We start from the raw sequence: 55,665 nt of genomic DNA, 5'->3' as shown, positions 1-55,665 counted from the left end.
CGGATCGCCGACGGGGTGCTCGCCGCGGTCCTCGCGCACGGCGTGACGCTCGCGACCGACCTCTGGGTCGCCAAGGCCGCGCCGCAGTCCATCCAGGACGCGCTCACGAAGGTGTCGCCCGGCGACATCCATGCGCTGACCGATCCGGTGCACGGCTACCTGGCGCCCGTCATCGCCTACATGACGGCCGTCGGGATGTCCCGGCGACCACGATGGCGCGTGGTGCTGTGGGTGGTGCTGCTGCTCGACGCGTTCGCCATGCTGGTCACCGGATACACCACACCGTTCTCGATCATCCTGACGATCCTCATCGGCTGGACCGTCGCCTACGGAACGCTGTACGCCGTCGGCTCCCCCAATGTGCGCCCTACGGGGCAGACGCTCCTCGCCGGACTGCGGCACGTCGGCTTCCACCCCGTGAAGGCCTCCCGCGAAGAGGCCCACGAGGGCGCCACGGAGAACGGCGACCGGGGGCGGCGCTACTTCGTCACCCTGGAGGACCGCCCACCGCTCGACGTCACGGTCGTCGACCGGGAACAGCAGGCGCAGGGCTTCTTCTACCGGGTGTGGCGGCGGCTGACGCTGCGCGGCATCACCACGGGCCGCAGCCTCCAGTCGCTGCGCCAGGCCCTGGAGCAGGAGGCGCTCCTCGCCTACGCGGCGATCGCGGCGGGGGCGAACGCGCCGAAGCTGATCGCCACGTCCGAGCTGGGCCCCGACGCCGTGATGCTCGTGTACGAGCACATCGGCGGCAGGTCCCTGGACGCGATGCCGGACGAGGAGATCACCGACGAGCTGCTGCGCGACACCTGGCACCAGGTGCAGGCGCTCCAGTCGCGGCGGATCGCGCACCGGCGGCTCGCAGGCGACGCGATTCTGGTGGATCGTTCCGGCACGGTGATCCTCACGGATCTGCGCGGCGGTGAGATCGCGGCGGGCGACCTGGTGCTGCGCATGGACATCGCGCAGTTGGTCACGACGTTGGGCCTGCGGGTGGGGGCCGAGCGGGCCGTCGCGTCGGCGGTCGGCGTGCTCGGCCCCGACGCCGTCGCCGACTGTCTGCCGCTGCTGCAGCCGATCGCGCTCAGCCGCTCCACCAGGGCGACGCTGCGCAAGCTCGGACGGGAGCGCGCCCAACGGGAGCGCGAGGCCGTCCTGGAGGCGTCCAGCAAGGCCAAGCAGGCCCGCCTGGAGGACGCCGAGGTCCCGGCGGGCGCCGACGACAAGAAGGACGACAAGAAGTCCGTACGGGCGGAGAAGAAGTCCGAGAAGGCCGAGCGGCAGGCCGAGAAGCGCGCCCTCGACGAAGCCCTCGACGAGGCCCGCGAGGAGGACCTGCTCACCCAGATCCGCCACCAGGTGCTGCGGATCCGGCCGCAGGCCCCCGTCGAACCGGCCCGTCTGGAGCGCATCAGGCCGCGCACGCTGATCAGTTTCATCGCCGGTGCGATCGGCGCCTACTTCCTGCTGTCGCAGCTCACGCACATCGACTTCGGCACCATCGTCGGCGAGGCGGAGTGGGGCTGGGTCGGGCTCGCGGTGGTGTTCTCCGCGCTCAGCTACGTGGCCGCGGCGATGAGCCTGCTCGGCTTCGTGCCCGAACGGGTGCCCTTCATGCGGACCGTCGCCGCCCAGGTCGCCGGCTCGTTCGTGAAGATCGTGGCTCCCGCCGCGGTCGGCGGTGTCGCGCTCAACACCCGGTTCCTGCAGCGTGCGGGGGTGCGCCCCGGGCTCGCGGTCGCCAGTGTGGGCGCCTCCCAGCTGTTCGGCATGTGCAGCCACATCCTGCTGCTGCTGACCTTCGGCTACCTGACGGGCACCGAGAAGACGCCCTCCTTGTCGCCGTCCCGGACGGTCATCGCGGGTCTGCTGACGGTCGCCGTGCTCGTCCTCGTGGTGACGTCGATCCCCTTCCTGAGGAAGTTCGTCGTCACGCGCGTGCGCTCGCTCTTCGCGGGTGTCGTGCCGCGCATGCTCGACGTGCTCCAGCGGCCCCGGAAGCTGCTCACCGGCATCGGCGGCATGCTGCTGCTGACCGCCTGTTTCGTGATGTGCCTCGACGCCTCGATCCGCGCCTTCGGGGACAACACGACGAGCCTGAGCCTGGCCAGCGTCGCGGTCGTCTTCCTCGCCGGCAACGCGCTCGGCTCCGCGGCGCCGACGCCCGGTGGTGTGGGCGCGGTCGAGGCGACGCTGACGGTGGGTCTGATCGCGGTCGGCCTGCCCAAGGAGGTGGCCGCTCCCGCGGTGCTCCTGTACCGGCTGCTCACGCTCTGGCTGCCCGTGCTTCCCGGCTGGTTGTTCTTCAACCACCTGACGCGCAAGGGCGCGCTCTGACCGGCGCCCCGCCTTCGGCGGAGCGCACGCGACGGGGCACTTGAAGGGCCTCACCCGCACAGCCCGCAGCCCGAGCGCCCCGCACCCGGCCGCCGCAGGATGGACGCATGCCCAATCCGTCCCGGCCCCGCGCCGCAGCCCTGGCCGTCACCGCCGCCCTGCTGTCAGCGTCCCTCGCGGCGTGCAGCAACGACTCGCAGGACGACGTGGACCTGCCGTCCCAGAAGCTGAGCTGGAAGGACTGCCCCGCACCGTCGGAGTCCGAGGGCGGCGGCGAAGCACCCTCCCCGCTGCCCGGTGGCGCCGAGTGGCAGTGCGCCACCATGAAGGCGCCGCTCGACTGGGCGGACCCCGAGGGCGACACCATCGGCATCGCGCTGATCCGTGCGCGGTCCAGCGGCGACGAGGACCGGCGCATCGGCTCGCTGGTCTTCAACTTCGGCGGCCCCGGCGGCTCCGGCGTCACCACCCTGCCGGCCTTCGGCACGGACTACGCGAAGCTGCGGACCCGCTACGACCTGGTGAGCTTCGACCCGCGCGGGGTGGGCCGCAGCGCGGGCATCGAGTGCGAGGACGACGAGCAGCTCGACGAGTACTTCCAGCAGGACTCGACGCCGGACGACGCGGCGGAGCAGAAGAAGCTCGTCAGCAACATCACGGGCTTCAACAACGCCTGCGACAAGAACTCCGGGAAGGTCCTCCCCCACGTCAGGACCACCGACGCCGCCCGCGACATGGACCTGATGCGCCAGGTGCTCGGCGACGACAAGCTGCACTACTTCGGCATCTCCTACGGCACCGAACTGGGCGGCGTCTACGCCCACTTGTTCCCCAAGAACGTGGGCCGCGCCGTGTTCGACGGCGTCGTCGACCCCACGCAGAGCCCGGAGGAGGGCTCGCTCGGGCAGGCCAAGGGGTTCCAGCGCGCTCTCGACAACTACGCGAAGGACTGCACGTCGCAGGTCGAGGACTGCCCCGTCGGCGACACCCCGGACGAGGTGAAGGAGAAGATCGCCAAGCTGCTCGACGAGCTGGAGGAGAAGCCGATCCCGGGGATCTTCCCGCGCGACCTGACCCAGACCGCCGCGACGAACGGCATCGCGCAGTCCCTGTACTCGAAGGACTTCTGGGAGTACCTCACCGAGGGTCTCCAGCAGGCCTACGACGGCGACGGCAAGGTCCTCATGATGCTGTCCGACTCGATGAACGGGCGGAACGAGGACGGCAAGTACAGCAACATCCAGGCCGCCAACGTCGCCATCAACTGCGCGGACGACAAGCCGCGTTACACGACGCAGGACGTCGAGGCGAAGCTGCCGGAGTTCCGCTCGGCGTCTCCGCTGTTCGGCGACTACCTGGCCTGGGGCATGCTCGGCTGCACCGACTGGGCCGTCGACGGCGCGGCCGACCACCCGGACGTGAGCGCGGCGGGCTCCGCGCCGATCCTCGTCGTCGGCAACACCGGCGACCCGGCCACCCCGTACGAGGGCGCACGGAAGATGGCCGACGCGCTGGGCGACGGGGTGGGCGTCGAGCTGACGTACAAGGGGCAGGGGCACGGCGCGTACGACAGCGGCAACAAGTGCGTCCTGGGCGCCGTGAACGGCTATCTCCTCGACGGGACCGTCCCGAAAGAGGGAACGGTCTGCTCGTGATCCCGGAGTTGTCCACAGGCCGGCGCGCATGTCGGCGTGACCTCCTACGATGGCCTGACTGTCTTTCGCACGGGGGCAGTCGAGGGGGGAGGTGCCCATGGCGCCACAGGAACCGCGTGCCCGCGCAGAGCTGCGCACACGCACAGGACGAGAGGGCCGCGCGCTCGCTCTGACGACGGCGGCCGTACTGACGGCCGGCCTGGTCACCGGCTGCAGCGGGTCGGGCGGCGGCGACGGCGGGGACGATCCGAAGCCGCCGTCGTCGAGCGGCGCCGCGACGCGGTCCGCCACCGCGACACCGCGGGACACCACGCTGCCGCCACTGCCCTCCTCACTCACCGGCCAGCGCCTTGACTGGGGCCGCTGCAAGGGGTCCGCGAGCACGCCGGCGCCCGACTCCGACTGGCAGTGCGCGACGCTCAAGGCACCGCTGGACTACGCGAAGCCGGGCGGCCCGACGATCGGGCTCGCCCTCATCCGCACGAAGTCCAGGGGCGGCGGCGCGGAGCGCATCGGCTCCCTCCTCTTCAACTTCGGCGGGCCGGGCGGCTCCGGCGTCGACCTGCTGCCGGCCTTCGCCCCGCAGTACGCGAAGCTGCGCGAGCGCTACGACCTGGTGGGCTTCGACCCGCGCGGGGTCGCGGCCAGCCACGGGATGCGCTGCCGCAGCGACAAGGAGACGCAGGCCGCCGAGTCCGTCGACCTCACGCCGGACACGGCGGCGGAGGAGAAGGCGTACCTGAAGGACGCGACCGACTTCGGCAAGGGCTGCCGGAAGGCCGGTGACCTGCTCGGACACGTGTCGACCGTGGAGGCCGCGCGCGACATGGACCTGATGCGCGAGGTCCTGGGCGACGACGAGCTGCACTACATGGGCGTCTCGTACGGGACGGAACTCGGCGGGATCTACGCCCACTTGTTCCCCGGCAAGGTCGGCCGGCTCGTCCTGGACGCGGTCGTCGATCCGACGGCCGGGCGCGTGGGGCAGGCCGAGAACCAGGCGCGCGGCTTCCAGCGGGCGCTCGACAACTATCTGAAGTCCCGCGGCAAGGACCCGACGGAAGGGTCGAAGGAGATCGCGGCGCTCCTGAAGAAGCTCGACGAGAAGCCGCTGCCGACCTCGGGCGGCCGGGAGCTGAACGAGTCGCTCGCGACCACCGGCATCGCGGTCACCCTGTACAGCCAGAACAGCTGGCCCGCCCTCACCCGGGGCCTGCAGGGCGCCGAGAAGGGCGACGGCACGGCGCTCCTCGCGCTCGCCGACTCGTACAACGACCGTGACCCGAGCGGGCACTACGGCACCGCGAGCCACTCGCAGCGCGCGATCTCCTGCCTGGACGACAAGGTCCGGCCGACGGTGGCGCAGACGAAGGCGCGACTGGCGAAGTTCCGCGAGATCTCACCGGTCTTCGGGCAGTACATGGGCTGGGACACGGCGGGCTGGTGCCACGACTGGCCGGTGCCGGGGCAGTGGGACGACCCCGACGTGAGCGCGCCGAGCGCGGCGCCGGTCCTCGTCGTGGGCAACACCGGCGACCCGGCGACCCCCTACGAGGGCGCGCGCCGGATGGCCGACGAGCTCGGCAAGGGCGTCGGTGTCGAGCTGACGTGGAAGGGCGAGGGACACGGGGCGTACGGCTCGGGCAGCTCCTGCGTGGACTCCACGGTGAACACGTACCTGCTGGAGGGCCGAATACCGCGCGACGGCAAGGTGTGCTCCTGACCAGCGGCGATCCCGGCGGGCCGCCGGCCGCCGAGATGCCGGACGGGCCCCGCGCGCAGTGCGCGGGGCCCGTCGGGAAAGGTCGGTTCCGAGCCGGGGCTCAGTAGACCGGCTTCTCCGGCTCGATCTGGTTGACCCAGCCGATGACGCCGCCGCCGACGTGCACGGCGTCCGCGAAGCCCGCGGACTTGAGCACGGCGAGGACTTCCGCACTGCGGACACCCGTCTTGCAGTGCAAGACGATCTTCTTGTCCTGCGGCAGCGCCTCCAGGGCGGTGCCCATGAGGAACTCGTTCTTGGGGATCAGCTTGGCGCCCGGGATCGAGACGATCTCGTACTCGTTCTGCTCGCGGACGTCGATGATCTCGATGTTCTCGCCGTCGTCGATCCACTCCTTGAGCTGCTTGGGAGTGATCGTCGAGCCGGCGGCCGCCTCCTGGGCCTCTTCGGACACGACGCCGCAGAAGGCCTCGTAGTCGATGAGCTCGGTGACGGTCGGGTTCTCGCCGCAGACCGCGCAGTTGGGGTCCTTGCGGACCTTGACCTGGCGGTACTGCATCTCCAGGGCGTCGTAGATCATCAGGCGGCCGACCAGCGGGTCGCCGACGCCGGCCAGGACCTTGATCGCCTCGGTGACCTGGATGGAGCCGATCGACGCGCAGAGCACGCCGAGGACGCCGCCCTCGGCGCAGGACGGGACCATGCCCGGCGGCGGGGGCTCCGGGTACAGGCAGCGGTAGCACGGCCCGTGCTCGGACCAGAAGACCGAGGCCTGGCCGTCGAAGCGGTAGATGGAACCCCACACGTAGGGCTTGTTGAGCAGCACGCACGCGTCGTTGACGAGGTAGCGCGTCGCGAAGTTGTCGGTGCCGTCGACGATCAGGTCGTACTGGCTGAAGATGTCCATCACGTTGTCGGCCTCGAGCCGCTCTTCGTGGAGGATCACGTTCACGTACGGGTTGATGCCGAGGACGGAGTCCTTCGCGGACTCGGCCTTCGAGCGGCCGATGTCGGCCTGGCTGTGGATGATCTGGCGCTGCAGGTTCGACTCGTCGACCTCGTCGAACTCCACGATGCCGAGCGTGCCCACGCCGGCGGCGGCCAGGTACATCAGGGCCGGCGACCCGAGACCACCGGCGCCCACACAGAGCACCTTGGCGTTCTTCAGCCGCTTCTGCCCGTCCATCCCGACATCCGGGATGATCAGGTGGCGGGAGTACCTGCGGACCTCGTCGACGGTGAGCTCAGCAGCTGGCTCGACCAGGGGTGGCAGCGACACGGAGACCTCATTAATGCAGCTGGTCGGTATCTACGTACGGTTGTTCCGTCTGTAACACTGCCACGCCCTTCTTCATTCCGAGACACCTGTTCCGATACGCGAGACGATTTCGTCCCAGTACCCGGGCATCGCCTCCCAGGGGGCGCTCGCGCCGCCCCGGTCCGTGCGATCGGTGAAGTAGATGGTGCCCGCGCCCTGCCAGCGCGCGATGCGCAGCGCCTCCTCCAGGTGGCCGCGCGGCATCCCGTGGACGAAGTGGCAGAACTTCTCGGGCGCGTACTCGGCGGTCCACTCCGCGACCTGGGACCAGCGGTAGTCGCTCCAGGGCCCGGAGAAGGTCACCAACTGGTCGGCGGTCTCGGCGAACCCGGGGTACGGGTGGGTGCCGTGGCCGAGCACGACGTACGCGTCGTCGACGAGGGCGCGCAGCGTGGTGACCGTACGCCGCACCTCGGGCAGCGCGGCTCGCTCGGTGGGGCAGCGGTCGAGGGAGAACCCGTCGACCTGGTACCAGTCGAGGAACCGGTGGGCGTCGGAGACGAGTTCACCGAAGGAGCGGGCTCCGTAGGTCATGTCCAGGTGACCGAGGACACGCACGCCCGCGTTCCGCAGCCGGCCCGCCGCTTCCAGGCAGTGCGGGTCGGGGCGGGCGCCCGGACCGTTGGCGATGTTCAGGACGACCCAGTGCAGTGGGGTGGTCGGCCGGGTGAGTTCGGCCCACTCGGTGGGGGCGACGAGCGGGTGGGCGAAGCCCGGGATGCCGAAGCCGAGTCGTACGTCGGTGCTCGACAGGCCGGTCGCGGTCGGGGTCAGATACGGCATGCCGCCTCCATCCAGATGTCGGCGAGGGACTCTTCGAGGTTGATCCGGGGACGCCAGCCGAGCCGGTCGCGGGCCGTGCGCACGTCGGCCTGCTGCCAGCTGCCGCAGCCGTCGGGGTACGGGTACGCGGCGGGCGGGCTGTGCATCCCGTGGTCGGATTCGGTGCGCGGGTGGGCGACGGATTGCCGCAGGGCGACGGGCGGCCCGTCGAGTTCGTGGAGGGCGCCGCCGAATCCGGCGACCCGGGCGAGCACGGCGGCGGCGTCGCGCAGCCGCACGGCACGGCCGGAGCCGATGTTGATGACTCCCTGCGCGGCGGACAGCGACGCGGCGTGCACGGCCCTGGCCACGTCCCGTACGTCGATGAAGTCGCGCTGCGCGCCGAGGCCGCCGAGCTTCAGTTCGCCGTCGCCCGCCTGCATCGCCCGGCGCATGGCTTCGGCGAGCCGGCCGAGCGGCGAGCCGGCCGGGGTGCCGGGGCCCGCGGGCGAGAAGACGCGCAGGACGACGGCGTCGAGGCCGGAGCCCAGGACGAGCTCGGTGGCGGCGAGCTTGCTGACGCCGTACGGGCCGCCGGGCCTGGGGACCGCGTCCTCCGCGGTGGACGAGCCGGGCTGCGAGGGCCCGTACTCGGCACCGCAGCCGATCTGCACGAGGCGGGCGCCGCAGCCGCTGCGGCGCAGGGCCTCGCAGACGGTGGCGACGGCGACGGTGTTGTGCCGGGTGAGTTCGCGTGCGCCGCCGCGGGTGGCACCGGCACAGTTGATGACGACCCCGGGGTGGACGGCGTCCAGGAAGCGGGTGAGCGCGCCGGGGCTGCCGGTGGCGAGGTCGAAGCGGACGTCGGCGTCGTCGCCCCGGCCGAGCGCGGTGAGCTGCACGGCGGGGTCGGCCAGGAGACGGTCGGCGACGAAGCGGCCGAGGTACCCGTTGGCTCCGATCAGCAGGACCCTCATCGGACGCCTCCGGGGGTCCGCGCTCCGAGGACTGCGCACGCCGCGCGCCGGGCGCACCGGTCGCGGGTCCCGCGCTGCCCGTGGGTTCCACACTGCCCGTGAGGCCCGGAGTATCCGGCGTATCCGGTGCCTCCGGGAGGAGGGGTGGTCATCTCGCGTTCTCCTTAGGGGTGTTGCCGTGGATCGTGAGGTGGGTCCGCGGTGTCGGCCCCGCGGGAGAGAGGTGTTGCTGGTCATGCGGCGCGTGGTGCGCGCGGTGGCGTGGGGTGCCCGGCGGATGCGCTCTCCACGGTCATGGCGCGCCGCCCGTCGGGCAGTCGGCGACGGCGTGGGCGGAGGCCCGGGTCAGCGTCCGGACGGCGTGGATCAGCAGCGCCAGGGCTGCGACGGCGCAGGTCGCGCCTGGCACGACGCCCACGCCGGCGGCGTCGACGGCGCTCTCGACGGGGGTGCCCAGGAAGGCGCAGCCGGGCAGTCGCGCGGCGAAGACGGTGGCGACGGCCAGGGCCTCGACGGCGGCGGCGGTACCGAGCACCACGGCGGGCGCGTGTGTCCGGCCGTGCGCGGTGAGGAGCCGGGCGAGCAGCAGCAGGACGCCCAGGGCACCCGCGCCCGCGAAGTCGACGTCCTGGTCGAGCAGGGTCCCGGACAGGCCGAGCAGCACGGCCAGGGTGAGGGCGAACAGGACGACGGAGCCGAGGAGGAGCGGCCGGACGGAGGAGGCGAATTCGGCGAGGCCGCGGCTGGTGGTGAGGCGTCGGCGGGCCCCGGCGACGAAGAGCCGGGCGCACCAGGTGGCGGGCGCCACGGCGACGGCGAGCGCGACGAGCGGAGCGGTGGCGAGGGGCACGCCCGCGTCGGGGCCACCGGCCAGCGCGGTGTTCAGCAGGCCGTCACCCAGCAGGGCGTAGACGAGCAGCCACCAGACCCAGAGGCGGGTCGCGGGGGCGGGCGGGCCCTCACCTGCGCGCAGCGGTCCGTGCCGCAGGGTCGTGCGCAGGGCGGCGGCGACGGCGAGGGCTCCGCCGATGCCGACGGCCAGGCGGGTGGCGCCCGTCGTGGCGTTCAGCGCGAGCAGGGCGAGGGCGCAGACGGCGCCCGGGAGCAGGGCGAGTCCGGCCCAGGCGCCGCGCACGCCGGTGGTCTCCGCCGGTGGCGCGGTGGGCGCCTGCCCGGGGTCGCCGTCCCGGGGCACGCGGGCGTACATCTCCTCGGCGAGCGAGAACACGTCCTTGTGGCGGAAGCGGGCGGCGGTCCGGTCGGTCACTCCGTGGGCCTCGAGGCCGGCGGCGATCTCCAGCGGGTCGACGGCGCGCTCGCACAGTTCGCGGTGCCGGTGCATCAGGACCTTGACGGGGTCGACTCCGGAACGGCGTTGGGGTGTACGGGAGTTGGCGGCGGCGGCCGTCGCGGGGGCGGCGGCCGCGGGGCGAGCGAGAGTGGTGCCCCGCTTGTCGGCAGGCGAGGTTCGCCACCGCTCGCCCCGGCCACCATCGGCGTCGGCACCGGCACCGGCGTAGACATCGACACCGGTGTCGGCACCGGCGTAGACATCGGCACCTACGTAGGCATCACCGTCAGCGTCGACATCGCCGTCGACACCGCCACGGCCACCGCCACCGCCACCGCCACCGCCACCGGCACCGGCACCGGCACCGGCACGCGAACCGGATCCCGCCTCGGGCCCAGAATCGCCGCCCGGCCCCACTCCCCCGACGTCACGCGCCACCGCGCCCTCGGCCCCCGACGGCTCCGCCCGCCACGCGCCGGGTTCCCGCAGCAAGTCCTCGTCGAAGTCGGCCGGTTCACCGGCGAGGGCGATCTCCAGTGCCGCTTCCGACCCGGCCCCCCAGGCCCCGGCGCTCACCGGTACCCGGGGCAGGTCCGCCGCGTCCCGGTCGCCACCGCCGAATCCGTCACGCCCGCTCATGCGTCACCCTCCCCGCAGCCCTGTGTCACTCCGGCCAGTTGCTCCCGTGCCCCGCCGCCCCCGGGTCCCCTGCCGGAGGCCCCACCGGCCAGGCCCACCGCATCCGCCCGATCCGCCATGTCCACCACGTCCACCCGGTCCGCCGCACCGGCCGCTTCGGCCCCATCCGCCGCGTCCGTCGGATCCGACGCCCAGTCGGCCGCCCAGCTCGGCGTGCCCGCCCCCGTGGGGCGCCCGGCGAGCCAGGAGCCGGCGGGGCCGGTCGTGGCCGAGGCCGTCCACCGGCCCGGCACGTGCGCCTCCGGCGGGTGGGCGAACGGCAGGGGCTCGCCCGCGTCGTCCACGGCCTCCCGGCGCACCGGGCAGTGCGAGACGATCTCCAGGTAAATGCCGCGAAATGCCGCGACGTTCTGTTCGACGGTGAACAGCTCAAGGGCCCGCGCTCGGGCCGCCGCACCGAGCCGTTCACGGCGCTCGGGGTCGCGCAGCAGCGTCACGCACGCCTCGGCGAGCGCCCGCGGATTGCGCGGGGGCACCACGAGTCCGGTGCCGCCGATGACCTCGACGACGGCGCCCACGTCGGTCGAGACGGTGGCGCGCCCGCAGAACATGGCTTCCACCAGGCTGATCGGGAAGCCCTCGACGACGCTGGACAGGACGACGATGCTGCCCGCGCCGTAGGCGTCGGCGAGGTCGGGCGCCTCGGGGCCGCCGAGCTCCTCGAAGGAGACGGGGTTCTCGCCGATGGCGTGCATGCCCTCGGCCTCGTCGGGGAACAGCTGCGCGGCGAGGGCCTTGCAGTGCCCGAGATAGGTCTCGGCCTCGTGATCGCCCGGCCGTTCTCCCCTCGCGCTTCCCAGCGCGCCCACGATCCGCAGGCGCGCCTTCGGCTCTTCCTTGCGGATCTCGGCGAACGCGTGCAGCAGGGAGATGAGGTCCTTGGACGGATCGACGCGGCCGACCCAGACCAGCGTGTCCGGCTCCCCGGGCTCCTCGCGTTCACCGATCTCGGCGAACCGCGAGGCTTCCATGCCGGGGTGGACGGTGCGCAGCTTGGCGCGGTCGGCGCCGCACCGTTCCTGCCAGCGCCTGGCGTGGGCGTTGCCGGGGGTGATGACGGCGGCCTGCCGGTAGACCTCGGCGGCGAGGCGGCCGTGGAAGGCGGCGAGGAGCGCACGCACCGGCGCGCTCAGCTCGGCGTCCCCTGCAGCGATGTAACGGGCCCTGAGCTGCACCCCGTACTCGGTGACGAGCAGCGGGACGCCGAAGAACCGCTTGGCGACCAGACCGGGCAGGGCCGCGGGCCCGCCCGAGGTGGCGTGGCACAGGTCGACCGACCCGAGGCCGCCCCCGTCGGGGCCGGCGGAGGCGTCCTCGTACCAGTCGAGGGAGAGCGGTCGCAGGGCGCGCTCCACGTACCCGGCGAACGCGAGGAGGTCCGAGACCCGGGCGTCGCGGGCGGCGCGCAGGGCGCCGGGCGCACGACAGGCGCGCTCCAGGATGCGCACGGCGGCCTCGGAACGCAGCGCCGTGCCCAGCGGACCTTCGTCGCGGGCGAGCTCGGCGAGCCCGTACAGGGCGTTGGCGAAACGGTCCGCCTCGTCCCCGGCTCCAGCCCCGGCCCCGACTCCGCCGCCGGATCCGGCACCCGCGCCCGTACCGGCACCAGCGCCCGTACCGGCCCCCGCACCGCAGACGACCGCCGCGACCAACTCCCGGTACAGCGAGGCGAACCGGCGGCGGCCCCGTCGGCCAAGGCCGCCGCCGTGCGCCCCACCCTCGTCCCCCGCTGCGCCCGCCCAGAGGGGCGCGGTCCGCACACGGCTGACCTGCGGGGGCAGTTCGAGCCATCCCGCGTCCTCCTGCCGCTGACTGCGGCTGAGCGCGTAGATGTCGAACTCGTGCTGCTCGAGCCCGCGCACAAGCCGGTCGCACCAGAGTCTGGCCTCACCGCTCACGTACGGATAGCCACCCTCGGTCAGCAGTCCGATGCGCACGAGTACACCCCCGATCTCCCTTGTGGGGAGCCGCCGTTGGCCCGGCGGCTCGCAGCGGGACGAACGTATGCGGACATGCCGGTGGCGCGATGGACGGTTGTCCATCGCGCCACCAAAAGGGGTGAACGGTCGTAACTTTCCCGCGCGCGTGACGTTCTGTCGCGCTAAGAGATCGTTCGACTACGGAACGCTACGGAGCGTCAACCCTTGGGATACACCCAGGGGTTCGGTTTGCACGTGATCCCGTTCAGGGACAGGAACTTGGTCTGCTGCTGCATGACGGGCGCGAGGGCGCCGTCCTGGGAGCAGGACACGTGGTTGTAGCCGAGCCGGTGACCGACCTCGTGGTTGATGAGCATCTGCCGGTACGGGTGGATGGCGTGGCCCCTGAGGACGTCGTCGTACGTCTTCGAGCCCTGCGCCCAGCGGTAGGCGTTGATCATCACGCGCTCGGTGGCGGCCGAGTCGCACGACACGTTGTCCTCGGTCGTGTCGAGTCCCGACTTCGCGCACCACTTGGCGGTCGTGCCGGGGCTGGCCAGCGTGATCACGAAGTCCGGCTGGCCCGTCGAGACGCGCTCGAAGGTGCTCGCGCCGTCGTGCGCCCAGCTCCGGTCGTCGTTCAGGGTCTTCTGCACGGCCTGCGCGAACAGCTCGCCGTCGAGCCCGAGCCCCTTCTCCACGTCGACGCGGTAGCGCCACTTGTGCCCGTGGCCCGGCGCCTTGTCGGTCCCGGGGATCACCTCGAACCGTCCGGAGCCCCGCAGGTCCGCCGCGAGCGGGTACTTCTTGGCCATCTTCTGCCCGTACGTGGCGGGCGCGGCCTGGGCCGTCTTCGACGGGGTGGCCCGGTCGTCGGAACGCGAAGCGGAGTCGTCGTGGGCCCGCGCGCCGTCCGCGGCCCGCGACGTCACGTCGCCGGACGATCCCCCGTCCCGGTCGGTGACCTGACCGGCGACGACGACGGCGAGCACGGTGGTGACGGCCGCGGCGGCGACGCCGGTGAAGGTGAGTCCCTTGCCCCGCCTGCCCTGCCGCCCGTCCGTGCCCGCGCCGCCGGAGCCGGAGCCGTCCGGATCGTCCGTGGAGCCGGCCGGGGCGTCGGCGTCCCAGTCGGTCACGGCGGCGTACGGGTCGCCGGCCCCGCCCGGACGGCCACCGACCCGCTCGTCGGGGGTCTCGAACGCGTCGACGTACTCCTGCCGCGGTCTCGGACGCGGCACCAGCGGCGGCCCGGCGGGCGGCGCGAAGCCGCGCCCCGCACCGGAACCGGAACCGGAACCGGGACCGGGACCGGAAGCAGCGGACGCACCGGAAGCGCCGGAACCGGGGGCACCCCAGCCGCCACCCGGCTCACGCTGCTCGGGGTGCCCGCCGCGGACCGCGCCGGAAGCGGCCGGGCGCACGGCGGCGGGCGCCTCGGCGGGCACCCTGCGTCTGCGTCCCGGTCCGGGACCCGGGTGCGACGGGCCCTGGACCACGGGCGCTACGGGTATGTCGGCGGTGTCGCCGTTGTCTGCCGGTCCTCGGCGGCTATGCCGTCCCACAGGCCGCTTCAGCTCCCCAATGTCGTACGGTCCGCGCCATCCGCATCGCCCGCGGCCTCGGCGGTGCGTCCACGCTCTGCGTCCGACGCCTCGTGCGGCGTCGTCCCCTGCACCATGTCGTTCGAGTCGTCCAGATCGTCCAGGCCTGCCGGATCGTCCGGCGCCTCGCTCGGCGCCCCGGCCGACGACCCACCCAGCTTCTCACCTGGCTTCACGTCCAACGCACCGGTGTCGGCGACGAGTTCCCTGAAGGCCGTCGCGACCGTCTCCGGGTACTCCATCATCGCGACGTGCCCGGCGTCCGGGAGCGTGAGGAGGCGCGAGTCCCGGAAGGCGCGCGCCGCGCGCGCCGCCATCCGGTACGAGACCAGCAGGTCACGCCCTCCGTAGATGAGCAGCGTCGGCGCGAGGACCCGCTCGGCCTGACGCCACAGGCCGTGCTGGCCGCCGAGCGTGTACGCGTTCACGACGCCGCGCGCGGAGCGGGCCATCGCGTCCCAGAAGTAGGGGAGCGCGAGGCGCCGCTCCATCTCCTCCACCGCGGCGCGGAACCCGTCGGGCGTGACCCGGCCGGGATCCCCGTAACAGAGGGCCATGACGCCGCGCACCCGCTGCTCCGGCGTCCACTCCTTCGTCAGGCGCGTGAAGAGCCCGGCGATCCCGGGCACCGCGAGGAGCCCGGTCGGCAGCGCGGTGCGCTGCACGCGGATCTCCGGCAGCGCGGGCGACACCAGGGTCAGCGTCCGGACGAGGTCGGGGCGGACGGCGGCGACCCGGGTGGTGACGGCGCCGCCCAGCGAGTTCCCGAAGAGGTGCACGGGGCCGCGGCCCTGCGCGTCGAGGTGGCGGATGACGGCGCGGGCGTGCCCGGTCACCGAATAGTCGCCGTCGTCCGGCGGCGGTGAGTCGCCGAAACCGGGCAGGTCGACGGCCTCGCCGTCGACCACGTCCTCGAGCAGCGGCATCAGCGCCGACCAGTTCTGCGAGGAGCCGCCGAGGCCGTGCACGTACAGCGCGGGGGGCAGTCCTTCCCGGGTCCCCGGCCGCGACCGGACCGTCAGCGTGAGTCCGGGCAGGCCGACCGATCTCAGGTGCTCCCCCTCGACGACCCGGACGGCGCCCGGCTTGGGTGCCGCGGCGGCGAAGGCGGAAGGCACGCGCGGCGACTCGGTCGAAGACATGCGGCATATGTTACGAGACGATCACGCAGTGAATCGTGTGTTCGCAGTCACAGATCGCGCCAACCTCTCCCCAAAGCTCTGACGTCCGCGGGCAGGGAGATCGCATAGCGCCCCGATCGGGTGTCTCCTACGCTCGATATCAGGGCACCCGCCCGCTCACAGACAGGTGAGGAAGGGAGCCATTGATGACGGTAGACCCGAGCGAACCCGAGACCTTCACGGACCGCGGCAGCGAGGAGATCGATGTGGAGGCCCCCGAGGCCGACGCAGCCGAGCAGTTCACGGAACTCACCCCCGACCAGGACGACGTGCCGGACGAGGCGGCCGACCCGGACGGCGCGAACGAGGCGGACCGGGCCGAGCAGGCCCGCGTCGTGGCCCTCGACGAGGACGACTACCGCTGACGGCGCGGACCGCACCGACACCGCCGACGAGAGCGGCGGCGACGACGAGGCGCTACGGTATGCGCCGCTTTGTGGCCTCGGCCCTGCCGTATGCGGCTTTCGCAGGCGCCCGGTCCGTGAAATTCTGCGCTCGCACCGCGCACATCAGGGTTACCCAAAAGTACGATGACGTCGCGGCGCACACCGCACACGGACGATTTTGGGAGGCGGCGTGACAGCCATCGAGCAGACGGAGGCAGCGCGCCCGAAGGGCACGCGCCTGCCGCGCCGTGCCCGACGCAATCAGCTGCTGGGCGCGGCCCAGGAAGTGTTTGTCGCGCAGGGGTACCACGCGGCCGCGATGGACGACATCGCCGAGCGTGCCGGGGTCAGCAAGCCGGTGCTCTACCAGCACTTCCCGGGCAAGCTGGAGCTCTACCTGGCGCTCCTCGACCAGCACTGCGAGTCCCTGCTGCAGTCGGTGCGCACGGCGCTCGCCTCCACGACGGACAACAAGCAGCGCGTGCAGGCGACCATGGACGCCTACTTCGCGTACGTCCAGGACGAGGGCGGCGCCTTCCGGCTGGTCTTCGAGTCGGACCTGACGAACGAGCCGGCGGTGCGCGAGCGCGTCGACCGCGTCAGCCTGCAGTGCGCCGAGGCCATCTCGGACGTGATCGCCGAGGACACCGGCCTGTCCAAGGACGAGTCGATGCTGCTGGCGACGGGCCTGGGCGGCGTCTCGCAGGTCGTCGCGCGCTACTGGCTGTCCAGCGCGAGCCCGGTGCCCCGCGACAAGGCGGTCCAGCTCCTCACGTCACTGGCGTGGCGCGGCATCGCGGGCTTCCCGCTGCACGGCGCCGACCACCACTGACACGACGACCCCGGTCTGTTCCCGTCGGCTGTTCGCTCTTGGCGTGCAGCCGGGGCGCCGGGAGCCTCGCCTCACCGGGCTAATCTTTGCTGGGTACGGCGCGGTAGTCCGCGCACATCACGGATCGTCGGAGGGACAAGGCCGTGGAGGTCAAGATCGGCGTGCTGCACACGCCCCGCGAGATCGTTCTGGAGAGCGACCAGTCCGCCGAGGATGTCGAGAGCGCGGTGTCCGCGGCGCTGTCCGGAAAGTCGCAGCTGCTCTCTCTGACGGACGAGAAGGGCCGCAAGGTCCTGGTCCCGGCCGAGCGCATCGCGTATGTCGAGCTGGGCGAGCCGGCGGTACGGAAGGTGGGCTTCGGCCCGCTGTAGGACGCGAAGCACAAAGAAGTACAAAGAAGTACGAAGAAGTACCAAGAAGTACGGGGAAGGCCCCGACGGCACGTCGCCGTCGGGGCCTTTCCCGTACCCGCGCCACCTCCACAGAGCGCGCACAGCGAATGCACACGAGGAGGGTTGCGTTCCGGGTGCCAGGGGTAGACCCGCTACGACCGATTTGCACCCACTGGCCGCGCGGGAGGGACCCACACCATGCTGCTCGAAGCTCTCGGCTCCGCACTGCTCGGCCTGGCCCTCGCCCTGGCCGCGGGCCACCGGCTGCCGCACCGGCTGCCGTCGCGGACGCTGGTGCTGCCGACCGGTGTCGCGGGCGGCCTGTTCGGGGCGTTCGTCACGCACAGCGCGCTGGGCCCGGGCCACGTCCTCGCCACGCTCGGCGGCTCGGTCGTGATGGCGGTGGCCCTGCTGTCCCTGCTGCTGCGCCCCACCCGTGGCAGAGCGCGGCAGCAGCTGACTCCGTACGCCTAGGCGGCCAGCCCCAGCGCCGCCATCCGCTTGGTGTGCGCCTCGGTGATCCGGGAGAACATCCGGCCGACCTCGGCCAGGTCGAAGCCGTCGGCGACGCCGCCGACCAGCATCGTGGAGAGCGCGTCGCGGTCCGCGACCACGCGCTGCGACTGTGACAGGGCCTCGCCCATCAGCCGTCGCGCCCACAGTGCGAGCCGGCCGCCCACCCGCGGCTCCGCCTCGATGGCGGCCCGCACCTTCTCGACGGCGAACGAGGCGTGCCCGGTGTCGTCGAGCACGGCGAGGACGAGCGACCGGGTGTCCGAATCGAGCCGGGCCGCGACCTCGCGGTAGAAGTCACTGGCGATCGAGTCGCCGACGTACGCCTTGACGAGGCCCTCCAGCCAGTCCGACGGAGCGGTCTGCTTGTGGAAGCCGTCGAGCGCCTCGACGAACGGGTCCATCGCCTCGGTCGGCTCCGCGCCGATCGCGGAGAGCCGGTCGCGCAGCTGCTCGAAGTGGTGGAACTCGGCGGACGCCATCTTCGCCAGCTCCGCCTTGTCGGCCAGCGTCGGCGCCAGCTTCGCGTCCTCCGCGAGCCGCTCGAACGCCGCCAGCTCCCCGTACGCGAGTGCGCCGAGCAGGTCGACGACGGCGGCGCGGTAGTGCTCGTCCGCGGACGCGGTGGCCCAGTCCTGGGCAGCGATCCCGGTCGGCCCGGTGGTTGCTTCGGCGGTCGGCGTGGCGTTGTCAGGCGTCTCCATGAAGCGCACAATAGCCCGCTCACCGCCTGACGGAAGTCCCTGGTCAACGAGTGTGACGACGGCTACGTGACCAATTCGGCCATCGCACATGCGCGTTTCCGGGGTATGGTGGTAAAGAGCCCGCCGAGTGCAAGCCCATGCCATGGTTCTTGCGCGTACTTGCGACGGGCCGCACGAATGAGGATGCCCGGTCGGTGGCCCGATCGGCTCCGACCCGACAGCCCTCCGGGTCGTACGTCACAAGACGTACGGATCGAGGAGGGGCCCTCAGCGGCACGAGCGCTCGAGCGTCGGCAGTGGTCCCGCGCCACCCGGTCCCCCCGCATCAGCGGATCGAGACCGGCGTACCAAAGGCACGGCACTGGCACGGTCAAGACCCCCGCGTTCGCCTCGCACCGCACCTCACAGAAGAGGCAACACCCTGACTACGCAGACTTCCACCTTTCGTCAGCTCGGAATCCTTCCCGAGACCGCCGAGGCCCTCGAGGCCGTAGGCATCGTCACCCCCTTCCCGATCCAGGAGATGACCCTCCCTGTCGCGCTGACCGGCACGGACGTCATCGGCCAGGCCAAGACCGGCACGGGCAAGACCCTCGGTTTCGGTCTGCCGCTCCTGGAGCGCGTGACCGTCCCCGCGGACGTCGAGGCGGGCCGGGCCAAGCCCGAGCAGCTGACCGACGCCCCGCAGGCGCTCGTCGTCGTCCCGACGCGCGAGCTGTGCACGCAGGTGACCAACGACCTGCTCACCGCCGGCAAGGTCCGCAATGTGCGCGTCCTCGCCATATATGGCGGTCGTGCGTACGAGCCGCAGGTCGAGGCCCTCAAGAAGGGCGTCGACGTCATCGTCGGTACGCCCGGGCGGCTCCTCGACCTCGCCGGTCAGAAGAAGCTCGACCTCTCGCACGTGAAGGCGCTCGTCCTGGACGAGGCCGACGAGATGCTCGACCTCGGCTTCCTGCCGGACGTCGAGAAGATCATCAACATGCTTCCGGCGAAGCGTCAGACGATGCTGTTCTCGGCGACCATGCCGGGTGCCGTCATCGGTCTGGCCCGTCGGTACATGTCGCAGCCCACGCACATCCGCGCGACCTCGCCGGACGACGAGGGCGCGACCGTGCGCAACATCTCGCAGCACGTGTACCGCGCGCACAACATGGACAAGCCCGAGATGGTCTCGCGCATCCTGCAGGCCGACGGCCGCGGGCTCGCGATGATCTTCTGCCGTACGAAGCGCACCGCGGCCGACATCGCGGAGCAGCTGCAGAAGCGCGGCTTCGCCTCCGGCGCCGTCCACGGCGACCTCGGCCAGGGCGCGCGCGAGCAGGCGCTGCGCGCGTTCCGCAACGGCAAGGTGGACGTGCTCGTCTGCACCGACGTCGCCGCGCGCGGCATCGACGTCGACGGCGTCACGCACGTCATCAACTACCAGTCGCCCGAGGACGAGAAGACGTACCTCCACCGCATCGGCCGCACCGGCCGCGCGGGCAAGACGGGTACGGCGATCACGCTGGTCGACTGGGACGACATCCCGCGCTGGCAGCTGATCAACAAGGCGCTCGAGCTCAACTTCAACGACCCGGTCGAGACGTACTCGTCGTCCCCGCACCTCTACGAGGAGCTGAGCATCCCGGCCGGCACGAAGGGTGTGCTGCCGCGTTCGGAGCGCACGCGCGCCGGGCTCGCCGCCGAGGAGATCGAGGACCTGGGCGAGACCGGCGGCCGTGGCGCGTCGTCGCGCGGCGGTCGTGGTGGCCGTCCTTCGCACGACCGGGACCGGGATCGTGACCGGGACCGCGACCGCGAGCGTTCGGCCCGTACGCCGCGTCGCCGCCGCCGCACCCGCAACGGCGAGCCGGTCGCCGCGCAGGCCGCGGAGACCGTCGCCGCTCCGGCCACGCCCGCCGCTCCGGTCACGCCGGTCGCGGAGGACGCCTCCGAGCCGCGCACGCCGCGCCGTCGTCGCCGCACGCGCGGTGGCGCCGCCGCTCCGGCCGCCGAGGCCGTCGTCGAGACGGTCGAGACCGTCGCGCCGGTGACCGAGGTCGTCGCGGAGGCCGAGCCGGAGGCTCCGGCCAAGCCCCGTCGCCGTACGCGCAAGAAGGCCGAGGCCGTCGTCGAGACGGTGGAGGCCGTGGAGCCGGTCGTCGAGACGAAGCCGCGCCGCACGCGCAAGAAGGCCGTCGCGGAGCCGGTCGAGGCCGCTGCCGTCGCCGAGGCCCCGGTCGAGGCCGAGGCCCCGGTCAAGCCGCGCCGCACGCGCAAGAAGGCGGAGGTCGCCGTCGACACCGCCGAAGCCGTCGAGGCCAAGCCGGTCCGCACGCGCAAGAAGGCCGTCGCCAAGCCGGCCGTCGAGGCCGAGGTCGTCGTCGCCGAGGCCGAGGCCCCGGTCAAGCCGCGCCGCACGCGCAAGAAGGCCGAAGTCGCCGTCGACACCGCCGAAGCCGTCGAGGCCAAGCCGGTCCGCACGCGCAAGAAGGCCGTCGCCAAGCCGGCCGAGGCCGCTGCCGTCGAGGCCGAGGTAGCCGAGGCCAAGCCGCGCCGGACCCGCAAGAAGGCCGTCGCCGCCGCTCCGGAGGAGGCGCCCGCCGCCGAGGCCAAGCCGCGTCGTACGCGCAAGAAGGCCGTGGCCGAGGCCCCCGAGGCCTGAGCCCGCGCTCGCTCCACGTCGGCCCCGGACCCGCTGTACCGCAGCGGGACCGGGGCCGTCGTCATGTGTGCGGACCGGGTGCGGAACGTAGGCTCGGCCCATGAGCAGGCCGCCCACCTTCACCCCGCCGCCCGGCACCCGCGCCCACCGACTGCGCACCGCCCGGGGCGAGTTCGCCGCGATCACCGGGGAGCCGGCGGACGGCTCGGTGCGGGGCACGGTGCTGCTGCTGCCGGGGTTCACCGGCAGCAAGGAGGACTTCATCGCGCTGCACGGCCCGCTGGGCGCCGCCGGGTACCGGACCGTGGCCGTCGACGGACGGGGGCAGTACGAGAGCGCGGGCCCGGCGCACGACGAGGCGCCCTACGCACAGGCCGAGCTGGCGCGGGACGTGCTCGCGCAGGTCGCGGCGCTCGGGGTGGGCCGGGTGCACCTGCTGGGGCACTCGCTGGGCGGGCTGATCGCGCGGGCCGCGGTCATCGCCGACCCGGCGCCGTTCGCCTCGCTGACCCTGATGGCCTCCGGCCCCGCCGCCGTCACGGAACCCCAGCGGCAGCGCCTGAAGCTGCTCAGGGACGCCCTGACGGCGCTGGACATGGCGCAGGTCTGGGAGGCCATCCAGGCGCTGGACGCCCCCGAGGACGCCGCTGACGTACGCGGCGACGGGGCGGAGCTGCGCCGTCGCTGGATGCTGAACAGTCCGGCCCAACTCATCGCCACGGGGCGGCAGTTGTGCGACGAGCCGGACCGGGTGGCGGAGCTGGCCGCGGTCGCGCCGCCCGTGCACGTGGTCTCCGGCGAGCGGGACGACACCTGGCCGGTGCCGCTCCTGGACGAGATGGCGGCGCGGCTGGGGGCCGGGCGGTCGGTGATCGCCGGGGCCGAGCACTCCCCCAACACCGACCGGCCGCTGGAGACCGCGGCCGCGCTGGCCGCCTTCTGGGACCTGCACCCGACGGCCTGACGGCGTCACGCTCCGCACTCGCGCAACCCCGATACTCGCGAGTAATTAGTTTCTCGAAAAATTTCTTTAGCGTAGGGAATGTTTGCACGGGGCAACCCGTTGTACCCATACAGAACGCGGGGCTCCCTAGCCACGCAATCCACTCTTAACGGGCAGGCAACCGCCTGGCCGTAAGGCGGGGAAAGACTGTTCGTCCCCGCACCAGTAGTTCTCCTTCAGGAGGATCACCAGACGAAGGGAGAAGCCCTTGCGCTTCGAAATCATGCGACTCGACGACGTCGACGGCACCGCCGTGGACAGCACCGTCGTGGACGCCGCCTCCGTCAACCGGATCGTTCAGCAGGCCGCCGCCATCGGGCAGCGCCTCTACATCCGCCCGGCCGAGTCCACCGCCTCGTAACGGCGTAGCGACTACACACTTCGAAGCCCCCGTACGCAGCGTGCGTACGGGGGCTTCGCGTGTGCCCGGGCGGGGCCGGGCGCCGGTCAGGAGCTCTGGATCACCTGGGTCACGCCGTTGATGATCTGCTGCACGGCGATCGCGGACAGCATCATGCCCGCCAGCCGGGTCACCAGGACGACGCCGCCGTCCTTGATGACGCGGATGATCACGAGCGAGTAGCGCATCACGATCCACAGCACGACGTGGATGGCGATGATCGCCGTCCAGACCGAGATCTGGGTCCCTACGGAGTCCGCCTTCTGGACCGCGAGGATCACCGAGACGATCGCGCCGGGGCCCGCGAGCAGCGGCATGCCGAGGGGGACGAGGGCGACGTTGACGTCCTTGGTCTGCTTCGGCTCGTCCGTCTTGCCGGTGAGCAGGTCGAGCGCGATCAGCAGGAGCAGCAGACCGCCCGCGATCATCAGGGCGGGCACGGAGACGTGCAGGTAGTTGAGGATCTGGTGGCCCAGGACACCGAAGACCGCGATGACGCCGAAGGCGACGCAGACGGCCTGGAAGGCCATGCGCTTCTGGACCTTGGCGGGGCGGCCCGCGGTGAGGGCGAGGAAGATCGGAGTGATTCCGGGGGGATCCATGATCACAAAAAGCGTGAGAAAGAGGGATCCGAAGACGGCGACGTCGAACACGGTGGGGCATGCCTTGCAGAAGAGGGTGGGCGGAGCGGGAGAAGGCCAGGAGAGGCCAGAGGGACCCAGAGACCCAGAGGGACCCGGAGAGGCCCATCAGAGGGACCTGGAGAAGACCTGGGGAGAACGAGGAGGGGCAGGTGGCGGACCTGCGGACGCGGCAGTGGTGCGTCAGGCGCGGTGTCCGCCGGCGCCCGGCACCGGGAAGGCGCCCGTGGCGCGGCGCGTGATCTCGCCGTAGACCTCGGGGTCGGTGGTGTACTCACCGAGCACGCAGGTCTTACGGCTGCCGTGGTAGTCCGAGGAGCCGGTGGTCAGCAGGCCGACGTCGGCGGCGAGGCCGCGCAGCCGGTCGCGGGTGGCCGCGTCGTGGTCCATGTGGTCGACCTCGATGCCGTCGAGGCCCGCCGCGGCGAGCTCGGCGATCGACGACTCGGGGACGGTGTGGCCGCGCTTGGCGGCGCCGGGGTGGGCGAAGACGGTCACCCCGCCGGCGGCCTTGACCAGGCGGATCGCCTCGAAGGGGTCCGTCTCGTGCTTGCCGACGTGGGCGCGGGCGCCGTCGGCGAGCCAGTCGGGCGTGAAGGCGTCGGAGACCGTGGGTACGACGCCGAGTTCGACGAGCGCGGTGGCGATGTGCGGGCGGCCCACCGAGCCGTCTCCGGCGATCCGGGCGACCTGCTCCCAGGTGACCGGGACCCCGAGCCCGTTCAGCTTCGCGATCATGGCCTTGGCGCGCGGCACCCGGTCGTCGCGGACCAGCTCGCGCTCGGCGAGCAGCTCCGGCTCCGCGGGGTCGAAGAGGTACGCCAGCATGTGCATGCTCACGCCGTCGATGCGGCAGGAGAGTTCGGCGCCGGTGACGAGGGTGAGTCCGGTCGACAGCTCGCGGAGCGCGGCGATCGCCTCGGCGTGGCCGCGCGTGGTGTCGTGGTCGGTGAGGGCCACCACGTCGAGGCCGGCGGCCGCGGCGTTCCGCACGAGCTCGGCCGGGCTGTCCGTGCCGTCGGAAGCGGTGGAGTGGGTGTGCAGATCGATGCGCACGGCTGCTGACTCCAGGCTCGGACGGGCGGATACGGAACGGGTCGCTCAAGGATAACGGGGTTTTCACCCGTCTCCGTCACCGGCGAACCAGCTCCCCGCCCCTTACCGCCCGGCCGCCCTACTCAAGGATCCGCGGCGACAGCGCCCCGCACGGCACAAGGTCCACCTCGGCGCCCGCGTCCCGCAGGTCGGTGAGGACCAGCTCGTCGTACATGAGCATGCCCGACTGCTCCGGCCAGACGATCGCCCACAGCCACAGTCCGCGCGCCTCGCCCGCGAAGACGGCGCGGTCGTCGGGGGTTCCGGTGACGTGCCACATCGGGGTGGGCCGGCCGGCCGCGAGGACCTTGGCCTGCGGCGGTTTGGCGACGTCCAGGGAGGGGCCGGGGTCGGGTCCGTCGATGCCCGCGTAGCGCGCGCCGAGTCCGACGCCGAGCTCCTCGGCGACGAGCACCAGCTCACCGATGCCGCCGAGCGGCCCCGGGCCCGAGCACGCGACGGCGGTGGCCCGCCCACCGTGCCGGTCGTCCCCCGCGTTCGCCACGCCCGTGAACAGCCAGCCGACCGGCAGCGGCCACGGCATCCACACCGGTACCTGCGCACGATGCACCACGACGCTGAGGGCCTCGACGCTGGGCGGGATCACGGGCTGCAGCGGATGCACGGTGCCGTGCACGTCGCACTGCCAGGAGTCGGCAAAGAGTCCGGGAGCCCTGACCCGGCCACCACACTTCGGGCAACTGGGTTCGCCCCTCATAACGCCCCACGGTCCTCCCCGTCCCGCGCCGCGTCAAGGACGATCACCCGTCCGGAGCGCGCCGTCGCGTCCCCTCCGACCTGGAGAGATAGATGTAGCTTGCATTAATTAGCTGCTCTAACTTATTATGTGTATACGTCAACGATCTCGACGAAGGAGCGGCAGGCATGAGCCACAGCAGTACAGGGGGTCCCGCCGAAGGGGACACGTTCGACGCAGGTGCGGGCAGCATCCTGCGTCAACCGAAGGCGGTCTGGGCCACCGCCGGGGCATCCGTCGTCGCCTTCATGGGCATCGGGCTCGTCGACCCGATCCTGCCGTCGATCGCGCAGGGTCTGCAGGCGACGCCGAGCCAGGTCTCCCTGCTCTTCACCTCGTACTTCCTGATCACCGCGATCGCGATGCTGGTCACCGGCTTCGTCTCCAGCCGGATCGGCGGCAAGAAGACCCTGCTGGTCGGGCTCGCGCTCGTCGTGGTCTTCGCCGCGCTGGCCGGCACCTCCGGCTCCGTCGGCGAACTCGTCGGCTTCCGCGCGGGCTGGGGCCTGGGCAACGCGCTGTTCGTCTCGACCGCTCTCGCCGTCATCGTCGGCGCCGCGGCCGGCGGCTCGGCCGCGGCCATCCTGCTCTACGAGTCCGCGCTCGGCCTCGGCATGGCCTGCGGACCGCTGCTCGGCGCGCTCCTCGGCAACGCGAGCTGGCGCTACCCGTTCTTCGGCACCGCCGCGCTCATGGCCGTCGGGTTCCTCTGCATCACGGCGTTCCTGAAGGAGCAGCCGAAGCCCGCGCGCAAGACGTCGATCCTCGACCCCATCAAGGCGCTGGGGCACGGCGGCCTGGCCTCGGCGGCCGTCTCGGCGTTCTTCTACAACTACACGTTCTTCACGATCCTGGCCTTCACGCCGTTCGTGCTGAACATGACCCCGTACAAGTCGGGCGCGGTCTTCTTCGCCTGGGGCGTGCTGCTCGCGCTGTTCTCGGTCATCGTCGCGCCGCGCATGCAGGCCAGGTTCGGCTCGCTCAAGGTGCTCGGCGGCTCGCTGGTGCTGCTCGCCGCGGACGTGCTCGTCCTCGGGTACGGCAGCCACACCACGGCCATCGTCTGCACGATCCTGTCCGGCGCCTTCATCGGCGTGAACAACACCGTCTACACCGAGCTGGCGCTCGGCGTCTCGGACGCGCCGCGGCCGGTGGCCAGCGCGGGCTACAACTTCGTCCGCTGGTTCGCCGCGGCCGCCGCCCCGTACTTCGCCCCGAAGATCGAGGAGTGGACCGACATCCACGTCCCGTTCGTGGTCGCCGCGGTCACCGCGGTGCTCGGCGCGCTCGTCGTGTGGGTGCGCAGGAACGCGCTCACCCACGAGGCCGAGGAGCTGGAGCCGGTCCACGCGAGCGAGGACGGGGTCTCCGTCTTCGCGAACTGACTCTCAGTCGAGAGGGACGGACCTGCGCAGCGGATCGCGCAGGTCCGTTCCGCCGTTCAGCCACTTCTCCTGGAGCGCCGGCGCACCGTGCACCCGCTTCCACGCCGCCTCGTTCTGCGTCATGGGAAGGAGGGGCAGGAACCGTACGGGATCCAGCGGCTCGTCCAGGTCGAGGTCCTCCACCAGACCCCCCGGCTCGGCCACCAGCACCGAGGTGAACGGAGCGCCCGGCCACAGCGGCTCCCCCACGTCCAGCGAGGCGCCGGGCGCCACGACGACGCCTTCCACCTGCGGGGACGCGGCGAGCACGGCGAGCGGACGGAGCGCCTTGTCGGTGTCGGCGAGACCGGCGCGGACGGTCAGGACGAGCTCGGCGCGCGGGCCCTTCACCGGATCGGCGAGCGCCGCGGTCGGATCGGACATCGGGGACGCGGACATGCCGAGGGTCGCGTACCGCACGAGGTCACCGTCCGTGAAGCGCAGCACCTCGATCCGGTCGGTGCCCAGGAACGTGACCGCCGCGCGCGCGTCCGGCTCGCCCAGGGCCGTGCGCAGCCGGGCTTCCACCAACGCAAGAACTTCTGCCATCCCGCGAGCATAGAACTCGCATGCAACGGGTAAAGACGGGGCTTGCTTCTTCAGTCGGCTGATAGTCTTGGCCGCTGGTCGGGACGGTACGCAGAGCGTGCTCTGGGTTCCCGGCCCACAGACGTCCCTTGACGGGGATGAGACGTCCCCCACGGGGGACCGGCTGGAGGAGGTGGGGCTGTCATGGATCGAAGTCGACCGTGCAGTACCACCCGTTCTTCCGGCCGATAGGCCCGTATCCCACTTCGCAGACAGCGGTTCCCGGGCTGCCCGCGCGTGCCGGAAGAGCACTTCGTTTCCACCTGATCTTTCTGATCTCACCGATCTGAATCAGTAAGCGAAGCCGCCCCGGCGCCGGTGCGGTGCTCCCCGCTTTGTGGACGTGCAGCATGTCCCGCTCGCCAGGACGTCCTCATTCCGGGCAGTTCCGATCCGTTGCCGGCGGCTCCCGCCCGCGAAGGAGCCTGCCCATGTCGATGATTCGCGACCTGCGTGCCGCCGTCCGCCCCTCGCTGCGCAAGAGCGTGGCCCCGTACGGCAACGAAGCCCGCAGCACCTACGACACGACCCGTGACCCGTCGGCCGTCTCCGCGGTCGTCGACTGCGCCGTCTACCGCGACGGGGCCCGCGTCGACGCCCCCGAGTGCCTGACGCCGCTCGAGGCCCGCCGGCGGGTGCGCCGCGACGGCGGCTTCGCCTGGATCGGCCTGCACGAGCCGACCGAGGCCGAATTCTCCGGCATCGCCCGGGAGTTCGGGCTGCACCCGCTCGCCGTGGAGGACGCGGTGCACGCGCACCAGCGGCCCAAGCTGGAGCGCTACGACGACACGCTCTTCACCGTCTTCAAGACCATCCACTACGTCGAGCACGCCGAGCTCACCGCGACGAGCGAGGTCGTCGAGACGGGTGAGGTCATGTGCTTCACCGGCCGGGACTTCTTCATCACCGTCCGGCACGGCGGCCAGGGCTCCCTGCGCGCGCTCCGGCACCGCCTCCAGGACGACCCGGCGCTGCTCGCCAAGGGGCCGAGCGCCGTGCTGCACGCCATCGCCGACCACGTCGTCGACGGCTACCTGGCCGTCGCCGACGCCATGCAGGACGACATCGACGAGGTCGAGACCGAGGTCTTCTCGCAGACCGGCAAGGGCGCCCCGCGCGGCTCCGACGCCGGCCGCATCTACCAACTCAAGCGCGAGGTACTGGAGTTCAAGCGCGCCGTGGCGCCGCTGCGGCGCCCCCTCCAGCTGCTGAGCGAGCGGCCGATGCGGCTGATCGACCCCGACATCCAGAAGTACTTCCGCGACGTCGCCGACCACCTGGAGCGCGTCCAGGAGCAGGTCATCGGCTTCGACGAACTGCTCAACTCGATCCTCCAGGCCAACCTCGCGCAGGCGTCCGTCGCCCAGAACGAGGACATGCGCAAGATCACCTCGTGGGCCGCCATCATCGCCGTACCGACGATGGTGTGCGGCGTGTACGGGATGAACTTCACGTACATGCCCGAGCTGCACTGGCGGTTCGGCTATCCGATGGTGCTCGCCGTCATCGGCGCCGTCTGCTTCGGCATCCACCGGACCCTGAAGCGGAACGGGTGGCTGTGAAGGCCGCCGCTACGCTTGCCGCATGACGACTGCTGAACTGCTCGACGCCGCCCTCGTCGAGGAGGCCACGAAGAAGTCCGGGCTGATCTGGGTCCGCGGCGCCTCGGGCACGGAGCGCGCGCTGTGGCACCTGTGGCACGAGGGCGCGGCGCACGTGGTCGGCGACGGGCCCGGCGAGCAGCCGCTGCCCGGGCTGGTCGACGGCGGCCCGGCCACCGTCACCGTGCGCAGCAAGGACAAGGGCGGGCGGCTCGTCGGCTGGCAGGCGAAGGTCGTGGAGCTGTCCCCCGGCACGGAGGCGTGGGAGGCGGCCGTCGGCGAGCTCAAGGGCAAGCGGCTGAACGCCCCGGACGCGGAGACGATGACCGAGCGGTGGAGCCGGGAGTGCCGGGTGCTGCGGCTCGAACCGGTGGGCGGGGAGACGGTGCCGGCCGCCGAGGGATCGCAGGCCGCCCCGCCGGTCGTCTCGCCCGCGACGACCCGCAATCCGGTCCCGGCCGGACTGCCCCGGCTGCTGGCCCGGCGCAAGAAGCGCTGAGCGTCGGACGGCCAGGTCAGGACGACGGCAGCGCCTGACCGTAGTCCACCGTGTCCCCGGACTCCGGCTCGCGCAGTGTGAAGTCCCGGCCCCAGTCGGCCAGTTGGAGCGTTCCGGCGCCGCCCGCACGCTCCAGGCGCATGGGGTAGGCGGTGCCCTCCAGGGAGACGTCGAGCGTGCCGCCCGCACCCTTGTCGCCGGTGAGCTCGATCGTGCGGACGCCGCCGGAGGTGCCGCGGTCGCCCTTCTCCACGGTGCCGTGCAGCGTGAGCAGCCCGTCGAGCAGCACTTCCTTGTCGGTGAAGGTGCTGAGCCGCTTGTACGCCGGGTCGCCGGTCGGCACCTTCACGTACTTGCCGTCGAGCTTCTCGGCCGCCGCGCCCTCGTCGTGCCCGCTCTTGTCGTCGTCCGAGTGGGTCCAGAAGTCGGTGCCCGCCTTGAGGTACAGGTGCTCGCCGACCCGCAGCAGCCGGAACGTGCTGCCGCCCGTCGTCACCGATCCCGAGCCGCCGTCCGCGTTGAGGCGCATGTCCAGCTTGTAGGTCTTGCCGCTGCTGACCACCGTGCCGGAGACGTGCACCGCGTCGGCGCCCTGTGCCGCCTTGACCGTACGGCTCTGGATCTTGCCGGGGGCCAGCTTGCCGACGCCGTTCGTGCCGGCGTCCGGGTCGTCGTCACCGCCGCACGCCGCGAGCCCGGCCGCGAGTCCCGTACTGATCACACCGACCAGGAGGGTCCTGCGGATGCGGCGGGCCGGGGGAAGTGCGGTCACGGGCGGGACTACCTCTCGTCAGTGCGGGCAGACGGCAGCGTACCCCTGCGATCTGCGGTTACTCGTGGGGGTCCGGGTGGCCGCAGCGCAAAGGCGTGTTGCATCGGTACCGGCTAGCCTGAACCACGGATTGTTCGTATATCCGGATGGATCTGGACGAGAAGGAGGTGCGAGGAGACATGGCGGCAGTCGCCCCCCGGATCTTCGTCTCGCACCTCTCCGGTGTCCCCGTCTTCGACCCGAACGGCGATCAGGTGGGGCGCGTGCGCGACCTGGTGGCGATGCTGCGGGTGAGCAGGCGCCCGCCCCGGCTGCTCGGGCTCGTCGTCGAACTGTCCACGAGGCGCCGCATCTTCCTGCCCATGACCCGCGTCACCGGCATCGAGTCCGGCCAGGTCATCACCACCGGCGTGCTCAACGTGCGGCGCTTCGAGCAGCGGCCCACCGAGCGGCTCGTGCTGGGCGAGATGCTGGACCGGCGGGTCCGCCTGGTGGAGACGGGCGAGGAGGTCACCGTCCTGGACGTGTCGATCCAGCAGCTGCCCGCCCGCCGCGACTGGGAGATCGACCGGGTCTTCGTGCGGAAGGGGAAGAGCGGCGCGTTCCGGCGCAGCAGGGGCGAGACGCTCACCGTCGACTGGTCGGCCGTCGACGGGTTCTCCCTGGAGGAGCACGGGCAGGGCGCCGAGAGCCTGCTCGCCACCTTCGAGCAGCTGCGCCCCGCCGACCTCGCCAACGTGCTGCACCACCTCTCCCCCAAGCGCCGGGCCGAGGTCGCCGCCGCTCTCACCAACGAGCGGCTCGCCGACGTCCTGGAGGAGCTCCCCGAGGACGACCAGATCGAGATCCTCGGCAAGCTGAAGGAGGAGCGCGCCGCCGACGTCCTGGAGGAGATGGACCCGGACGACGCCGCCGACCTGCTGGGCGAGCTGCCCGAGGCCGACAAGGAGCGGCTGCTCACCCTGATGAAGCCCAGCGAGGCGGCCGACGTGCGGCGTCTGATGGCGTACGAGGACCGGACGGCGGGCGGTCTGATGACGACCGAGCCGATCGTGCTGCGCCCGGACGCGACCGTCGCCGACGCCCTCGCCCGGGTCCGCAACCCGGACCTGTCGCCCGCGCTCGCCGCGCAGGTCTACGTGTGCCGCCCGCCGGACGAGACGCCGACCGGCAAGTACCTCGGCACCATCCACTTCCAGCGGCTGCTGCGCGACCCCCCGTACACGATGGTCAGCTCGATCCTCGACGAGGATCTCCAGGCCCTCGCCCCGGACGCGGCGCTGCAGGAGATCGCCGGGTTCTTCGCCACGTACGACATGGTGGCCGCGCCCGTCGTCGACGAGAGCGGGTCGCTGCTCGGCGCCGTGACGGTGGACGACGTGCTCGACCACATGCTGCCCGACGACTGGCGCGAGCAGGAGTTCCATCTGTCCGGGGAGGTGAACCATGGCGACTGACGAGCGTGAGCGCACACAGGAGACCCGCAGGCCGCGCATCCGGCTCGACCAGCCGCGCCCGCCGCGCCGCAAGCTCCTGCCGGACTACGACCCGGAGGCCTTCGGCCGGCTCTCGGAGCGGATCGCCCGATTCCTGGGGACCGGGCGGTTCATCGTCTGGATGACGGTGATCATCATCGCGTGGGTGATCTGGAACGTGACGGCCCCCGCGGACCTGCGCTTCGACAACTACCCGTTCATCTTCCTGACCCTGATGCTGTCGCTGCAGGCGTCGTACGCCGCTCCGCTGATCCTCCTCGCCCAGAACCGGCAGGACGACCGCGACCGCGTCAATCTCGAACAGGACCGCAAGCAGAACGAGCGGTCGATCGCCGACACCGAGTATCTGAGCCGCGAGGTCGCGGCGCTGCGGATCGGCCTCGGCGAGGTAGCGACCCGCGACTGGATCCGCTCCGAGCTGCAGGACCTCCTCAAGGAGCTGGAGGAGCAGCAGCGGTCCGTCTCGCAGGGCGGCGTATTCCCGGCGGACGGCGAACGCGGACGTGACGTAGGCGACCGCTGACGGGGCTTTCCGTGCCCCGGTTACCGCGCCGTACTATCGGTGGTATGGCTACGGAAGACGCGGTGCGCGAGGCGCTCGCGACAGTGAACGACCCCGAGATCCAGCGACCCATCACCGAGTTGGGGATGGTCAAATCGGTGGACATCGGTGCGGACGGAGTCGTCGCGGTCACCGTGTACCTGACCGTCTCCGGCTGCCCGATGCGCTCGACGATCGAGAACAACGTGCGCGAGGCCGTCTCCCGCGTCGACGGCGTGACCGACGTCCAGGTCACCCTCGACGTGATGAGCGACGAGCAGCGCAAGGAGCTGGCGGCGGCGCTGCGCGGCGGCACGGCCGAGCGCGAGGTCCCGTTCGCCAAGCCCGGCTCGCTGACCCGCGTGTACGCGGTGGCCTCCGGCAAGGGCGGCGTCGGCAAGTCGTCGGTGACCGTGAACCTGGCGGCGGCGCTGGCCGCGGACGGCCTCAAGGTCGGCGTCGTCGACGCGGACATCTACGGCCACTCCGTGCCGCGCATGCTCGGCGCCGACGGCAAGCCCACCCAGGTCGAGAACATGATCATGCCGCCGTCGGCGAACGGCGTGAAGGTCATCTCGATCGGCATGTTCACGCCCGGCAACGCGCCCGTGGTGTGGCGCGGCCCGATGCTCCACCGCGCGCTCCAGCAGTTCCTCGCGGACGTGTTCTGGGGCGACCTGGACGTGCTCCTGCTCGACCTGCCGCCGGGCACCGGTGACATCGCCATCTCCGTCGCCCAGCTGGTGCCGAACGCCGAGATCCTCGTCGTGACGACGCCGCAGCAGGCCGCCGCCGAGGTCGCCGAGCGGGCCGGCTCCATCGCCGTCCAGACCCACCAGAAGATCGTGGGCGTCGTCGAGAACATGTCGGGCCTGCCGTGCCCGCACTGCGGCGAGATGGTCGACGTGTTCGGCACGGGCGGCGGCCAGCTGGTCGCCGACGGCCTGACCCGGACCACCGGCGCGACGGTGCCGGTCCTCGGCTCGATCCCGATCGACGTCCGCCTGCGCGAGGGCGGCGACGAGGGCAAGCCGGTCGTCCTGACCGACCCCGACTCCCCCGCGGGCTCCGCGCTCCGCGCCATCGCGGGCAAGCTCGGCGGCCGCCAGCGCGGCCTGTCGGGGATGTCGCTGGGGATCACCCCGCGCAACAAGTTCTGACAGTCCTCGCGCCCCTGGAGGCATGCGCTGCGCATGCCTCCAGGGGCGCGAGGAACTGTGTGCGGGTCGGCCGGACCGGCCGGACCTTCGGACCGCTCAGGCGTACTCGGCGACGTCCTTGACGACGGAGAAGCCCAGACCGTACGCGCTCATGCCCCGACCGTACGCGCCCAGGTGCACCCCGGCCTCCGTGGACCCGGCCAGCACCCACCCGTACTCGGACTCCCGGTAGTGGAACGGTGTCGGCACCCCGTCCACGGGCAGCGTCAGCGAGGCCCAGTCGTCCGACCGGAGGTCGTCCGCGAGGACCCACGCCGTCTCGGTCTGCTGGTCCAGCCAGTCGTCGCGCAGCGTGTGGTCCATCTGGCCCGGCCAGGTGTACGAGAGCAGTCCCACCCCGGCGAGCCAGGCCGCCGAGGAGACGGACGTGGCGTCGAGGACACCCGTGCCGTCGGCGCTGCGCCGTACCGGATTGGCGGCGACGGTCACCACGACCGCGAACCGCTCGGTGTCCTCGGTGCCTTCACTGCGCACCGAGGGCTCGTCACCGTGCCCGATCGAACCGTGCTCGACGGACCCGTCCGCCGTGGTGCCGACCTGCATCAGCCAACGCGGTCCCGTGAAGGCCTCGTCGAGGCCGTACCACGGGAAGGGCGCCAGCAGGTAGCCGTCGACCGTGCGCCGGGCCGTGGGAACCTGACCGGCCCCCTCGGTGGCCGGCGCCTGCGCGCCCACCCGACTCGTCGTCTCCATGTACCCGGCCGCCTCCTCGCTCTCGTACGGACCGGAGCGGCCCGCCCCCCTCGGGCGTTCTCACGTCCGGTCCGCGCAACAACAAGGCAGGATGCCACACCGGGTCCAGGAGGCCCGGTTCCGATGGGTGTGGTTCAGGTCGCGTCGGTGTCGAACGGGGGCGGGTCGCCGGCGTCCGGCTTCTCCGTCTTCCCCGGCGTCTCGGGGCGCTTCTGCATGTCGACGCGGCCGCCTGACGTGCCGCCGGATCCGCCGGCGGCACCCGCCGAACCGGACTCCTCCAGCTCGCCCACGGTGTGCACCGCGTCGGTGACCTCGGCCATTTCCTTCTTCAGGTCGAAGCCGTTGCGGATCTCCTTGAGCCCCAGCTCGTCACTGTCCAGCTGCTTGCGGATGAACGTCTTGGGGTTCAGGTCCTCGAACTCGAAGTCCTTGAACTCCGGGCCCAGTTCGCTACGGATGTCTTCCTTGGCGCTGTCCGAGAACTCGCGGATCTTGCGTATGGTGCGCGAGACGTCCTGGATCAGCTTCGGGAGCTTGTCGGGGCCGAAGACGAGCACGGCCAGCACGACGAGCGTCACGACCTCCAGTGGGCCAATGTCGTTGAACACCTTGCACTCCTAGCGTGTCCTCGGCCCGCGGTCGGTTTCAGTAGCAGGTCTTCGGCAGGGTCCGGCATCGGACCGGGTCCACGGTACCCGGCGATCCTGTCCGTTCGGTAGCCACTGGGCTACGTCCAGGATCACGGGAACCGGAGAACGGCCGGTCAGGTGCCGTCGGCGGCACCGAGGACGAGGGCCACCTTCCGTTCCTTTCCGTTCCGTTCGACCGTGAGTTCCAGTTTGTCCTTGGGGCGGTGGGCGCGGATCTTGACGATCAGCTCCTCGCCGGAGTGGACGCGGACGCCGTCCACCGCGGTGATCACGTCACGGGGTTCGATGCCCGCTTTGTCACCGGGGCCGCCCGGAGTGACCGCCGAACCGCCGCTGTTGCCCTTCGTGCCGACGCGGGCGCCGTCGCCGGAGTAGTCCATGTCGAGCGTGACGCCGATCACCGGGTGGGTGGCCTTGCCGGTGTTGATCAGCTCCTCGGCGACCCGCTTCGCCTGGTTGACCGGGATGGCGAAGCCGAGGCCGATCGAGCCGGCCTGGCCGCCGTCCAGCTCGGAGCCGCTGTCGGCGGACCTGATGGCGCTGTTGATGCCGATGACGCGGGCCTTCGAATCGACCAGCGGGCCGCCCGAGTTGCCCGGGTTTATGGGGGCGTCGGTCTGCAGCGCGTCCACATAGCTGACGTCGCTCCCGTCGCCCTTCTCGCCGCCCGCCGTGATCGGCCGCTCCTTGGCGCTGATGATGCCGGAGGTCACCGTGTTGGCGAGGTCGAAGGGGGCACCGATGGCCACGACCGGGTCGCCGACCTGGACGTTCTCGGAGTTGCCGAGGGGCAGGGGCTTCAGGCCGCGGACGCCGTCGACCTTGATGACGGCGAGGTCGTAACCGCTGTCGTGGCCGACCACCTCGGCGTCGGCGCTCTCACCGCCCGCGAACGTGACGGATATCTCACCATCGGATCCCGCCGGTTCGACGACGTGGTTGTTGGTGAGGATGTGGCCCTGCTTGTCGAGGACGAACCCGGTGCCGGTGCCCTGCTCCGACGAGCCCTTGGTGTGGATGGTGACGACGCCCGGCAGGGCGCGGGCCGCGATGCCCGCGACGCTGTCGGGGGCGCGCCCCTTCGACTCGACGCCGGCCTGCGGGAGTTCGACGTCCGTCCCGCCGTTCCGCTCGAAGTACGAGCCGATGGCACCGCCCACGCCGCCGGAGACGAGCGCGATCAGCACGGCTCCCAGCACGAGCGCCTTGCGCCCGCGCCGCGGCCGGCCACCGACGGGCCCACCGCTCCCCGACAACGACACGGGCCCGGCCCACGGGTCGTACTGCTGCCAGGGCCCGACACTCCCCTGCCCCGCCCCACCAAAGGCCACGTGCGGAGGGCCGGCGGGGGCGTGAGCGGGCCCCTGGGCGGGGGCGTGAGCGGACCCCTGGGCGGGGGCGGGCGTGGGGCTCTGGGCGGGGGCGGATGCGTGAGGCTGAGCGGGGACGGGCGCGAGGGCGTGAGCGGGCTGCGGTGCGTGGCCGGCCTGCGGCATCGGCCCGTGCGCCGACGGGGCCGGGGCTGCCGGGTGCGGGGCGGGCTGGGGCAGTGGGTGCTGACCGGTCTGTGGTTGTGGGTGCGGGCCGGGCTGCGGTTGTGGGTGCGCGCTGGGCTGGGGCTGCGGGACCACGGCCGCCGGGTGCGGGCCGGGCTGGGGCTGCGGGACCGGGGCTGCCGGGTGCTGGCCGGGGTGTGCCTGCGGATGCGGCGTCGGGTTGTGGGGTGGAGCGGGGGCGTCCTGGTACGGCGGCGGCGCGGGGGCGGCCGGGGTGCCGTGGGCCGGGGTCGTGCCCGGGTGCTGGACGGGCGGCGCCGGAGCCCACGGCCCCGGCTCGCCGTACGGCGGCGTGCTGTACGGGTCGGGGTCGTGCAGCGGCCGGGGGCTCTCGTCGACCGGGGCGGGGCCGGGCGCATCCGGTACGGCGTCGACCGGTCCCTGGGCCGAACTCGGGCCTGCGGCGGGGCGGTTGTCCGCGGCGTCCCGGTCGTCCGTGCCGTCCCTGTCGTCCGTGTCCGCCATGCCGGGCGGCACGGGGGCCGGGGCCGGGGATGCGGAGGTGGGTGCAAGTGCGGGCTCGGGCTCAGCCGGTCGGGCCTCGGCTAGGGGCACGTCGACCGGGCCCGGCGGCGTCGGTGCAGGGTGGGCCGGGGCTGCCCCCGTCGGCGCGGAATCCACCGCGGCGTCCACCGGGGCCGGCGGCATCGGCGCGGAAGCGTCCCGCTCAGCGGGCGGGAACGGTTCGGTGGTGTCCGGGTCCGGGGCCCGGCCGGATCCGGTGTCGGCCGCGCCCGCCGGGAACGGCTCGGCACCGCCGTCCGCTCCGGCTCCGGACGCATGCGGCGCGGGCAGGTGCCAGTCGCCGTCGTCCCCCGCGGAGCGCCCCGTACTCGGTCGGGGGCGGCTCCACCACTTGGCCTTTGTGGGCTTGCCCTCGTCCATGTCCCGCCGTTCTCCCCACAGCTCGCTCGCGGCACCACACCGCGGGCTCCCACGCGCGCGGCCCGGGTCACCACCCGGCGCGCGGCCTCACCTGGATTCAACCAGGTTCGACGGCCCCGGCGCAGGGTGCGTCAGCGGAGTGCGGACGGGCGGGACGACGCGGTCGGCGAGGACGCCGGGGCGGCGGCGAGGCCGGGCGACGTCCCGTCGAACGCGGTCGCCTCGGGCGTCGCCTGCGGCTCCGGAGCGACGGAGACCGCGGGGACGGTCGCGGCGGGGCGTATGAGAGGCGACATACGGGCCGCCTCGGAGAGCATCGGGGTCGAGAACGGATAGGCCGCACTGTCCGCGTGCCCGCCACCGGGCAGCAGCGGAGCGCTCGCCCGGGTCGACGAGACCGGCGCGGCAAGGGCTCCTCCGCGCTGGCCGAGCAGCGGGGACAGCGCCCTGCGCCGCTGGTTCTCGGACGCCGAGGCACCGCCCACCGGCTGGCTGCGCAGCGGTGTGACATTGCTGCCGGAACCGCCACCGCGCACGTCACCCGCGTCGACCGGGGCGGCGGTCGTGACCCCGCCCAGGGCGATCGCGGCGAGCGAGACCGCTCCGGCGGCCGCGAACGCGAAGCGGCGGCCGCGGGAGGCGCGGTCCCCTTCGGTCCGGTCGGGACGGCCCACTTCGTGGATACGGAAGCCGCGCTGCCCGCTGGGCAGGACGGCGGCGTGCGCACCGGACGGCGCGTACCCGAACGGCTCCGGGTCTACGTCGAAGACTCCCTGGCCGAAGCCACGGGCTCCTCCGAGGGGGCGGCCGGTGCCGAAGCCGCCTCCCCCGAACGGTGGCGTACCACCGTCGCTGTCACCTCCCCCGGGCAATCCCTGGAGGCGGGCGAGAAAACTCTCCGACGGCGGCGGCGGGGCCGCCTCGGCGAAGACGCTCTTGAGGCGGCGCTGGGCGTCGGCCTCGGCCTTGCACTTGGCGCACGTCGCCAGGTGGGCGAGGACGCGCTCTCTGGCGTCATGGTCCAGTTCGCCGTCGACCAGTGCGGCCAGCCGGTCCCCGAGATGCTGGTCGGCCGCGGTCAGTTGGCGCTCGGCAGGATTGAGACGTGATCCACTCACGCGGTCGCGCCCCCTCCTCCAAGCACAGGGATACCCGTGGCCGCGAGCGTGCGGCGCTCCTTGCGAGCCTCGGGCGAACGGTGCTGCAGCGCCTTGCGCAGCTGGGAGCGGCCGCGGTGGATGCGGCTGCGGACCGTGCCGAGCTTCACGCCGAGGGTCGCGGCGATCTCCTCGTACGAGAGCCCCTCGATGTCGCACAGGACGACGGCGGCACGGAACTCGGGCGCGAGCGTGTCCAGCGCCTGCTGGACGTCGGCGTCGAAGTGCGCGTCGTTGAAGACCTGCTGCGGGGACGGGTCGCGGCTGGGCAGGCGCTCGGCCGCGTCGTCCCCGAGGGAGTCGAAGCGGATGCGCTGCTTGCGGCGGACCATGTCCAGGAACAGGTTCGTCGTGATGCGGTGGAGCCAGCCCTCGAAGGTGCCCGGCGTGTACGTCGACAGCGAGCGGAAGACACGGACGAAGACTTCCTGCGTGAGGTCCTCGGCGTCGTGCTGGTTTCCGGTCAGACGGTAGGCGAGTCGGTAGACACGGCCGCTGTGCGTGCTGACGATCTCCTCCCAGGTGGGCGGAGTCCACGCCTGAGATTCCGCGTCAGCGGCAAAGGTCGCGGTCTGCTGCGCGGAGTCAACGGTGCGGATTCGGTCAGCGGTGTTGGTCACGGATTTCGGCTCACCCGCCGACCTGAGAAAGCGCCGCAGCACTCCTCCCCGATCCACAGGCGCAGCCGCACCTCCCCTGTCGGCTCTGGTGGTGTCCAGTGGAGCCCCTACCATAGCCACCTCGCCCGTTAGCTCCGGATAAGCGTTTTTACTCAGATTTGCCGGTCGGTCTCCGGACGCCGTCCCGGCCGCCGGTTTCGTCGCTGTCGCCATCCCGCTGCCCCCGCTTCAGCCTGCTCTTTCCCCCTGCCCTTCTAAACGCCCGGTCCCATCTGCGAGTTCCCGCCACCAACGGATAAAGTCACGCGCAGGCAACCACGGGGACAGGAGAGGGCCATTACCGGCAACCGGCAGACGAGCTGGGCGTTCGCCGACGCCTTTGTCGCCGAGGACGACGCACTCCGCTGGGCCCGGGACCGGGCCCGCGAAGCGGGACTGCGTTCGGTCTCCCCCGGCGCGGGTGCGGCGTTGCGGCTGCTCGCTGCCACGGTGGGGGCGAAGGCGGTCGCCGAGATCGGTACGGGTACCGGGGTGTCCGGAATTCATCTGTTGAACGGGATGCGACCCGACGGGGTGCTGACGACGGTCGACCCGGAGCCGGAGCGGCAGCAGTTCGCCCGGCAGGCGTTCCGCGCGGCCGGCTTCGCCAGCAACCGGGCCCGTTTCATCCCGGGGCGGGCGCTCGACGTGCTGCCTCGGCTCGCGGACAGCGGGTACGACCTGGTCTTCTGCGACGGTGACCGGACGGAGTGCCTGGACTACCTCGCTGAATCGTTGCGTCTGCTGCGGCCGGGTGGGCTGGTGTGCTTCGAGGGGGTCTTCGCGGACGGGCGGACCGTGGATTCCGGGCCGCAGCCGGTGGAAGTGGTGCGGTTGCGGGAGTTGCTGCGGGCCGTGCGGGAGTCTTCCGAGCTGGTGCCGTCGCTGTTGCCGTTGGGGGACGGGTTGCTCTGTGCCGTGAAGCGCTGAGCGCTTCCGCGTGGGGCCGGGTGTTCTGGCGCGGCTTCGCCTTGTTCCGCGTGCTGTCCGGGGCGGTGGTGTGTGCGTGGGCGGGTGCCGGTCCGTTGTGGCTGGTCGCGCCGTTCCCCGCGCCCCTGTAGAGCCGCCTGCTCGGCGTTGGTCCTCGGGTCCGTGCGCGAGTGCCGGTCCGTTGTGGCTGGCCGCGCAGTTCCCCGCGCCCCTGGAGAGCCGCCTGCTCGCCGTGAGTCCTCTGCAAGGACTGCGGGTGCCGGTGTCGTCGCGGTTGCTCGCGCCGTTCCCCGCGCCCCTGAAGGGGCCGTTCCCCGCGTGCCCGGAGGGTGTGCCCTGGAGGTGGCGGTGGTCGCCGAAAGGCGTGCTGCGGGAGGGGTCAGGTGGGGGCATGCCGCTGCCCCGGCACCGAGTGTGTGCCGGGGCAGACGAAAAGGTATGGTCGCTTCCGCGTCAGCCGACGACCTTCTTCAGGGCGTCGCCGAGGGCGTCGGCCTCGTCGGGCGTCAGCTCTACTACGAGCCGACCGCCGCCTTCGAGCGGAACGCGCATGACGATGCCCCGCCCCTCCTTTGTCACCTCGAGCGGGCCGTCACCCGTTCGCGGCTTCATGGCCGCCATGCTCGTTCCCCTTCCTGAAACCAGCTCATCGTCAGCCGACGGCCCTCTGGACGGGCACACGTCACCGGCATCGAACACATTGCTTCCAGGTCATTATCCCGCATCGCGGGACCCGATGACCAACATCAGTCGGCATCGCTTGCGCAACGCGCTTGAGCAAAACCACTCAATTCGGCGATGTGACTGCGATACTGCGCCGCTCGCGTGCCCGTCTCGTGACCGATTTGTTTGACGCAGGTCACACACGACGGGCCCGCCAAGCGTCGTGATCTCCGTCATGCTGAGCACGGACGACTAAGCGACCGCATAGGAGGAGTCCCATGGCAGACACCGTGCTCTACGAGGTGAGCGACGGGCTCGCGACGATCACGCTGAACCGCCCCGAGGCGATGAACGCGATGAACACCGAGGCCAAGGTCGCCCTCCGCGACGCGGTGCAGGCCGCTGCCGCCGACGAGGCGGTGCGGGCCGTGCTGCTCACGGCCGCGGGCGACCGCGCGTTCTGCGTGGGCCAGGACCTCAAGGAGCACGTCGGCTCGCTGCTGGCGGACCGGGAGGCCGGCGAGGGCCGGACCATGAGCACCGTGCGCGAGCACTACAACCCGATCGTGCGGGCCCTGACCCAGATGCCGAAGCCGGTCGTGGCCGCGGTGAACGGGGTCGCGGCGGGCGCCGGTTTCGGGTTCGCGCTCTGTGCGGACTACCGGATCGTCGCGGAGAACGCGTCCTTCAACACGTCCTTCGCGGGCGTCGCGCTCACCGCCGACTCGGGCGTCTCGTGGACGCTGCCGCGGCTGATCGGCCCCGGGCGCGCCGCCGACCTGCTGCTCTTCCCGCGCTCCCTGAAGGCGCAGGAGGCGTACGAGCTCGGCATCGTGAACCGGATCGTGCCGGGCGCCGAACTCGCCGAGGCGGCAGGCACGTTGGCGCGCACGCTCGCCGAAGGTCCGACCGTCGCGTACGCCGCGCTGAAGGAGTCGCTGGCGTTCGCCGCGGACCACTCCCTCGACGAGGCCCTCGAGAAGGAGGACGAGCTGCAGGCCCGGGCCGGCGCCTCCGAGGACCACACCATCGCCGTCCAGGCGTTCATCGCCAAGGAGAAGCCGAAGTACCTCGGCCGCTAGTGCCTGTCACGCGCGCGTGCGGGCCGTGCAGTCGGCCAGGTGGTCGTTGACGAGCCCGCACGCCTGCATCAGCGCGTACGCCGTGGTGGGGCCGACGAAGCGCAGGCCGCGCTTCTTCAGCTCCTTGGAGAGCGCCTTCGACTCGTCGGTGATCGCCGGTACGTCGCCGAGGACGCGCGGCGCCGGGCGGGTCGCGGCGTCCGGCGCGTACGACCAGATGAGTTCGTCGAGTTCGCCCGGGGACCAGTCCGCGAGCACGCGCGCGTTGGCCAGCGTCGCGTCGACCTTCGCGCGGTTGCGGATGATGCCGGGGTCGGCGAGGAGCCGCTCGCGGTCGGCGTCGGTGAAGGCCGCGACGTCCGCGATCTTGAAGTCGGAGAAGGCGGCCCTGAAGGTCTCGCGGCGGCGCAGGATCGTGATCCAGGAGAGGCCCGACTGGAAGGCCTCCAGGGACAGCCGCTCGAACAGCGCGTCGTCGCCGTGGACCGGGCGGCCCCACTCCTCGTCGTGGTACGCGACGTAGTCCTCGGTCGACAGGCCCCAGGGGCAGCGGAGCGCGCCGTCCGGGCCGGGGACCGCGGCGCCCGTCACCGGCTCGCTCACTGGAAGCCCTCCCCCGTCTCGCCCTGGTACCCACCGGGCGGCGCGAAGCCCCGCTGGTCCTGGCCGCGGTCGACCGGCCGGTGCGCGTGCGCCGCGGCGAGGGCCGACTCCAGTTCCGTGATGCGGGCGTCGCGCTCGGCGAGCTCCGCACAGAGCCGGTTCAGCGCGTCGTCGACCTCCGCCATGCGGTAGCCGCGCACGGCCGTCGGCAGCCGCAGGTCCTCCACGTCGGAGGGGGCCACGGGGCGGTCCTGCGGCAGCGGGTCCGCGTAGAACTGGGACGGCTCGTCGCGCAGCGCGCCGCTGTCGCCGCCGCCGAGGACCGCGAGCGTCACCGCCGCGACCACCACGACGAGCGCGGCGACCAGAAACAAGAACATGACCATCTCTGCTGTCCCCTGGCTCGACTGGGCCGTAGCGGCCCGAAACCGTCAGGGTCCGATCGTGCCATGCCGCACCGACGGTTAAGGTCGCAGGCGACCGTTGAAGTGGGATCCAGAGGAGAGTCACAGGGATGCTGAGGCTGGGCCGACACGAGTTCGGCGCCCACGAGCCGGTGATCATGGCGATCGTGAACCGGACCCCGGACTCCTTCTACGACCAGGGCGCCACCTTCCAGGACGAGCCGGCGCTGGCCCGCGTCGAGCAGGCCGTCGCCGACGGCGCCGCCATCGTCGACATCGGCGGCGTGAAGGCGGGTCCGGGCGAGGAGGTCGACGCCGCCGAGGAGGCGCGCAGGACCGTCGGGTTCGTCGCGGAGGTGCGGCGGCGGTTCCCCGACGTGATCATCAGCGTCGACACCTGGCGGCACGAGGTCGGCGAGGCCGTCTGCGAGGCGGGCGCGGACCTGCTGAACGACGCGTGGGGCGGCGTCGACCCGAAGCTCGCGGAGGTCGCCGCCCGGTACGGGGTCGGCATCGTGTGCACGCACGCGGGCGGCGCCGAGCCGCGCACCCGGCCGCACCGGGTCACCTACGACGACGTGATGGCCGACATCCTGAAGGTGACGGTCGGCTACGCGGAGCGGGCGGTGGCGCTCGGCGTGCCGCGCGAGTCGGTGCTCATCGACCCGGGGCACGACTTCGGGAAGAACACCCGCCATTCGCTGGAGGCGACGCGGCGGCTGCCGGAGATGGTGGAGACCGGCTGGCCGGTGCTCGTCTCGCTGTCCAACAAGGACTTCGTGGGCGAGACCCTCGACAAGCCGGTCAAGGAGCGGGTGCTGGGCACATTGGCGACGACGGCGGTGTCGGCGTGGCTGGGGGCGCAGGTCTACCGGGTGCACGAGGTCGCCGAGACCCGGCAGGTGCTGGACATGGTGGCGTCCATCGCGGGCCACCGGCCCCCGGCGGTCGCCCGCCGGGGACTCGCGTAGCGACCGCGGGGCGCGCTACTTGCCCGTCTCCTTGGTGACCAGCGTGATCGCCTCTTCCACGTCGTCCGTGACGTGGAAGAGCAGCAGGTCGGCCTCGCCGGCCTTGCCCTGGGCGATCACGGTGTTCTTGAGCCAGTCGACCAGGCCGCTCCAGTACTGCGTACCGAAGAGGACGATCGGGAAGCGCGTCACCTTCGTGGTCTGGACGAGGGTGAGCGCCTCGAAGAGCTCGTCCAGGGTGCCCAGGCCGCCGGGCAGCACCACGAAGCCCTGCGCGTACTTCACGAACATCGTCTTGCGGACGAAGAAGTAGCGGAAGTTCAGGCCGAGGTCGACGTACTGGTTGAGGCCCTGCTCGAAGGGCAGCTCGATGCCGAGGCCGACCGAGATGCCCTTGGCCTCGACCGCGCCCTTGTTGGCCGCCTCCATGGCGCCAGGACCGCCGCCCGTGACGACCGCGAAACCGGCCTCCACCAACGCCTTGCCGATGGCGACGCCCGCCTCGTACTCCGGGGAGTCCTGCGGGGTGCGCGCGGAGCCGAACACGCTGATCGCGGGCGGCAGTTCGGCGAGCGTGCCGAAGCCCTCGATGAACTCGGACTGGATGCGCAGCACCCGCCAGGGGTCGGTGTGCACCCACCCCGAGGGGCCCTCCGAGTCGAGCAGACGCTGATCGCTCGTCCCCGGCCGCACCTGGTCGCGCCGGCGAATCACCGGCCCGGTGCGCTGCTCCCTGGGACGTCGCTTGCCCTCCGGGTTGCTCATCGTCTGCTCCCTCCATGCGCAGGTATCACGCGCTTACGTAGAGCAAGGGTAGGTCTACGCGGGTTACATGCGCGGGACCCTGACGTATCGGTAAGCCGAGGATCAGGATGCGGTGAGCCAGGCGGCGAGGACCCGCTCCGCCTCCAGGACGAGCTTCGTGTCGACCCGCTCGTCGATCTTGTGGGCGTAGATCGGGTTGCCGGGTCCGTAGTTGACCGCGGGGACGCCGAGGGCGCTGAAGCGGGAGACGTCCGTCCAGCCGAACTTGGGGCGCGGCTCGCCGCCCACGGCGGCCAGGAAGGCGGCCGCGGCGGGGTGGGTGAGGCCGGGGCGGGCGCCGCCGGTGTGGTCGTCGACGATGAACTCCTCGACCGGGCAGCCGGCGAAGAAGTCGCGGACGAACTGCTCGGCGTCCGCCATCGACCGGTCGGGGGCGTAGCGGAAGTTGACCGTGACGGCGCAGGCGTCGGGGATGACGTTCGTGGCGACGAAGCCCTCGATCCGGACGGCGTTCAGGCCCTCGTGGAACTCCAGGCCGTCGACGACGGGCTTGCGCGGCTCGTAGGCGGCGAGGCGCTCCAGGATCGGGGAGGCGGCGTGGATGGCGTTCTTGCCCATCCACGCGCGCGCGGAGTGGGCCCGTTCGCCCTTGACCTTCAGGATGACGCGCAGCGTGCCCTGGCAGCCGCCCTCGACGAGGCCCTCGGTGCCCTCCAGGAGGATCGCGAAGTCGCCCTCCAGCCAGTCGGGGTGGGCGTCGGACACGTGCCCGAGCCCGTTGAGGTGGGCGGCCACCTCTTCGTTGTCGTAGAAGACGAAGGTGAGGTCGCGGTTGGGCTCGGTGACGGTCTGGGCGATGCGGAGCTGGACGGCGACGCCCGACTTCATGTCGCTGGTCCCGCAGCCCCACAGGGTGCCGTCCTCGTCGAGGCGGGAGGGCACGTTGTCGGCGATCGGGACCGTGTCGATGTGGCCGGCGAGGATGATCCGCTCGGACCGGCCCAGGTTCGTGCGCGCGACCACGTTGTTGCCGTACCGGTCGACCGTGAGGTGCGGCAGGGCGCGCAGCGCCTCCTCGACGGCGTCGGCGAGCTCCTTCTCGCTGCCGCTGGGCGACGGGAAGTCAACCAGCTGGGCGGTGAGGCGGGCGGCGTCCTGCGTGAGGTCAAGCGGCGTGCGGTCCATGCCGCCGATCCTAGACGCCCGGCCCCGACCACCCGTTCCGTCCCGTCCCCGGGCTCGGGTCGGGCCCCACAGGCGCCTCCAGTACCTTGGACGCGTGCCTGAGCCCCCCACCCTCCTCCGGCGCGGCCGCCTCCTGCGCATCGGCGCGGCCGCGGTCGTGCTGCTCGCCGTGGCCACGTACGTGGCCGTGCAGTACGCCACCGGGGGCCGGGCCAAACCGAGATGCGTGGTCGCGTCGGCCAACGGGGACGGGGCGTCCTACGAGTTCACGGCCGAGCAGGCGGTGAACGCGGCCACGATCTCCGCGGTCGGCACCTCCCGCGGCATGCCCGAGCGTGCCGTCACCATCGCGCTCGCGACGGCGCTCCAGGAGTCGGGCCTGCGCAACATCCACCACGGCGACCGGGATTCGCTCGGCCTGTTCCAGCAGCGGCCCTCCGAGGGCTGGGGTTCCGAGCGGCAGATCATGGATCCGGTGTACGCGGCCGACCGGTTCTACGCGCACCTGGCGAAGATCCCCGGCTACTCGCGGCTGCCGCTGACCGTGGCCGCGCAGCGTGTGCAGCGCAGTGGCTACCCGCAGGCGTACGCGAAGCACGAGCCGGACGCCACGCTGCTCGCCGCGTCGCTGACCGGGCGGGCGGCGGCGTCGCTGACCTGCGACGGTCGGCCGGCCGGCGGGGACGGTGCGCGGGCCGGTGATCCCGCGCGCGTGAAGTCCGCGCTGGTGCGGGACTTCGGGAAGGACGTGGCGCCGACGGCGGACCGCGAGCGGCGGTCGGTGCGGATCCCGGTGCCCGCCACCGTGGAGTCGGCGCAGGGCGGGGAGCGGCAGCGCGGCTGGGAGCTGGCGCAGTGGGCCGTGTCCAACGCGTCCGCGCTGCACATCGAACGGGTCTCCTACGCGGGCCGGGAGTGGACCGCCGGGGACACGGGGGATGCGGCGGCCGCTTGGCGCAAGGTTTCCGCGAAGAGTCCCGCGGGGGCCGGTCCCGGCGCGTCCAGGTCCGTCGACGAGGTTCGAATCGTCACTGGGCAGTAGTGCGGCCCGTCACCCGATCGGGGCATGCGGATCATGCCTGCGCGACGGCTGACGCACTCCGCGGGGCCAGGGCCCGCAAGGTGCCCAACCCCCTTGTCAGCGCAGGGCTGTAAGGGTTCTTCAGTCGCGCGCGAGACATGGCGTTTGCCCGTTTTTATCCACAGCCGATAATGCGACGCATTGCCAACCCTTTACGTTGCCGACCCGCAACCTTCCTGGGCCGTGGGGCTGTTGTCACGGCGTCCGACCGCCGGACGGCACGCCGCCGAACGGCAGCCGGACAGCCAACGTCCACTCCCGTCTAAGGAGCATCATGTCCCTCCCCCTGACCCGCCGGATCGCCCGTGCCGCGCTGCTTCTCGCGGCGGGAGCGGCGCCCGTGGTCGGTGCGGCCGGCTCCGCGCACGCCGTCGACCTTCCGGCCGCCCCGAACCTGGGCGGGCTGACCGCGCTGGACGGTGCGGGCATGGGTGACACCGTCGACGGTGCGGCGCAGAACGTCAGCGGCCTCGCGGGCGACACCGGCAGCAAGGCCGTCAAGAAGGCCGTGCCCACCGCGGGCAAGGCCGTCGGCAAGGGCGCCAAGACCGCCACGCCCGCCGCGCAGAAGGCCGCGGGCGACCTGGCCGGCAGCGCGGGCGACGTGCTCGGCGAGACGGCCGGAGCGGCGACCAAGGACGGTCTGCCGACGGCCGGCGGCCTGCCGACCGACGCGGTCACCCAGGGCGGCCTGCCGACCGACCAGCTGCCCGTGAAGGGCCTGCCGCTCGGCTGATCCGCCGCGGAGTGCACGAACGGGGTGCCCGGAGCCACGCGCTCCCGGCACCCCGCTCCCGTGTCCGGGCCGAGCGTGTCAGCCCTGGGCCAGCCGGTCCACGGCGGCCCCGACCCGCTCGTCCGACGCCGTCAGCGCCACCCGGACGAACCGCTCGCCCGCCGTGCCGTAGAAGTCGCCGGGGGCCACCAGGATGCCGAGACCCGCGAGGTGGGCGACGGTGTCCCAGCAGGACTCGTCCCGGGTCGCCCACAGGTAGAGGCTGGCCTCGCTGTGCTCGATGCGGAAGCCGTGCTCCAGGAGGGCCGAGCGCAGCAGTTCACGGCGGGCCGCGTAGCGGGCGCGCTGCTCGTGGACGTGCTGGTCGTCGCCGAGGGCCGCGACGACGGCCGCCTGCGTCGGGGCCGAGGTCATCATGCCGCCGTGCTTGCGGATCTGGAGCAGGTCGTGCAGGACGGCCGCGTCGCCCGCGACGAACGCCGCGCGGTAGCCCGCCAGGTTCGAGCGCTTGGAGAGCGAGTGGACCGCGACCAGGCCCTCGTACGAGCCGCCGTTCACGTCCGGGTGCAGGACCGAGACCGGGTCGGCCTCCCAGCCCAGCTCCAGGTAGCACTCGTCCGAGAAGACGAGGATGTCGTGCGCGCGGGCCCAGGCGACGATGCGGGTCAGCTCGTCCTTGCCGAGCACCCGGCCCGTCGGGTTCGACGGGGAGTTGAGCCAGAGGAGCTTCACGCCCTCGGGGTCGAGCTCGGTGGGGTCGTCGTAGACGACGTACTCGGCGCGGGCGAGGCGGGCGCCCACCTCGTACGTCGGGTACGCCAGGCGCGGGTAGGCGACCTTGTCGCCCGGGCCGAGGCCCAGCTGGGTCGGGAGCCAGGCCACGAGCTCCTTCGAGCCGACGACCGGCAGCACGTTCCCGTGCCCGAAGTCGCGGGCGCCGAGGCGGCGCTCGCACCACGAGACGAGCGCGTCGCGCAGCTCGGGCGTGCCCCACACCGTCGGGTAGCCCGGCGAGTCCGCGGCGTCGATCAGCGCCTTCTGGATCAGCTCGGGCACCGGATCGACGGGCGTGCCGACGGACAGGTCGACGATGCCGTCCGGGTGCGCCGCGGCCGTCTTCTTGTACGGCTCCAGCTTGTCCCAGGGGAAGGTGGGGAGGCGATCAATAGGGGCGGGGGCTGCGGACACCTGGTCGGCTCACTTCTTTCGCAGGGGTGTGGACAAATGCCTCGGTCCCGTACGGCAGTCGAGGCCGTACGGGACCGGGGCAGCGCCTGTGCGTACCGCTGAACGCTGTTACTGGTTCTGCGGCGGCAGGGCGGCGATGAACGGGTGGTCCTTCTCGATCAGGCCCATCTTCGAGGCACCACCGGGCGAACCGAGCTCGTCGAAGAACTCGACGTTCGCCTTGTAGTAGTCCTTCCACTCCTCCGGAGTGTCGTCCTCGTAGAAGATCGCCTCGACCGGGCAGACCGGCTCACAGGCACCACAGTCGACGCATTCGTCCGGGTGGATGTACAAGGACCGGGAGCCCTCGTAGATGCAGTCGACCGGGCACTCCTCGATGCACGCCTTGTCCTTGACGTCGACACAAGGCTGCGCGATGACGTAGGTCACGCTGTCGTTCCTCCTCGATAGGGCGCTGGCGGGCCTCCGCAGGCTCCGCCGCCTGGCGCGCGGGAGCGCGGCGTCGTCGATGCCCGCCCCTAGTATCTCCGTTCCTGGGCATGATCCGAACAGGAGGGGTGGACCGAGCTGTGGAATTCACTGCGGGCGGACGGCTCGAAGTCCGTATCACCGGCGCTGACGTGGGAAAACGCGTCTCTGTGCGACGGGTGAGCGAGGACGGGCCCGCGGGTCGGAAGTTCACCGACACCGTAGGTGTTCTCACATCGTGGGACGAGGGTGTGCTGCTCGTCACACGAAGGACCGGGGAACGGGTCGAGATCGAGGAGGCGACGCTGGTCGCCGGGAAGGTCGTGCCGGCCGAACCGGCGCGCCGCCGCGGCCCGTCGGCGACGTACGCGGAACTGGCCCGGGTCTCCTCCCGTGCCTGGCGGCCGGTCGAGAGCGAGCGGCTCGGCGAGTGGGAGCTGCGGGCCGCGTACCAGCAGGGGCCGCGCGAAGCGCGTCGTCGTGGGGCGGTGGCCGGGCGACGGGAGGGCTTCACCCGGCGGGCCAACTCCGTGCTGCCCGTGGGTGATCCGGGGCTGCCGCTCGACGCCGCGCTGGCCCGGGTGCGGGAGTGGTACGCGGAGCGCGGGCTGCCCGCGTACGCGCAGACCGCGACCGGCGCCGAGGGCACGCAGGAGCTGCTGTGCGCCGAGCTCGCGGAGCGGGGGTGGGTGCGGGAGGTCAGCGCCGAGCTGCGGATCGCCGCGCTCGCGCCCGTCGGGGACCAGGCCGACCCCGGTGCCGAGGTCGTGCTGACGCGGGCCCCCGGGGAGGCGTGGCTCGCGCGCTACCAGCGCAAGGGGGCGAGCGAGGTCGCGTTGAAGGTGCTGTGCGCCGGGCCGTCGGTGTGGTTCGCGACCGTGCCGGGCGAGGGCGAGGTGCCCGCCGCGATCGGCCGGTGCGTGGTCGACGGACGGTGGGCCGGGTTCGCGGCCGTCGAGGTCGACCCCGCTCACCGCCGCCGCGGGCTGGCCACGAAGGTCATGACGGCGCTCGCGCGGCAGGCGCTCGACGAGGGCGCGTCGGCGGCCTGGCTCCAGGTCGAGGCGGACAACGAGGGGGCGCGCGTCCTGTACGACCGCATGGGTTTCGCCACACACCACGTCTATCACCACTACCGTGCTCCGGACCGGAGCGCCCGGTGACCCGCTAATCGATCGGCCGGAGAGGGCACGAGGCACGTATGTCCCCCCACTTGTCCCCACGTTCGACGGAGCTTCGGCGCCGGTTCGCCGAGGAGGCTCGGGCCGAGCGGCCCGATCTGGCCCAGCTGTGTCTGCTGCTCGCCGCCCAGGCGGACCCGGCGCTCGACGAGGCCGGGATGGACGCGGTCCACATCGAACTGGACGATCTGGCCGGCCGGTTGCCGTTCCGGCCGGGCGGCCCGCGGTCCTGGGCGACGGCCCTGGCCGAGCTGCTCGGCGCCCGGCTCGGCTTCCACGGCGTGCCCGGCGACTACCAGCGGCTGGAGTCGTCGCTGCTGCACGACGTGGTGCGGCGCAGGCGCGGGCTGCCCATCCTGCTGTCGGTGGTGTGGATGGAGGTGGCCCGGCGGGCCGGTGCGCCGGTCTACGGGGTCGCGCTGCCCGGCCACTTCGTGGTCGGCTTCGGTCCGCCGCAGGAGCAGGTGCTGGCCGATCCGTTCGACGGCGGGCGGGTGCTGACCGGGGCCGACACGGAGCTGCTGGTGGCCGGGGCGACCGGGGCCCCGCTGGATCCGTCGATGCTGACGCCGGCCGATCCGCTGGAGGTCGTGCTGCGGATCCTCAACAACGTCCGGGCGTGGGCGGCGACCAGGCCGGAGCGGTCCGACGTGTCGCTGTGGGCCGTGGAGCTGTCGCTGCTGCTGCCGTCGCACCCGGCCCGGCTGCGCTACGAGCGGGCGCAGCTGCTGGTGCAGCGGGGCGACTTCGTGACCGGCGCCGTGGAGCTGGAGGCGTACGCGGAGGTCGTCTCCGCGGTGGACACGGCCGCGGCGGAGCAGGTGCTGGGGCAGGCCCGGGCGGCCCGCGCGATGCTGAACTGAGCCGTTCGGCGGATCAGAGCCAGCCCTTCTCGCGCGCCCTGCCCACGGCCTCCGCGCGGTTGCGCACCGCCAGTTTCTGGATCGCCACCGACAGATAGTTGCGGACCGTGCCCTGCGACAGGTTGAGGGCCGCGGCCAGTTCCGCGTTGGTGCGGCCGTCCGCCGCCGCGCGCAGCACCTCGCGCTCCCGGTCCGTGAGCGGGTTGGCGCCGTCCGCGAGGGCCGCCGCGGCGAGCGTGGGGTCGATGACCCGCCCGCCCGCCAGGACCGTGCGCACGGCCTCGGCGAGCCGGGCCGCCGGGGCGTCCTTGACCAGGAACGCGTGCGCGCCCGCCTCCATGGCGCTGCGCAGATAGCCGGGCCGGCCGAAGGTGGTCAGCACGACCACCTTCAACTCCGGCAGCGCGGCGCGGAGTTCCGCCGCCGCCTCGATGCCGGTGCGGCCCGGCATCTCGATGTCGAGGAGCGCCACGTCCACGGCGTGCGCGCGGGCCGCCGCCAGGACCTCGTCCCCGCGGGCCACCTGAGCGACGACCTCGATGTCCGGCTCCAGGCCGAGGAGCGCGGCGAGGGCCTCGCGCACCATCGACTGGTCCTCGGCCAGCAACACCTTGATCGGGCTCATGCGGCGGATCCTACGAGCCCGCGGGCACCCGGGCCACCAGCTGGAAGCCCTGCCCCCGCGCCGCCCCGGTCTCCAGTGCGCCGCCGGCCAGGGCGAGCCGTTCGGCGAGGCCCGTCAGCCCGTTGCCCGGGTGGGTGCCGGACGGGCCCCGGCCGTCGTCCTCGACGGTCAGCTCGACGACCGGGCCCGCGAGGGTCTCGCGGCGGGTGACGTCGACCGCGCAGCGCCGCGCCCCGCTGTGCCGGACGACGTTGGTGACCGCTTCGCGCAGCGTCCAGGCGAGGGTCGCGTCCTGGGTCTCGGGCAGGCCGGCCGGCACCTCCACCGGCACCGTCGCCTCGATGCCCGCCGCCGTCAGCGCGGCCTTGGCGCCCGCGAGTTCGGCGCAGAGGCGGGGCCGCCGGTAGCCGGTGACGGCCTCGCGGACGTCGACCAGGGCCTGCCGGCTGACCTTCTCGATGTCGGCGACCTGGTCGGCGGCCTTGTCGGGGTGGTCGGGCAGCATCCGGCCGGCGAGTTCGCTCTTGAGCGTGATGAGCGAGAGGGAGTGGCCGAGGAGGTCGTGCAGGTCGCGGGCGAGGCGCAGCCGCTCCTCGTTCGCGGCGAGCTGGGCGACCTGGGCCCGGGCCTCCCGCAACTGCTGGGTGGTGCGCACCAGTTCCCGCACGCCGATCATCGAGAAACCGCCGAGCAGCGAGGGCACGACGAGCCAGTACTCGGGGTCGGTGTCGAGCAGCAGGCCGACGACGACCATGAGGACCGTCGTCGCGAGGACCGCCCAGCGGGACCGGCGCAGCGGCAGGACGGCGCCGCAGGACACGGAGACGTACACGAACAGGACCAGCCAGTCGGGCCCGAGCGCGAGGGAGAGGACGACGGCGAGCACCGGCAGCGCGAGCAGGCAGCCGTGGGCCAGCCGCCGGCCGAGGGGACGGCCCGTGCGGCGCATCACGAGGCCCATGTAGGCGCCGACGAACACCGCGAGGCCCAGGGCGCCCAGGCCCGTGCCCAGCGGGCCGTGGTCGCCCGACAGCAGGTCGGCGACCGGGCTGCCGAGGAACGCCAGCCACATGCCGATCCAGAGCAGCTTCACGAAGAACTCGCGGCGGCTCTCCGGCGGTTGGCCGACCCGCGCGATGCGGCCGACGTCCGGGTCGGGGCCCAGGTCCGTGGTGCTCACGCCTTCGACGTGTCCTTCCGGTACGGCCACGCCGCGCCGCCCGCGAAGAGCACGAAGTAGACGACGATCAGCGCGACGTCGCGGGTGTGCGGGGCGTCGCCCAGTTCGATGGCCTGGCCGAGGGCGGCGTACGCGTGCGTGGGCAGCCACGTGGCGATGTCCTGGAGCCACTGCGGGAACGTCGTGGTGGGCATCCACAGGCCGCCCAGGATCGACAGCCCGAAGTAGACGATCATCGTGATCGGGCGGACGGCGTCTCCGGACGCGACGTAGCCGATGGCGACGCCGAGCGCCGCGAAGCAGAGGCTGCCGGCCCAGATCGCGCCGGTCAGGGCGAGCCACTGCCAGCCGGCGAACCGCACGTCCTTGAAGGAGGCGGCCACCACGAAGACGATCACGATGGACGGGAGCGAGACGACGGCGGCGCTCGCGGTCTTCGCGAGGACGTAGCCGCGGCCGGGCAGCATCGTCAGCCGCAGCTGCCGGACCCAGCCGCTCTCCCGTTCCTTGGCGATGCGTTCGCTGTTGCCCATGAGGACGGCGGTGAGGGCGCCGAAGGAGGCCATGGAGACCATCATGAACGCGGGCAGGTTCAGGCCCGTGCCGTCGACGATCGTGGAGCTGTCGGCGCTGCCCGCGATCAGCAGGAAGAGGACCGACGGGTAGATCACGGAGAAGAACAGGAACTTCTTGTTGCGCAGGGCGCGGGTGATCTCCAGCTTGATCAGGCTGTTCATCGGGACTTGGCCTCCTCGGCAGCGGTGATCGCCACGAACGCCTGCTCCAGGCCGAGTCCGGCGACTTCGAGGTTGCGGGGGTAGACGCCGAGTCCGTACAGCGCGTGCACGGTCGCGTCGGCGTCGGTGGACTGGATGCGGACGGTCTGGCCGCTGATGTCGATGCCGGTCAGGAACGGCAGGGCCCTGACGGCCGCGGTGTCGATGGGGCCCTCCAGGTCGAAGGAGACCTTGCGGGCGCCGGCCTTCGCCTTGATCTCGGCGGCGGTGCCGTCGGCGAGGAGGCGGCCGCGGTGCAGCACGAGGACGCGGTCGGCGATCGCGTCGGCCTCTTCCAGGTAGTGCGTGGCGAACAGGACGGTGCGGCCCTGGTCGGCCTGCTCGCGCATGGTCGCCCAGAACGCCTGCCGCGCGGAGACGTCCATGCCGGTCGTCGGCTCGTCGAGGACGATCAGGTCGCTGTCCCCGGCGGTGGCGAGGGCGAAGCGGACGCGCTGCTCCTGGCCACCGGAGAGCTTGTTGACCCTGCGGTCGGCGATCTGGCTGATGCCCGCGCGGCTCAGCACGTCGTCGGCCCTGTACGGCTTGGGGTGCAGGGCGACGGCGAGCTGGACGAGTTCGCGCACGGTCACCTCGTCCATCAGGCCGCCGCTCTGCAGCATGGCGCCGACCCGGCCCTGCACGATCGCGTCGCGCGGGCTCGCGCCGAAGACCCGGACGTCGCCGGAGTCGGCGGGGCGCAGGCCCAGCAGGAGGTCGAGGGTGGTGGACTTCCCGGCGCCGTTCGGGCCGAGCAGGGCGACGGTCTCCCCCGGATGCAGGTCCAGGCTGAGACCGTCGACCGCCTTGACGGTGCCGTAGCTCTTCGTCACCCCGGTGAAGGTGACCGCCGCGTCGGTGTTCATGCCGTCATCGTCGCCGCTGGGCGGGTCCGGACGGCAGTGTCGCGCGTCGCGCGTCCCGCATGACATCTGTCATGCGGGACGCGGACGGCGCAGGCCCTAGCTCGGGTTGGTGTCGATCTCCACGATGCGCTCGGCGGGGGTCTTGCCCAGCAGGGCCTTGCCCATCGCCTGCGCCACGTCCGTGGGCTGGACCGGGGTCTTCTTCCCGTTGCCCCGGGTGATCAGGACGCCGTCGAAGGTGCTGCCGTACAGCTCCTTGAGCGCCGCCCGGTCGTAGGTCTCGACGAGCTTGCCGTCGATCGCCTTCATGCCGAGGATCTTCGGCAGCGACTTGTCCGGGCCGAACTGGATCTGGGCGCTGCCCGCCTTCACCGTGATCAGGCCGGACATGGCGGGCTCGGCGAACTGCTTCATCTTCCGGTCGACCTCGGCGTCCGCGATCGTCGGCTTGCGCGTCGTCGTGGCGACCTGGACCGGCGCGGAGGTGCCGGTCTCGACCTGCTTCTGGTACGCCTCCTCGACGGCGCCGGACGACCGGTCGACGTCGATGCCCTTGCCGGTCTTGCCGTAGACGGCGACGGCCTTGCCGGGGACGAACCTGATCGTGCCGTCGCCGGAGGCGGCGGCGCCGCCCGCGGCCTGTTCGAGGGCCGCGTGCAGCTTCTCCTCGTCGACCGGCATGACGGGCTCGACGACCCGCTCGTTGCCGAACAGCGAGCCGATCACGGAGACCGGGTTGTAGTCGCTGCCCGCGGCGGCCGAGACGGTGGCGGCGCTGTCCAGGGAGAGGCCGGACTGCTCCGGCTTCAGCTTGACGGTCTTGCCGTCGACCTGGAGCTCCAGCGCCTGCTCGGTGCGCTTGCCGAGGGCACTCTCCAGCTTGCTGGCCGCCTCGTCACGGGTGCCGCCGCCGATGTCGACGCCGAGGACGGTGGTGCCCTTGGGGACGTCGGAGTGGTTCATCAACAGGCCCGCGCCGTACGCGACTCCGGCCACGCCGACGACGCCCGCGCCGAGCAGGACCAGCTTGCTGCGGCCCTTTTTCTTCTTCGCGGGGGCCGGGGCGCTCTGCACCGGGTCCGGCAGCTTCGGCGGGGTGTGCGGGGCGGGGGCCTCGCCCTGGCCGACCGGCGGGAACGGCGAGCCGGGGCCCGGGCCCTGGCCGGCCTGCGGGACGACGGGGATGCCGCTGGTGAGCGTGTCACCCGAGACGTTGCCGCCCGGGGCGCCCGGTTCCGGGGCCGGCTTCTGCGGCGTCAGGATCGCGGTGTCGTCGCTCATCCGGGGCGGGACCTGGCCGCCGCCCGCGGGAGTGATGAGCGGGTTGGGTGCGACCGGCGGCACCATCGGGCCGTCACCGGTGGCGGGACCGCCGGTCGGGCCGGAGGGGCCCACGGGTCCGCGCCCGGGAGCGCCCGGCTCCTGGTTGCCGGAGAAGTACGGAAGGTCGCCGCGCTGCTGGTCGCCCGGGGTCGGGGCGCCGGCGCCGAGCGGGCCGGACGCCGGCGCGCCGGTCAC

At 72.3% G+C, this 55,665-nt stretch carries 53 protein-coding genes (1 of these 53 only partly in view); 23 read left to right on the top strand and 30 right to left on the bottom strand.

Annotation, left to right across the window (positions count from 1 at the left end):
* The 3 genes from RBJ77_RS60740 to RBJ77_RS60730 all read left to right on the top strand — a co-directional run.
* Nucleotides 1–2,337, top strand: the 3' portion of a protein-coding gene (locus RBJ77_RS60740) for a lysylphosphatidylglycerol synthase domain-containing protein (protein ID WP_372352753.1). Its footprint begins 447 nt before the window's first position; the window shows 2,337 of its 2,784 coding nt (coding positions 448–2,784); its start codon lies beyond the left edge, outside the window; it ends in the stop codon at nucleotides 2,335–2,337.
* A 107-nt stretch (nucleotides 2,338–2,444) separates the two neighbouring features.
* Nucleotides 2,445–3,992: an alpha/beta hydrolase gene (locus RBJ77_RS60735; protein WP_372352752.1), complete on the top strand. Its 1,548-nt coding sequence runs from the start codon at nucleotides 2,445–2,447 to the stop codon at nucleotides 3,990–3,992.
* Between the two features lie 97 nt (nucleotides 3,993–4,089).
* Complete coding sequence (locus tag RBJ77_RS60730) at nucleotides 4,090–5,715, top strand: alpha/beta hydrolase (protein ID WP_372352751.1); 1,626 nt, start codon at nucleotides 4,090–4,092, stop codon at nucleotides 5,713–5,715.
* Nucleotides 5,716–5,815: 100 nt separating this feature from the next.
* Here RBJ77_RS60730 and moeZ read toward each other — a convergent pair whose 3' ends face one another.
* The 7 genes from moeZ to RBJ77_RS60695 all read right to left on the bottom strand — a co-directional run bounded on the left by moeZ (nucleotide 5,816) and on the right by RBJ77_RS60695 (nucleotide 15,427).
* Entirely contained in the window at nucleotides 5,816–6,994 is a 1,179-nt protein-coding gene (gene moeZ, locus RBJ77_RS60725) for an adenylyltransferase/sulfurtransferase MoeZ (RefSeq protein WP_372352750.1), read from the bottom strand.
* Nucleotides 6,995–7,066: 72 nt separating this feature from the next.
* Nucleotides 7,067–7,816: a spherulation-specific family 4 protein gene (locus RBJ77_RS60720; protein WP_372352749.1), complete on the bottom strand. Its 750-nt coding sequence runs from the start codon at nucleotides 7,814–7,816 to the stop codon at nucleotides 7,067–7,069.
* Entirely contained in the window at nucleotides 7,804–8,772 is a 969-nt protein-coding gene (locus tag RBJ77_RS60715; RefSeq protein WP_255973318.1) for an NAD(P)-dependent oxidoreductase, read from the bottom strand. The genes RBJ77_RS60720 and RBJ77_RS60715 overlap by 13 nt, the downstream gene beginning before the upstream one ends.
* 292 nt (nucleotides 8,773–9,064) lie before the next feature.
* Entirely contained in the window at nucleotides 9,065–10,702 is a 1,638-nt protein-coding gene (locus tag RBJ77_RS60710; RefSeq protein WP_372352748.1) for a hypothetical protein, read from the bottom strand.
* Complete coding sequence (locus RBJ77_RS60705; RefSeq protein ID WP_372352747.1) at nucleotides 10,699–12,699, bottom strand: DUF3492 domain-containing protein; 2,001 nt, start codon at nucleotides 12,697–12,699, stop codon at nucleotides 10,699–10,701. The genes RBJ77_RS60710 and RBJ77_RS60705 overlap by 4 nt, the downstream gene beginning before the upstream one ends.
* A 200-nt stretch (nucleotides 12,700–12,899) precedes the next feature.
* Nucleotides 12,900–14,246 carry a DUF3152 domain-containing protein gene (locus RBJ77_RS60700; RefSeq protein WP_372352746.1) on the bottom strand — a complete coding sequence of 449 codons (1,347 nt, stop codon included), beginning with the start codon at nucleotides 14,244–14,246 and terminating at the stop codon, nucleotides 12,900–12,902.
* An 8-nt stretch (nucleotides 14,247–14,254) separates the two neighbouring features.
* Nucleotides 14,255–15,427, bottom strand: a complete 1,173-nt coding sequence (locus tag RBJ77_RS60695; protein WP_372352745.1) for an alpha/beta fold hydrolase — start codon at nucleotides 15,425–15,427, stop codon at nucleotides 14,255–14,257.
* A 185-nt stretch (nucleotides 15,428–15,612) separates the two neighbouring features.
* On the opposite strand from RBJ77_RS60695, the gene RBJ77_RS60690 reads away from it, so the two are divergent.
* From RBJ77_RS60690 to RBJ77_RS60675, 4 genes are all read left to right on the top strand, one after another.
* Nucleotides 15,613–15,831 (top strand): hypothetical protein, encoded by a 219-nt coding sequence (locus RBJ77_RS60690; RefSeq protein WP_372352744.1) that lies wholly within the window; start codon nucleotides 15,613–15,615, stop codon nucleotides 15,829–15,831.
* A gap of 211 nt (nucleotides 15,832–16,042) precedes the next feature.
* Nucleotides 16,043–16,684 carry a TetR/AcrR family transcriptional regulator gene (locus RBJ77_RS60685; protein WP_255978296.1) on the top strand — a complete coding sequence of 214 codons (642 nt, stop codon included), beginning with the start codon at nucleotides 16,043–16,045 and terminating at the stop codon, nucleotides 16,682–16,684.
* A gap of 143 nt (nucleotides 16,685–16,827) precedes the next feature.
* Nucleotides 16,828–17,055 carry a DUF3107 domain-containing protein gene (locus RBJ77_RS60680; protein ID WP_255978298.1) on the top strand — a complete coding sequence of 76 codons (228 nt, stop codon included), beginning with the start codon at nucleotides 16,828–16,830 and terminating at the stop codon, nucleotides 17,053–17,055.
* A 219-nt stretch (nucleotides 17,056–17,274) separates the two neighbouring features.
* Complete coding sequence (locus tag RBJ77_RS60675; RefSeq protein ID WP_255978300.1) at nucleotides 17,275–17,550, top strand: hypothetical protein; 276 nt, start codon at nucleotides 17,275–17,277, stop codon at nucleotides 17,548–17,550.
* On the opposite strand, the gene RBJ77_RS60670 is transcribed toward RBJ77_RS60675, so the two are convergent.
* Nucleotides 17,547–18,293, bottom strand: coding sequence for a ferritin-like fold-containing protein (locus RBJ77_RS60670; RefSeq protein WP_255978303.1), 747 nt, complete (start codon nucleotides 18,291–18,293; stop codon nucleotides 17,547–17,549). The two genes, RBJ77_RS60675 and RBJ77_RS60670, sit on opposite strands and share 4 nt — an antisense overlap.
* Before the next feature lie 523 nt (nucleotides 18,294–18,816).
* On the opposite strand from RBJ77_RS60670, the gene RBJ77_RS60665 reads away from it, so the two are divergent.
* From RBJ77_RS60665 to RBJ77_RS60655, 3 genes are all read left to right on the top strand, one after another.
* Nucleotides 18,817–20,940 (top strand): DEAD/DEAH box helicase, encoded by a 2,124-nt coding sequence (locus tag RBJ77_RS60665; RefSeq protein ID WP_372352743.1) that lies wholly within the window; start codon nucleotides 18,817–18,819, stop codon nucleotides 20,938–20,940.
* 100 nt (nucleotides 20,941–21,040) lie between these two features.
* On the top strand, nucleotides 21,041–21,904 hold the full coding sequence (locus RBJ77_RS60660; protein ID WP_372352742.1) for an alpha/beta fold hydrolase: 864 nt from the start codon (nucleotides 21,041–21,043) through the stop codon (nucleotides 21,902–21,904).
* 247 nt (nucleotides 21,905–22,151) lie between these two features.
* Nucleotides 22,152–22,304: a hypothetical protein gene (locus RBJ77_RS60655; protein WP_255978309.1), complete on the top strand. Its 153-nt coding sequence runs from the start codon at nucleotides 22,152–22,154 to the stop codon at nucleotides 22,302–22,304.
* A gap of 86 nt (nucleotides 22,305–22,390) precedes the next feature.
* Here RBJ77_RS60655 and RBJ77_RS60650 read toward each other — a convergent pair whose 3' ends face one another.
* The 3 genes from RBJ77_RS60650 to RBJ77_RS60640 all read right to left on the bottom strand — a co-directional run bounded on the left by RBJ77_RS60650 (nucleotide 22,391) and on the right by RBJ77_RS60640 (nucleotide 24,797).
* On the bottom strand, nucleotides 22,391–22,996 hold the full coding sequence (locus RBJ77_RS60650) for a MarC family protein (RefSeq protein ID WP_255978311.1): 606 nt from the start codon (nucleotides 22,994–22,996) through the stop codon (nucleotides 22,391–22,393).
* Between the two features lie 171 nt (nucleotides 22,997–23,167).
* Nucleotides 23,168–24,040 carry a PHP domain-containing protein gene (locus RBJ77_RS60645; RefSeq protein ID WP_372352741.1) on the bottom strand — a complete coding sequence of 291 codons (873 nt, stop codon included), beginning with the start codon at nucleotides 24,038–24,040 and terminating at the stop codon, nucleotides 23,168–23,170.
* Between the two features lie 118 nt (nucleotides 24,041–24,158).
* Nucleotides 24,159–24,797, bottom strand: coding sequence for a DUF6758 family protein (locus tag RBJ77_RS60640; protein ID WP_372352740.1), 639 nt, complete (start codon nucleotides 24,795–24,797; stop codon nucleotides 24,159–24,161).
* 167 nt (nucleotides 24,798–24,964) lie between these two features.
* On the opposite strand from RBJ77_RS60640, the gene RBJ77_RS60635 reads away from it, so the two are divergent.
* Complete coding sequence (locus RBJ77_RS60635; protein ID WP_372352739.1) at nucleotides 24,965–26,221, top strand: MFS transporter; 1,257 nt, start codon at nucleotides 24,965–24,967, stop codon at nucleotides 26,219–26,221.
* 3 nt (nucleotides 26,222–26,224) lie between these two features.
* Here the strand turns inward: RBJ77_RS60635 and RBJ77_RS60630 are convergent, their stop codons facing one another.
* Nucleotides 26,225–26,809, bottom strand: coding sequence for a suppressor of fused domain protein (locus tag RBJ77_RS60630; RefSeq protein WP_255978321.1), 585 nt, complete (start codon nucleotides 26,807–26,809; stop codon nucleotides 26,225–26,227).
* Between the two features lie 470 nt (nucleotides 26,810–27,279).
* On the opposite strand from RBJ77_RS60630, the gene RBJ77_RS60625 reads away from it, so the two are divergent.
* Nucleotides 27,280–28,410 carry a magnesium and cobalt transport protein CorA gene (locus RBJ77_RS60625; protein ID WP_372352738.1) on the top strand — a complete coding sequence of 377 codons (1,131 nt, stop codon included), beginning with the start codon at nucleotides 27,280–27,282 and terminating at the stop codon, nucleotides 28,408–28,410.
* Between the two features lie 22 nt (nucleotides 28,411–28,432).
* Nucleotides 28,433–28,948 (top strand): hypothetical protein, encoded by a 516-nt coding sequence (locus RBJ77_RS60620; RefSeq protein ID WP_372352737.1) that lies wholly within the window; start codon nucleotides 28,433–28,435, stop codon nucleotides 28,946–28,948.
* 16 nt (nucleotides 28,949–28,964) lie between these two features.
* On the opposite strand, the gene RBJ77_RS60615 is transcribed toward RBJ77_RS60620, so the two are convergent.
* Nucleotides 28,965–29,720, bottom strand: coding sequence for a hypothetical protein (locus tag RBJ77_RS60615; RefSeq protein ID WP_372352736.1), 756 nt, complete (start codon nucleotides 29,718–29,720; stop codon nucleotides 28,965–28,967).
* Nucleotides 29,721–29,899: 179 nt separating this feature from the next.
* On the opposite strand from RBJ77_RS60615, the gene RBJ77_RS60610 reads away from it, so the two are divergent.
* Genes RBJ77_RS60610 through RBJ77_RS60600 form a run of 3 tightly spaced genes read left to right on the top strand, consistent with a single transcriptional unit; the run spans nucleotide 29,900 to nucleotide 32,917 of the window.
* A complete protein-coding gene (locus RBJ77_RS60610; protein ID WP_372352735.1) occupies nucleotides 29,900–31,177 on the top strand; it encodes a magnesium transporter MgtE N-terminal domain-containing protein in 1,278 nt (425 codons plus the stop codon).
* On the top strand, nucleotides 31,167–31,739 hold the full coding sequence (locus tag RBJ77_RS60605; protein WP_372352734.1) for a DUF1003 domain-containing protein: 573 nt from the start codon (nucleotides 31,167–31,169) through the stop codon (nucleotides 31,737–31,739). The genes RBJ77_RS60610 and RBJ77_RS60605 overlap by 11 nt, the downstream gene beginning before the upstream one ends.
* A 44-nt stretch (nucleotides 31,740–31,783) precedes the next feature.
* Nucleotides 31,784–32,917, top strand: coding sequence for an Mrp/NBP35 family ATP-binding protein (locus RBJ77_RS60600; protein ID WP_255978333.1), 1,134 nt, complete (start codon nucleotides 31,784–31,786; stop codon nucleotides 32,915–32,917).
* Nucleotides 32,918–33,013: 96 nt separating this feature from the next.
* On the opposite strand, the gene RBJ77_RS60595 is transcribed toward RBJ77_RS60600, so the two are convergent.
* The 5 genes from RBJ77_RS60595 to sigE all read right to left on the bottom strand — a co-directional run bounded on the left by RBJ77_RS60595 (nucleotide 33,014) and on the right by sigE (nucleotide 38,655).
* The gene (locus RBJ77_RS60595; RefSeq protein WP_255978335.1) at nucleotides 33,014–33,670 is read right to left on the bottom strand and encodes a hypothetical protein; all 657 of its coding nucleotides are present in this window, start codon (nucleotides 33,668–33,670) and stop codon (nucleotides 33,014–33,016) included.
* A 134-nt stretch (nucleotides 33,671–33,804) separates the two neighbouring features.
* A complete protein-coding gene (locus RBJ77_RS60590; RefSeq protein ID WP_372352733.1) occupies nucleotides 33,805–34,281 on the bottom strand; it encodes a sec-independent translocase in 477 nt (158 codons plus the stop codon).
* A 155-nt stretch (nucleotides 34,282–34,436) separates the two neighbouring features.
* The gene (locus tag RBJ77_RS60585; protein ID WP_372352732.1) at nucleotides 34,437–36,764 is read right to left on the bottom strand and encodes a trypsin-like peptidase domain-containing protein; all 2,328 of its coding nucleotides are present in this window, start codon (nucleotides 36,762–36,764) and stop codon (nucleotides 34,437–34,439) included.
* A gap of 131 nt (nucleotides 36,765–36,895) precedes the next feature.
* Complete coding sequence (locus RBJ77_RS60580) at nucleotides 36,896–37,882, bottom strand: zf-HC2 domain-containing protein (RefSeq protein WP_372352731.1); 987 nt, start codon at nucleotides 37,880–37,882, stop codon at nucleotides 36,896–36,898.
* A complete protein-coding gene (sigE, locus tag RBJ77_RS60575; protein ID WP_255976986.1) occupies nucleotides 37,879–38,655 on the bottom strand; it encodes an RNA polymerase sigma factor SigE in 777 nt (258 codons plus the stop codon). The genes RBJ77_RS60580 and sigE overlap by 4 nt, the downstream gene beginning before the upstream one ends.
* A 156-nt stretch (nucleotides 38,656–38,811) precedes the next feature.
* Here sigE and RBJ77_RS60570 point away from each other — a divergent pair, with 156 nt between their 5' ends.
* Nucleotides 38,812–39,510, top strand: coding sequence for an O-methyltransferase (locus RBJ77_RS60570; RefSeq protein WP_308284787.1), 699 nt, complete (start codon nucleotides 38,812–38,814; stop codon nucleotides 39,508–39,510).
* Nucleotides 39,511–39,963: 453 nt separating this feature from the next.
* On the opposite strand, the gene RBJ77_RS60565 is transcribed toward RBJ77_RS60570, so the two are convergent.
* Complete coding sequence (locus RBJ77_RS60565; protein WP_003966491.1) at nucleotides 39,964–40,131, bottom strand: DUF3117 domain-containing protein; 168 nt, start codon at nucleotides 40,129–40,131, stop codon at nucleotides 39,964–39,966.
* 320 nt (nucleotides 40,132–40,451) lie between these two features.
* Between RBJ77_RS60565 and RBJ77_RS60560 the strand changes: the two genes are divergently transcribed.
* Complete coding sequence (locus RBJ77_RS60560) at nucleotides 40,452–41,255, top strand: enoyl-CoA hydratase/isomerase family protein (protein ID WP_372352730.1); 804 nt, start codon at nucleotides 40,452–40,454, stop codon at nucleotides 41,253–41,255.
* 6 nt (nucleotides 41,256–41,261) lie between these two features.
* Here RBJ77_RS60560 and RBJ77_RS60555 read toward each other — a convergent pair whose 3' ends face one another.
* A complete protein-coding gene (locus RBJ77_RS60555; protein ID WP_372352765.1) occupies nucleotides 41,262–41,846 on the bottom strand; it encodes a DNA-3-methyladenine glycosylase I in 585 nt (194 codons plus the stop codon).
* A gap of 8 nt (nucleotides 41,847–41,854) precedes the next feature.
* A complete protein-coding gene (locus RBJ77_RS60550) occupies nucleotides 41,855–42,244 on the bottom strand; it encodes a DivIVA domain-containing protein (protein WP_372352729.1) in 390 nt (129 codons plus the stop codon).
* A 128-nt stretch (nucleotides 42,245–42,372) separates the two neighbouring features.
* Between RBJ77_RS60550 and folP the strand changes: the two genes are divergently transcribed.
* Nucleotides 42,373–43,233 (top strand): dihydropteroate synthase, encoded by an 861-nt coding sequence (gene folP / locus RBJ77_RS60545; RefSeq protein ID WP_255976970.1) that lies wholly within the window; start codon nucleotides 42,373–42,375, stop codon nucleotides 43,231–43,233.
* Between the two features lie 15 nt (nucleotides 43,234–43,248).
* Here folP and RBJ77_RS60540 read toward each other — a convergent pair whose 3' ends face one another.
* Complete coding sequence (locus RBJ77_RS60540) at nucleotides 43,249–43,998, bottom strand: TIGR00730 family Rossman fold protein (RefSeq protein WP_372352728.1); 750 nt, start codon at nucleotides 43,996–43,998, stop codon at nucleotides 43,249–43,251.
* Nucleotides 43,999–44,100: 102 nt separating this feature from the next.
* Nucleotides 44,101–45,183, bottom strand: coding sequence for a succinyl-diaminopimelate desuccinylase (gene dapE, locus RBJ77_RS60535; RefSeq protein WP_372352727.1), 1,083 nt, complete (start codon nucleotides 45,181–45,183; stop codon nucleotides 44,101–44,103).
* 94 nt (nucleotides 45,184–45,277) lie between these two features.
* On the opposite strand from dapE, the gene RBJ77_RS60530 reads away from it, so the two are divergent.
* Together RBJ77_RS60530 and RBJ77_RS60525 are read left to right on the top strand one after the other, a co-directional pair.
* A complete protein-coding gene (locus RBJ77_RS60530; RefSeq protein WP_372352726.1) occupies nucleotides 45,278–46,225 on the top strand; it encodes a heavy metal transporter in 948 nt (315 codons plus the stop codon).
* 313 nt (nucleotides 46,226–46,538) lie between these two features.
* Complete coding sequence (locus RBJ77_RS60525; RefSeq protein ID WP_255976962.1) at nucleotides 46,539–47,000, top strand: ATP-binding protein; 462 nt, start codon at nucleotides 46,539–46,541, stop codon at nucleotides 46,998–47,000.
* Between the two features lie 78 nt (nucleotides 47,001–47,078).
* Here RBJ77_RS60525 and RBJ77_RS60520 read toward each other — a convergent pair whose 3' ends face one another.
* Together RBJ77_RS60520 and fdxA are read right to left on the bottom strand one after the other, a co-directional pair.
* The gene (locus RBJ77_RS60520; protein ID WP_372352725.1) at nucleotides 47,079–48,188 is read right to left on the bottom strand and encodes a bifunctional succinyldiaminopimelate transaminase/glutamate-prephenate aminotransferase; all 1,110 of its coding nucleotides are present in this window, start codon (nucleotides 48,186–48,188) and stop codon (nucleotides 47,079–47,081) included.
* Between the two features lie 108 nt (nucleotides 48,189–48,296).
* On the bottom strand, nucleotides 48,297–48,617 hold the full coding sequence (gene fdxA, locus RBJ77_RS60515; RefSeq protein WP_111666449.1) for a ferredoxin: 321 nt from the start codon (nucleotides 48,615–48,617) through the stop codon (nucleotides 48,297–48,299).
* Nucleotides 48,618–48,757: 140 nt separating this feature from the next.
* Between fdxA and RBJ77_RS60510 the strand changes: the two genes are divergently transcribed.
* Nucleotides 48,758–49,819, top strand: a complete 1,062-nt coding sequence (locus RBJ77_RS60510) for a GNAT family N-acetyltransferase (RefSeq protein ID WP_372352724.1) — start codon at nucleotides 48,758–48,760, stop codon at nucleotides 49,817–49,819.
* A gap of 38 nt (nucleotides 49,820–49,857) precedes the next feature.
* A complete protein-coding gene (locus RBJ77_RS60505; RefSeq protein ID WP_372352723.1) occupies nucleotides 49,858–50,700 on the top strand; it encodes a transglutaminase-like domain-containing protein in 843 nt (280 codons plus the stop codon).
* 13 nt (nucleotides 50,701–50,713) lie between these two features.
* On the opposite strand, the gene RBJ77_RS60500 is transcribed toward RBJ77_RS60505, so the two are convergent.
* From RBJ77_RS60500 to RBJ77_RS60480, 5 genes are all read right to left on the bottom strand, one after another.
* Entirely contained in the window at nucleotides 50,714–51,325 is a 612-nt protein-coding gene (locus RBJ77_RS60500; protein WP_372352722.1) for a response regulator, read from the bottom strand.
* 10 nt (nucleotides 51,326–51,335) lie between these two features.
* Entirely contained in the window at nucleotides 51,336–52,397 is a 1,062-nt protein-coding gene (locus RBJ77_RS60495) for a sensor histidine kinase (protein ID WP_372352764.1), read from the bottom strand.
* A 104-nt stretch (nucleotides 52,398–52,501) separates the two neighbouring features.
* The gene (locus RBJ77_RS60490; protein ID WP_372352721.1) at nucleotides 52,502–53,242 is read right to left on the bottom strand and encodes an ABC transporter permease; all 741 of its coding nucleotides are present in this window, start codon (nucleotides 53,240–53,242) and stop codon (nucleotides 52,502–52,504) included.
* Nucleotides 53,239–54,147 (bottom strand): ABC transporter ATP-binding protein, encoded by a 909-nt coding sequence (locus RBJ77_RS60485; RefSeq protein ID WP_372352720.1) that lies wholly within the window; start codon nucleotides 54,145–54,147, stop codon nucleotides 53,239–53,241. The genes RBJ77_RS60490 and RBJ77_RS60485 overlap by 4 nt, the downstream gene beginning before the upstream one ends.
* A 96-nt stretch (nucleotides 54,148–54,243) precedes the next feature.
* A partial coding sequence (locus RBJ77_RS60480) for a hypothetical protein (RefSeq protein ID WP_372352719.1) occupies nucleotides 54,244–55,665 on the bottom strand: 1,422 nt, incomplete at its 5' end.

It is taken from the genome of Streptomyces sp. KL116D (genome assembly GCF_030766975.1).
Classification (GTDB): domain Bacteria; phylum Actinomycetota; class Actinomycetes; order Streptomycetales; family Streptomycetaceae; genus Streptomyces; species Streptomyces longispororuber_A.
Note: the sequence above shows the minus strand (reverse complement) of the source record. Positions and strands in the feature narration are given on the sequence as shown.

Excerpts from the sequence above, each read along its gene's own strand:
- RBJ77_RS60560 (WP_372352730.1), top strand. The coding sequence starts at position 40,452 with ATGGCAGACACCGTGCTCTACGAGGTGAGCGACGGGCTCGCGACGATC.
- RBJ77_RS60610 (WP_372352735.1), top strand. The coding sequence starts at position 29,900 with ATGGCGGCAGTCGCCCCCCGGATCTTCGTCTCGCACCTCTCCGGTGTC.
- RBJ77_RS60490 (WP_372352721.1), bottom strand. The coding sequence starts at position 53,242 with ATGAACAGCCTGATCAAGCTGGAGATCACCCGCGCCCTGCGCAACAAG.
- RBJ77_RS60550 (WP_372352729.1), bottom strand. The coding sequence starts at position 42,244 with ATGGTCATGTTCTTGTTTCTGGTCGCCGCGCTCGTCGTGGTGGTCGCG.
- RBJ77_RS60710 (WP_372352748.1), bottom strand. The coding sequence starts at position 10,702 with ATGAGCGGGCGTGACGGATTCGGCGGTGGCGACCGGGACGCGGCGGAC.
- sigE (WP_255976986.1), bottom strand. The coding sequence starts at position 38,655 with ATGGTAGGGGCTCCACTGGACACCACCAGAGCCGACAGGGGAGGTGCG.
- RBJ77_RS60630 (WP_255978321.1), bottom strand. The coding sequence starts at position 26,809 with ATGGCAGAAGTTCTTGCGTTGGTGGAAGCCCGGCTGCGCACGGCCCTG.
- RBJ77_RS60720 (WP_372352749.1), bottom strand. The coding sequence starts at position 7,816 with ATGCCGTATCTGACCCCGACCGCGACCGGCCTGTCGAGCACCGACGTA.
- RBJ77_RS60505 (WP_372352723.1), top strand. The coding sequence starts at position 49,858 with ATGTCCCCCCACTTGTCCCCACGTTCGACGGAGCTTCGGCGCCGGTTC.
- RBJ77_RS60675 (WP_255978300.1), top strand. The coding sequence starts at position 17,275 with ATGCTGCTCGAAGCTCTCGGCTCCGCACTGCTCGGCCTGGCCCTCGCC.
- RBJ77_RS60540 (WP_372352728.1), bottom strand. The coding sequence starts at position 43,998 with ATGAGCAACCCGGAGGGCAAGCGACGTCCCAGGGAGCAGCGCACCGGG.
- RBJ77_RS60715 (WP_255973318.1), bottom strand. The coding sequence starts at position 8,772 with ATGAGGGTCCTGCTGATCGGAGCCAACGGGTACCTCGGCCGCTTCGTC.
- RBJ77_RS60640 (WP_372352740.1), bottom strand. The coding sequence starts at position 24,797 with ATGAGGGGCGAACCCAGTTGCCCGAAGTGTGGTGGCCGGGTCAGGGCT.
- RBJ77_RS60565 (WP_003966491.1), bottom strand. The coding sequence starts at position 40,131 with ATGGCGGCCATGAAGCCGCGAACGGGTGACGGCCCGCTCGAGGTGACA.
- RBJ77_RS60600 (WP_255978333.1), top strand. The coding sequence starts at position 31,784 with ATGGCTACGGAAGACGCGGTGCGCGAGGCGCTCGCGACAGTGAACGAC.
- RBJ77_RS60595 (WP_255978335.1), bottom strand. The coding sequence starts at position 33,670 with ATGGAGACGACGAGTCGGGTGGGCGCGCAGGCGCCGGCCACCGAGGGG.
- RBJ77_RS60735 (WP_372352752.1), top strand. The coding sequence starts at position 2,445 with ATGCCCAATCCGTCCCGGCCCCGCGCCGCAGCCCTGGCCGTCACCGCC.
- RBJ77_RS60730 (WP_372352751.1), top strand. The coding sequence starts at position 4,090 with ATGGCGCCACAGGAACCGCGTGCCCGCGCAGAGCTGCGCACACGCACA.
- RBJ77_RS60605 (WP_372352734.1), top strand. The coding sequence starts at position 31,167 with ATGGCGACTGACGAGCGTGAGCGCACACAGGAGACCCGCAGGCCGCGC.
- RBJ77_RS60500 (WP_372352722.1), bottom strand. The coding sequence starts at position 51,325 with ATGAGCCCGATCAAGGTGTTGCTGGCCGAGGACCAGTCGATGGTGCGC.
- folP (WP_255976970.1), top strand. The coding sequence starts at position 42,373 with ATGCTGAGGCTGGGCCGACACGAGTTCGGCGCCCACGAGCCGGTGATC.
- RBJ77_RS60585 (WP_372352732.1), bottom strand. The coding sequence starts at position 36,764 with ATGGACGAGGGCAAGCCCACAAAGGCCAAGTGGTGGAGCCGCCCCCGA.
- RBJ77_RS60525 (WP_255976962.1), top strand. The coding sequence starts at position 46,539 with ATGTCCCTCCCCCTGACCCGCCGGATCGCCCGTGCCGCGCTGCTTCTC.
- RBJ77_RS60665 (WP_372352743.1), top strand. The coding sequence starts at position 18,817 with ATGACCCTCCCTGTCGCGCTGACCGGCACGGACGTCATCGGCCAGGCC.
- RBJ77_RS60635 (WP_372352739.1), top strand. The coding sequence starts at position 24,965 with ATGAGCCACAGCAGTACAGGGGGTCCCGCCGAAGGGGACACGTTCGAC.
- dapE (WP_372352727.1), bottom strand. The coding sequence starts at position 45,183 with ATGGACCGCACGCCGCTTGACCTCACGCAGGACGCCGCCCGCCTCACC.
- RBJ77_RS60670 (WP_255978303.1), bottom strand. The coding sequence starts at position 18,293 with ATGGAGACGCCTGACAACGCCACGCCGACCGCCGAAGCAACCACCGGG.
- RBJ77_RS60660 (WP_372352742.1), top strand. The coding sequence starts at position 21,041 with ATGAGCAGGCCGCCCACCTTCACCCCGCCGCCCGGCACCCGCGCCCAC.
- RBJ77_RS60620 (WP_372352737.1), top strand. The coding sequence starts at position 28,433 with ATGACGACTGCTGAACTGCTCGACGCCGCCCTCGTCGAGGAGGCCACG.
- RBJ77_RS60695 (WP_372352745.1), bottom strand. The coding sequence starts at position 15,427 with ATGTCTTCGACCGAGTCGCCGCGCGTGCCTTCCGCCTTCGCCGCCGCG.
- RBJ77_RS60485 (WP_372352720.1), bottom strand. The coding sequence starts at position 54,147 with ATGAACACCGACGCGGCGGTCACCTTCACCGGGGTGACGAAGAGCTAC.
- RBJ77_RS60495 (WP_372352764.1), bottom strand. The coding sequence starts at position 52,397 with ATGTGGCTGGCGTTCCTCGGCAGCCCGGTCGCCGACCTGCTGTCGGGC.
- RBJ77_RS60625 (WP_372352738.1), top strand. The coding sequence starts at position 27,280 with ATGTCGATGATTCGCGACCTGCGTGCCGCCGTCCGCCCCTCGCTGCGC.
- RBJ77_RS60690 (WP_372352744.1), top strand. The coding sequence starts at position 15,613 with ATGACGGTAGACCCGAGCGAACCCGAGACCTTCACGGACCGCGGCAGC.